The sequence below is a fragment of the Nocardia sp. NPDC051756 genome (genome assembly GCF_040681495.1).
Classification (GTDB): Bacteria; Actinomycetota; Actinomycetes; order Mycobacteriales; family Mycobacteriaceae; genus Nocardia.
Genome location: NZ_JBFAYV010000006.1, coordinates 1 through 55,927, shown reverse-complemented (window position 1 = coordinate 55,927; position 55,927 = coordinate 1). Strand labels below are relative to the sequence as shown.

General features: G+C 66.3%; 59 protein-coding genes (1 of these 59 cut by a window edge). 33 read left to right on the top strand and 26 right to left on the bottom strand.

All coding sequences use genetic code 11. From position 1 onward, the window contains the following. The 3 genes in view from AB0M22_RS26670 to AB0M22_RS26660 are tightly spaced (each overlapping or abutting the next) and all read right to left on the bottom strand, a layout consistent with a single transcriptional unit that may run on beyond the window. Positions 1-42 carry the 5' portion of a cobalamin-dependent protein gene (locus tag AB0M22_RS26670; RefSeq protein WP_364732207.1) on the bottom strand. It extends 444 nt beyond the left edge of the window, so 42 of the gene's 486 nt are visible here — the first part of the coding sequence; it begins with the start codon at positions 40-42; its stop codon lies off the left edge, out of view. After that, positions 39-1,328, bottom strand: a complete 1,290-nt coding sequence (locus AB0M22_RS26665; RefSeq protein ID WP_364732204.1) for an MFS transporter — start codon at positions 1,326-1,328, stop codon at positions 39-41. Before AB0M22_RS26665 ends, AB0M22_RS26670 begins: the two co-directional genes overlap by 4 nt. Continuing rightward, on the bottom strand, positions 1,325-2,437 hold the full coding sequence (locus AB0M22_RS26660) for an LLM class flavin-dependent oxidoreductase (RefSeq protein WP_364732201.1): 1,113 nt from the start codon (positions 2,435-2,437) through the stop codon (positions 1,325-1,327). Before AB0M22_RS26660 ends, AB0M22_RS26665 begins: the two co-directional genes overlap by 4 nt. Before the next feature lie 627 nt (positions 2,438-3,064). Here AB0M22_RS26660 and AB0M22_RS26655 point away from each other — a divergent pair. From AB0M22_RS26655 to AB0M22_RS26625, 7 genes are all read left to right on the top strand, one after another. Beyond that, a complete protein-coding gene (locus AB0M22_RS26655) occupies positions 3,065-4,051 on the top strand; it encodes an asparagine synthetase A (protein WP_364732198.1) in 987 nt (328 codons plus the stop codon). Further along, on the top strand, positions 4,048-5,298 hold the full coding sequence (locus AB0M22_RS26650) for a glutamate synthase-related protein (protein ID WP_364732195.1): 1,251 nt from the start codon (positions 4,048-4,050) through the stop codon (positions 5,296-5,298). Before AB0M22_RS26655 ends, AB0M22_RS26650 begins: the two co-directional genes overlap by 4 nt. Positions 5,299-5,334: 36 nt before the next feature. Further along, the gene (locus AB0M22_RS26645; protein ID WP_364732192.1) at positions 5,335-6,243 is read left to right on the top strand and encodes a 2-dehydropantoate 2-reductase; all 909 of its coding nucleotides are present in this window, start codon (positions 5,335-5,337) and stop codon (positions 6,241-6,243) included. Positions 6,244-6,303: 60 nt separating this feature from the next. After that, entirely contained in the window at positions 6,304-6,795 is a 492-nt protein-coding gene (locus AB0M22_RS26640) for a cupin domain-containing protein (RefSeq protein ID WP_364732189.1), read from the top strand. 29 nt (positions 6,796-6,824) lie between these two features. Continuing rightward, positions 6,825-7,604 (top strand): SMP-30/gluconolactonase/LRE family protein, encoded by a 780-nt coding sequence (locus tag AB0M22_RS26635; RefSeq protein WP_364732187.1) that lies wholly within the window; start codon positions 6,825-6,827, stop codon positions 7,602-7,604. 66 nt (positions 7,605-7,670) lie between these two features. Beyond that, positions 7,671-8,828 carry an alanine racemase gene (locus AB0M22_RS26630; RefSeq protein ID WP_364732184.1) on the top strand — a complete coding sequence of 386 codons (1,158 nt, stop codon included), beginning with the start codon at positions 7,671-7,673 and terminating at the stop codon, positions 8,826-8,828. Positions 8,829-8,903: 75 nt separating this feature from the next. Then, positions 8,904-9,500, top strand: coding sequence for a TetR/AcrR family transcriptional regulator (locus AB0M22_RS26625; RefSeq protein ID WP_364732181.1), 597 nt, complete (start codon positions 8,904-8,906; stop codon positions 9,498-9,500). Between the two features lie 6 nt (positions 9,501-9,506). Here the strand turns inward: AB0M22_RS26625 and AB0M22_RS26620 are convergent, their stop codons facing one another. Continuing rightward, positions 9,507-10,388 (bottom strand): oxidoreductase, encoded by an 882-nt coding sequence (locus AB0M22_RS26620; protein WP_364732178.1) that lies wholly within the window; start codon positions 10,386-10,388, stop codon positions 9,507-9,509. A 114-nt stretch (positions 10,389-10,502) separates the two neighbouring features. On the opposite strand from AB0M22_RS26620, the gene AB0M22_RS26615 reads away from it, so the two are divergent. Beyond that, complete coding sequence (locus tag AB0M22_RS26615; RefSeq protein ID WP_364732174.1) at positions 10,503-11,057, top strand: TetR/AcrR family transcriptional regulator; 555 nt, start codon at positions 10,503-10,505, stop codon at positions 11,055-11,057. Between the two features lie 3 nt (positions 11,058-11,060). Here AB0M22_RS26615 and AB0M22_RS26610 read toward each other — a convergent pair whose 3' ends face one another. The 3 genes from AB0M22_RS26610 to AB0M22_RS26600 form a co-directional block, all read right to left on the bottom strand. After that, positions 11,061-11,378 (bottom strand): hypothetical protein, encoded by a 318-nt coding sequence (locus AB0M22_RS26610; RefSeq protein WP_364732172.1) that lies wholly within the window; start codon positions 11,376-11,378, stop codon positions 11,061-11,063. Between the two features lie 33 nt (positions 11,379-11,411). Beyond that, the gene (locus tag AB0M22_RS26605; RefSeq protein ID WP_364732169.1) at positions 11,412-12,362 is read right to left on the bottom strand and encodes a hypothetical protein; all 951 of its coding nucleotides are present in this window, start codon (positions 12,360-12,362) and stop codon (positions 11,412-11,414) included. A 108-nt stretch (positions 12,363-12,470) separates the two neighbouring features. Further along, on the bottom strand, positions 12,471-13,715 hold the full coding sequence (locus AB0M22_RS26600; protein ID WP_364732166.1) for a family 1 glycosylhydrolase: 1,245 nt from the start codon (positions 13,713-13,715) through the stop codon (positions 12,471-12,473). 199 nt (positions 13,716-13,914) lie between these two features. Between AB0M22_RS26600 and AB0M22_RS26595 the strand changes: the two genes are divergently transcribed. Beyond that, positions 13,915-15,585: a BCCT family transporter gene (locus AB0M22_RS26595; protein WP_364732163.1), complete on the top strand. Its 1,671-nt coding sequence runs from the start codon at positions 13,915-13,917 to the stop codon at positions 15,583-15,585. 75 nt (positions 15,586-15,660) lie between these two features. Beyond that, positions 15,661-16,833, top strand: a complete 1,173-nt coding sequence (locus AB0M22_RS26590; RefSeq protein ID WP_364732160.1) for an FAD-dependent oxidoreductase — start codon at positions 15,661-15,663, stop codon at positions 16,831-16,833. Here AB0M22_RS26590 and AB0M22_RS26585 read toward each other — a convergent pair. Further along, positions 16,816-18,282, bottom strand: coding sequence for a cytochrome P450 (locus AB0M22_RS26585; RefSeq protein WP_364732157.1), 1,467 nt, complete (start codon positions 18,280-18,282; stop codon positions 16,816-16,818). The genes AB0M22_RS26590 and AB0M22_RS26585 overlap by 18 nt on opposite strands. Before the next feature lie 318 nt (positions 18,283-18,600). Here AB0M22_RS26585 and AB0M22_RS26580 point away from each other — a divergent pair, with 318 nt between their 5' ends. The 9 genes from AB0M22_RS26580 to AB0M22_RS26540 all read left to right on the top strand — a co-directional run bounded on the left by AB0M22_RS26580 (position 18,601) and on the right by AB0M22_RS26540 (position 27,664). Beyond that, complete coding sequence (locus AB0M22_RS26580; RefSeq protein ID WP_364732154.1) at positions 18,601-19,908, top strand: glutamine synthetase family protein; 1,308 nt, start codon at positions 18,601-18,603, stop codon at positions 19,906-19,908. A gap of 42 nt (positions 19,909-19,950) precedes the next feature. Then, the gene (gene asnB / locus AB0M22_RS26575) at positions 19,951-21,936 is read left to right on the top strand and encodes an asparagine synthase (glutamine-hydrolyzing) (RefSeq protein ID WP_364732151.1); all 1,986 of its coding nucleotides are present in this window, start codon (positions 19,951-19,953) and stop codon (positions 21,934-21,936) included. Positions 21,937-21,963: 27 nt separating this feature from the next. Then, on the top strand, positions 21,964-23,361 hold the full coding sequence (locus AB0M22_RS26570) for a pyridoxal-dependent decarboxylase (protein ID WP_364732148.1): 1,398 nt from the start codon (positions 21,964-21,966) through the stop codon (positions 23,359-23,361). 302 nt (positions 23,362-23,663) lie between these two features. Beyond that, positions 23,664-24,320 carry an MspA family porin gene (locus tag AB0M22_RS26565; RefSeq protein WP_364732145.1) on the top strand — a complete coding sequence of 219 codons (657 nt, stop codon included), beginning with the start codon at positions 23,664-23,666 and terminating at the stop codon, positions 24,318-24,320. 72 nt (positions 24,321-24,392) lie between these two features. After that, positions 24,393-24,644: a hypothetical protein gene (locus AB0M22_RS26560; protein WP_364732142.1), complete on the top strand. Its 252-nt coding sequence runs from the start codon at positions 24,393-24,395 to the stop codon at positions 24,642-24,644. A 686-nt stretch (positions 24,645-25,330) separates the two neighbouring features. Continuing rightward, on the top strand, positions 25,331-26,425 hold the full coding sequence (locus AB0M22_RS26555) for a hypothetical protein (RefSeq protein ID WP_364732140.1): 1,095 nt from the start codon (positions 25,331-25,333) through the stop codon (positions 26,423-26,425). Positions 26,426-26,443: 18 nt separating this feature from the next. Continuing rightward, positions 26,444-26,689, top strand: coding sequence for a hypothetical protein (locus AB0M22_RS26550; RefSeq protein ID WP_364732137.1), 246 nt, complete (start codon positions 26,444-26,446; stop codon positions 26,687-26,689). 4 nt (positions 26,690-26,693) lie between these two features. Continuing rightward, positions 26,694-27,077: a hypothetical protein gene (locus AB0M22_RS26545; RefSeq protein WP_364732134.1), complete on the top strand. Its 384-nt coding sequence runs from the start codon at positions 26,694-26,696 to the stop codon at positions 27,075-27,077. A 56-nt stretch (positions 27,078-27,133) separates the two neighbouring features. After that, complete coding sequence (locus AB0M22_RS26540; protein ID WP_364732132.1) at positions 27,134-27,664, top strand: hypothetical protein; 531 nt, start codon at positions 27,134-27,136, stop codon at positions 27,662-27,664. 25 nt (positions 27,665-27,689) lie between these two features. Here AB0M22_RS26540 and paaI read toward each other — a convergent pair whose 3' ends face one another. The 4 genes from paaI to AB0M22_RS26520 form a co-directional block, all read right to left on the bottom strand. After that, entirely contained in the window at positions 27,690-28,064 is a 375-nt protein-coding gene (gene paaI, locus AB0M22_RS26535; RefSeq protein WP_364733981.1) for a hydroxyphenylacetyl-CoA thioesterase PaaI, read from the bottom strand. 29 nt (positions 28,065-28,093) lie between these two features. Further along, complete coding sequence (locus AB0M22_RS26530) at positions 28,094-28,405, bottom strand: EthD family reductase (protein ID WP_364732129.1); 312 nt, start codon at positions 28,403-28,405, stop codon at positions 28,094-28,096. Further along, a complete protein-coding gene (paaZ, locus tag AB0M22_RS26525) occupies positions 28,402-30,441 on the bottom strand; it encodes a phenylacetic acid degradation bifunctional protein PaaZ (RefSeq protein WP_364732126.1) in 2,040 nt (679 codons plus the stop codon). The genes AB0M22_RS26530 and paaZ overlap by 4 nt, the downstream gene beginning before the upstream one ends. 105 nt (positions 30,442-30,546) lie before the next feature. Then, entirely contained in the window at positions 30,547-31,158 is a 612-nt protein-coding gene (locus tag AB0M22_RS26520) for a TetR/AcrR family transcriptional regulator (RefSeq protein WP_364732123.1), read from the bottom strand. A gap of 111 nt (positions 31,159-31,269) precedes the next feature. Between AB0M22_RS26520 and AB0M22_RS26515 the strand changes: the two genes are divergently transcribed. Genes AB0M22_RS26515 through paaK form a run of 8 tightly spaced genes read left to right on the top strand, consistent with a single transcriptional unit; the run spans position 31,270 to position 37,861 of the window. Then, entirely contained in the window at positions 31,270-31,989 is a 720-nt protein-coding gene (locus AB0M22_RS26515) for an enoyl-CoA hydratase/isomerase family protein (protein WP_364732121.1), read from the top strand. Next, positions 31,986-32,765 (top strand): enoyl-CoA hydratase-related protein, encoded by a 780-nt coding sequence (locus tag AB0M22_RS26510; protein WP_364732118.1) that lies wholly within the window; start codon positions 31,986-31,988, stop codon positions 32,763-32,765. The genes AB0M22_RS26515 and AB0M22_RS26510 overlap by 4 nt, the downstream gene beginning before the upstream one ends. A gap of 22 nt (positions 32,766-32,787) precedes the next feature. Beyond that, positions 32,788-33,738 (top strand): 1,2-phenylacetyl-CoA epoxidase subunit PaaA, encoded by a 951-nt coding sequence (paaA, locus tag AB0M22_RS26505; protein ID WP_364732116.1) that lies wholly within the window; start codon positions 32,788-32,790, stop codon positions 33,736-33,738. Continuing rightward, positions 33,684-34,037: a 1,2-phenylacetyl-CoA epoxidase subunit PaaB gene (gene paaB / locus AB0M22_RS26500; protein WP_364732113.1), complete on the top strand. Its 354-nt coding sequence runs from the start codon at positions 33,684-33,686 to the stop codon at positions 34,035-34,037. Before paaA ends, paaB begins: the two co-directional genes overlap by 55 nt. 10 nt (positions 34,038-34,047) lie before the next feature. Then, a complete protein-coding gene (gene paaC / locus AB0M22_RS26495) occupies positions 34,048-34,962 on the top strand; it encodes a 1,2-phenylacetyl-CoA epoxidase subunit PaaC (RefSeq protein ID WP_364732110.1) in 915 nt (304 codons plus the stop codon). After that, positions 34,959-35,465, top strand: a complete 507-nt coding sequence (gene paaD, locus AB0M22_RS26490) for a 1,2-phenylacetyl-CoA epoxidase subunit PaaD (RefSeq protein ID WP_364732107.1) — start codon at positions 34,959-34,961, stop codon at positions 35,463-35,465. Before paaC ends, paaD begins: the two co-directional genes overlap by 4 nt. Positions 35,466-35,467: 2 nt before the next feature. Then, positions 35,468-36,538: a 1,2-phenylacetyl-CoA epoxidase subunit PaaE gene (paaE, locus tag AB0M22_RS26485; RefSeq protein ID WP_364732104.1), complete on the top strand. Its 1,071-nt coding sequence runs from the start codon at positions 35,468-35,470 to the stop codon at positions 36,536-36,538. A 15-nt stretch (positions 36,539-36,553) separates the two neighbouring features. Further along, positions 36,554-37,861 carry a phenylacetate--CoA ligase PaaK gene (gene paaK / locus AB0M22_RS26480; protein WP_364732100.1) on the top strand — a complete coding sequence of 436 codons (1,308 nt, stop codon included), beginning with the start codon at positions 36,554-36,556 and terminating at the stop codon, positions 37,859-37,861. Between the two features lie 9 nt (positions 37,862-37,870). Here the strand turns inward: paaK and AB0M22_RS26475 are convergent, their stop codons facing one another. Continuing rightward, the gene (locus AB0M22_RS26475) at positions 37,871-38,311 is read right to left on the bottom strand and encodes a nuclear transport factor 2 family protein (RefSeq protein WP_364732097.1); all 441 of its coding nucleotides are present in this window, start codon (positions 38,309-38,311) and stop codon (positions 37,871-37,873) included. A gap of 55 nt (positions 38,312-38,366) precedes the next feature. Here AB0M22_RS26475 and AB0M22_RS26470 point away from each other — a divergent pair, with 55 nt between their 5' ends. After that, positions 38,367-38,894, top strand: coding sequence for a hypothetical protein (locus tag AB0M22_RS26470; protein ID WP_364732094.1), 528 nt, complete (start codon positions 38,367-38,369; stop codon positions 38,892-38,894). A 15-nt stretch (positions 38,895-38,909) separates the two neighbouring features. Here AB0M22_RS26470 and AB0M22_RS26465 read toward each other — a convergent pair whose 3' ends face one another. From AB0M22_RS26465 to AB0M22_RS26455, 3 genes are all read right to left on the bottom strand, one after another. After that, positions 38,910-39,566 (bottom strand): TetR/AcrR family transcriptional regulator C-terminal domain-containing protein, encoded by a 657-nt coding sequence (locus AB0M22_RS26465; RefSeq protein WP_364732091.1) that lies wholly within the window; start codon positions 39,564-39,566, stop codon positions 38,910-38,912. A 16-nt stretch (positions 39,567-39,582) separates the two neighbouring features. Further along, positions 39,583-41,025, bottom strand: coding sequence for an FAD-dependent monooxygenase (locus tag AB0M22_RS26460; protein ID WP_364732088.1), 1,443 nt, complete (start codon positions 41,023-41,025; stop codon positions 39,583-39,585). Positions 41,026-41,102: 77 nt separating this feature from the next. Next, positions 41,103-41,330 carry a hypothetical protein gene (locus tag AB0M22_RS26455; protein WP_364732085.1) on the bottom strand — a complete coding sequence of 76 codons (228 nt, stop codon included), beginning with the start codon at positions 41,328-41,330 and terminating at the stop codon, positions 41,103-41,105. Between the two features lie 221 nt (positions 41,331-41,551). On the opposite strand from AB0M22_RS26455, the gene AB0M22_RS26450 reads away from it, so the two are divergent. Further along, complete coding sequence (locus AB0M22_RS26450; RefSeq protein WP_364732083.1) at positions 41,552-41,794, top strand: NAD-binding protein; 243 nt, start codon at positions 41,552-41,554, stop codon at positions 41,792-41,794. On the opposite strand, the gene AB0M22_RS26445 is transcribed toward AB0M22_RS26450, so the two are convergent. Next, positions 41,778-42,152 carry a hypothetical protein gene (locus AB0M22_RS26445; protein ID WP_364732080.1) on the bottom strand — a complete coding sequence of 125 codons (375 nt, stop codon included), beginning with the start codon at positions 42,150-42,152 and terminating at the stop codon, positions 41,778-41,780. The genes AB0M22_RS26450 and AB0M22_RS26445 overlap by 17 nt on opposite strands. 96 nt (positions 42,153-42,248) lie before the next feature. Beyond that, positions 42,249-43,178 carry an alpha/beta fold hydrolase gene (locus AB0M22_RS26440; RefSeq protein WP_364732077.1) on the bottom strand — a complete coding sequence of 310 codons (930 nt, stop codon included), beginning with the start codon at positions 43,176-43,178 and terminating at the stop codon, positions 42,249-42,251. 508 nt (positions 43,179-43,686) lie between these two features. Between AB0M22_RS26440 and AB0M22_RS26435 the strand changes: the two genes are divergently transcribed. The 3 genes from AB0M22_RS26435 to AB0M22_RS26425 all read left to right on the top strand — a co-directional run bounded on the left by AB0M22_RS26435 (position 43,687) and on the right by AB0M22_RS26425 (position 45,592). After that, entirely contained in the window at positions 43,687-44,910 is a 1,224-nt protein-coding gene (locus AB0M22_RS26435; RefSeq protein WP_364732074.1) for a matrixin family metalloprotease, read from the top strand. A 244-nt stretch (positions 44,911-45,154) separates the two neighbouring features. Beyond that, positions 45,155-45,424, top strand: a complete 270-nt coding sequence (locus tag AB0M22_RS26430; RefSeq protein ID WP_364732071.1) for a hypothetical protein — start codon at positions 45,155-45,157, stop codon at positions 45,422-45,424. Positions 45,425-45,445: 21 nt separating this feature from the next. Then, on the top strand, positions 45,446-45,592 hold the full coding sequence (locus AB0M22_RS26425; protein ID WP_364732069.1) for a hypothetical protein: 147 nt from the start codon (positions 45,446-45,448) through the stop codon (positions 45,590-45,592). Positions 45,593-45,603: 11 nt separating this feature from the next. Here AB0M22_RS26425 and AB0M22_RS26420 read toward each other — a convergent pair whose 3' ends face one another. Continuing rightward, on the bottom strand, positions 45,604-46,278 hold the full coding sequence (locus tag AB0M22_RS26420) for a TetR/AcrR family transcriptional regulator (protein WP_364732066.1): 675 nt from the start codon (positions 46,276-46,278) through the stop codon (positions 45,604-45,606). Between the two features lie 157 nt (positions 46,279-46,435). Between AB0M22_RS26420 and AB0M22_RS26415 the strand changes: the two genes are divergently transcribed. Continuing rightward, positions 46,436-47,581, top strand: coding sequence for an acyl-CoA dehydrogenase family protein (locus AB0M22_RS26415; RefSeq protein WP_364732064.1), 1,146 nt, complete (start codon positions 46,436-46,438; stop codon positions 47,579-47,581). Positions 47,582-47,619: 38 nt separating this feature from the next. Here the strand turns inward: AB0M22_RS26415 and AB0M22_RS26410 are convergent, their stop codons facing one another. The 7 genes from AB0M22_RS26410 to AB0M22_RS26380 form a co-directional block, all read right to left on the bottom strand. Then, on the bottom strand, positions 47,620-48,030 hold the full coding sequence (locus AB0M22_RS26410) for a cupin domain-containing protein (RefSeq protein ID WP_364732061.1): 411 nt from the start codon (positions 48,028-48,030) through the stop codon (positions 47,620-47,622). Between the two features lie 41 nt (positions 48,031-48,071). Next, positions 48,072-48,902, bottom strand: a complete 831-nt coding sequence (locus AB0M22_RS26405; RefSeq protein WP_364732058.1) for a phosphoenolpyruvate hydrolase family protein — start codon at positions 48,900-48,902, stop codon at positions 48,072-48,074. Continuing rightward, entirely contained in the window at positions 48,899-50,119 is a 1,221-nt protein-coding gene (locus tag AB0M22_RS26400; RefSeq protein WP_364733978.1) for a Tm-1-like ATP-binding domain-containing protein, read from the bottom strand. The genes AB0M22_RS26405 and AB0M22_RS26400 overlap by 4 nt, the downstream gene beginning before the upstream one ends. Before the next feature lie 117 nt (positions 50,120-50,236). Beyond that, positions 50,237-51,469, bottom strand: coding sequence for a VWA-like domain-containing protein (locus tag AB0M22_RS26395; RefSeq protein ID WP_364732055.1), 1,233 nt, complete (start codon positions 51,467-51,469; stop codon positions 50,237-50,239). Then, entirely contained in the window at positions 51,466-52,707 is a 1,242-nt protein-coding gene (locus AB0M22_RS26390) for a MoxR family ATPase (RefSeq protein ID WP_364732052.1), read from the bottom strand. The genes AB0M22_RS26395 and AB0M22_RS26390 overlap by 4 nt, the downstream gene beginning before the upstream one ends. 52 nt (positions 52,708-52,759) lie before the next feature. Continuing rightward, positions 52,760-54,103: a hypothetical protein gene (locus tag AB0M22_RS26385; protein ID WP_364732049.1), complete on the bottom strand. Its 1,344-nt coding sequence runs from the start codon at positions 54,101-54,103 to the stop codon at positions 52,760-52,762. 114 nt (positions 54,104-54,217) lie between these two features. Continuing rightward, complete coding sequence (locus AB0M22_RS26380; RefSeq protein WP_364733975.1) at positions 54,218-55,618, bottom strand: HAMP domain-containing sensor histidine kinase; 1,401 nt, start codon at positions 55,616-55,618, stop codon at positions 54,218-54,220. Positions 55,619-55,927: the final 309 nt, after the last annotated feature.

The window sequence follows — 55,927 nt, the reverse complement described above, 5'->3', positions numbered from 1 at the left end:
GGACTCCACGGTGCACAGCACGCACCGGAAACGAACGTTCATGTCACGACCTCAACGTTAGCGATCTCGCGGGCCTGCAAGGCTTTACGGAAGCTGGCCATGGTCAACGGCAGAAATACCGCGCCGAACAGGCAGAGCAGGATGCCCAGCCACAGCGCGAGTCGTTGGGGGCCGATGGTGGCGCCGAGACCACCGATCAGCAAGCCCGCGATCGGATAGGACAACAGGTTGAGCAGATAGAACGGCCCCATGACCTTGCCGAGGTGCTCGCGGGGAATCACCTTCACCCGCTGGGTGCGGTTGTAGATGTTGTAGAGCGCGTCGCCGACGAGCATCAGGACAAAGGCAGGGGCATAGACCCAGTAGGACGGTGCGAGGGCCGCGATCAGGAGCGCGGCACTCATCAGCCAGAAGCCGGTGACACCGATGGGTCCGACGCCGACGCGCCGGAGCAGCGCAGGCATCAGCAAGAGGTTCAGCAGCCCGGTGACGCCGACGGCCGCGTTGAGCGCGCCGTAGGCCGAGTCGGGTGCGTGAAAAACGTCGGTGACCAGGGCTGCGTTCGAGACGATCAGCACGCCGACCACCAGGTTGATGGTGAAGTTGAGGATGCCGAGCAGCAGCACCGGCCGGATGCGCACCATGAGCTGCCAGCCGATTGCCAACTCCGGCAACACGTGCCGGGCCGCCCAGCCCACCGCGGCGCGCACCTTCGGCCGGGGCAGCGGCAGCCAGGTCAGCGCGCTGATGCCGAAAGCGGCGGCGGCGACCAGCAACAGCCACAGCTTGCCGAGGAACGCCGCGGCCAAGATCGCGAGGGCGGGTCCGAGGGCCATGGCGAGCAGTTCCATGTTCTGCACCAGGGACTGCACGGTGGCGATCTGCGAGTCGCGGGCGATCTGCGGGACCATGCGCTCGATCGACATCCGGATGGGCGCCACACACACCGACAGGCACGCCCCGCCGGTCATCAGCGCGGGAACCATCCAGCCGGGTCGAATCAGGCAGATCAGCACGACGATCACCAGGATGACCGCGCGCATCACCGCGACCCGGGTGAAAAGCCGTGCGCCACCGTCCCGGTCGGCCAGCAGGCCGGCGAACGGGTAGGCGATCAGGGCAGGCAGCCACTCCAGGGCGAACGCGAAGCCGAGCGTGGACACCTGCTTGGTGTCGTGAAAGATCAACAGCGGCACCGCGAACAGCACTACCTGTTCGGCGACCAGTCCGAGCAGAACACCGGTGGCGAAGAGTGCGCTGACCTTACCCACCCGGTCGGCTCCGCCGCCTGCCATCCCCCAGCGCCGGGGCACCGCCCTGGTCTTCACCCCAGCCGTCTCTCGTGTTCACGAATGAGCGGCAGCACGTGGGTGTAGAAGATGCGCATCTCGTCGCGGGTGGGCCAGCCGGAGAAGATGAACTCGCTGACCCCGACCGCCTTGTACTGGTAGAGGTAGTCGGCGACTTCCTGGTAGCTGCCGACCACGCACAGCGCGGGTCCGCCGCGGTAGGGCACGAAGCCGGAGTAGATCATCGGCGAGAGCCAGTCGCCGTCGGCGCCTTCGGCGAGGCGGAACGAGGTCTTCACCGCCACCGAATCCGATGCGGCGACGACCTGCGCGACCCACGCGCGGTGCGCTTCGTCGGGGTCTTCCTGCATCGCGGCGAGATCGGCGAGGGCCTGCTCGCGGGTCTCCCTGGCCAGCACGTGCATGCGGGTTCCGACGCGAATTCCCTTGTCCAGCACCGGTTGTGCGGCGGCGCCCATACCTTCGGGGGTGTCGCCGTAGCGCAGCCAGCAGTCGCCGAACATGGCGGCGGTTTCCTGCGCGATGCCCGAGGCGCCGCTCAGGTAGATCTCGGGGCGGCCGCCGCCCTTGTAGCCGAGGCCGAGCGCGGCCTCCTTCAGCACGTAGTGGTCACCCTCGTAGGTCAGCGGTTTCTCGCCGCGCCAGAAGCGGTGACAGATCTCCAGGAACTCCTGAGTGCGCGCGTAGCGGCCATCGTGCGCGACGAAATCGCCGTAGCCCGCCTGTTCCGCGGGCGAGATGCCGGCCACCAGGTTCAGCGAGATCCGGCCGTCGGACATCCACGAGATCGTGTTCACGACCTGGGTGAACAGCGTCGGCGAGAGCAGGCCGGGGCGGTAGGCGAGGATGAAGGTGACATTCTGGGTCTCCCGGACCAGCGCGCCGATCATCGGCAGCGGGTCGGGCATGTAGTCGGCGATGCCCATCAGCAGGGAGTCGACGCCGAGCGCGTCCGCCTCCTGTACGAAGTCCACCATCCCGTCGAAGTCGAGTTCGCCGACTCGGTACTTCTCGGTCGCTTTCTGCTGCCCGCTGTCCAGCGGCGCACACCAATGAAACCTCAACTGTCCCTCGTCGATGTTTCGGGCGGCAGACAGCGGGGCGAAGTTCGTACGGTCGTAGTTCATTGTTATCGGGATTCACTTCCGGTATCGCAACGGCGGCATGAGAAGATGCTCAGCACCAATTCAGACAATAGCTGACTCCAAGACCGCCCTCTCAGAATTCACACACCCGAAGCTGTACCCCCCAGATGCTCCCAACGGAAGTCGCACCCCGTACCAACTCCCGGCCCTGTTAAAGCAAAGTTACATGGACTTCCGGTCGCTGTCAAAGGAGTATAAGCTGCCCCAGCGGCATGGTTTCAGCAATTGTTCGGCCACCCGCCCGCAGCGGCCCGTGCGACACTCTATAAATGATCTTCAACGCAACAACCCCCCATTCGGGGGGATAGACGCGACCCCCTGGCCGGGGGGTGGACAGCGTCATTCGCGAAGGGGAGAATTGGCCCGCAACCAGTGCGTATGCCGGAGAGTGGAACGGGATCGGGGGGTTCGACGAAAACCGTCACATAATGGTTTCCCGCCAGTTACCGAGTATTCAAGTCGACGACTCGCAGGATAGGGAACTTGGATATAAACGGTAGCCGATATTGGACCAATTGCATACGAGGGATCGTCGGATATCAGGTGATTTAATCCGCCTGTCACATAAACCCCTCGCACGACTATTGAACGGATCGGACTTTGCCTGAATTGACTGAACCGACCGCGCCGCCACTACCGCGCGTGCACCTCACGTCGAAGCGAACCGTTGCGGCGTTGACCGTGCAGGCACGATTCCTGGCCGCCGCGCGGGAATTCCTGACCGCGGAGGGATTCACCGAACTGCTGCCGCCCATCATCGGTCCGGTGACCGATCCGGGCGCGCGCGGCGCGAAACAGGTCGATATCGATTATTACGGCCACCGCTACAAACTGATGACGAGCGGCATTCTCTACAAGCAGGCCTCGCTGCTCGCCTTCGACAAGATCTTCCACGTGGCCCCGAACGTGCGGCTCGAACCGCTGGAGACCGCGGTGACCCACCGGCATCTCGCGGAGTTCCACCAGCTCGACGTGGAGATCGCGAACGGCTCCCGCGAAGACGCCATGGACATCGCCGAGCGACTGACGAAGTACGCGGTGGAATACGTCCTGAGCAGTGCCCAACGGGAACTGGAGGTGCTCGACCGCGACCTCGAACAACTGAAGCAGGTGCTGGCCGGCCCCTACGACCGCAAGCGGCACACCACCGCGGTGACCGAACTGCGCGGCCTCGGCTTCGACCAGCGCGAGCACACCGAGATCGAGTGGCAGGGCGAGGAAATCATCTCCGCCGCCGCCACCCGCCCGTTCTTCATCACCGACTACCCCAAGGGTTCGCGCGGCTTCTACGACAGCGAGAACCCGGACGAGCCGGGCATGCTGCGCAACTTCGACCTCATCTTCCCCGGCGGGTTCGGCGAAATGATGAGCGGCAGCGAGCGCGAGTCGGATTACCGCACGTTGCTGACCCGCATGCGCGAAACCGGGGAGAACCCGGCCAAATACGAGTGGTACCTGACCCTGGCTCGCGACGGCCTCTCGCCCAGCGCGGGATTCGGCCTCGGCGTCGAGCGGTTCACCCGGTTCCTGGGTGGCCTGGCCGCGGTCTGGCAGGCCACCGCGTATCCGAAGATTCCCGGGGAGCTGCGTCCATGAGCGTGCTCTCGGCGCCCGGCTTCCCCGAGCGGGAGGTCCGGGCGCGGGCGCGAACGGCGGCGGGTTCGGTCTTTCCGGACAACGCGCAGTACGGTTCGACGCTGTTCGGCCAGGAATCGCCCGCGGCGGGACCGGAATCCGATGCGATCGACCGTGCTCGGCTGGTGCCACCGGTGTTCGTGCCGCTACGGGCGGAGAAGATGTTCGATCTCGGGCGCGAACCCCTCGCGGGTGACGTCGACCTGACCACGACCATCGGCGGTCTGCGGTCGACGCTGCCGGTGTATGTGTCGGCGTTCGGGTCCACCGCGGTGGCCGACGGCGACCTCGGTGTCGCGGTCGCCGGACAGGCCGGCGCCGCCGGGGTGCCGATGGTGATCGGCGAGAACATCGTTCCGGTGTCCGGGTACGGCCGGATGGCCGACGAGCAGCAGAGTTCGCTGCTGCGCCGGCTCACCGAGTACACCAAGATGGCGGCCGAGGACACCGGCGGCGTGATCGTCCAGCAGAGCACCGAGGACGCCGACGCCGAGGTCTGGAACCTGGTGTACAGCGATCCGGCCAGCGAGGCGCTGCTGACCTCGGGCCGGTTGGCCTTCGAGTTGAAGGTGGGTCAGGGCGCGAAACCGGGTGTCGGCGGCATGACCCTCATCCCCCGCGAACGGGGCGAGGACCTGTCGGCGCAGTACGACATTCTGGATATCTACGATCCCGCCGCGGCGCAGGTGCTGCGTTGCGCCACACCCGGCACATTCACCGAAGAGATTCTGCGCCAGCAGATCCGGTTGATGCGCAACAACTATCCGCGCTGTCGCGTCTGGGTGAAACTGCCGCCCGCGCGGGATGTCGGCGACGCGGCGGCAGTCGCGTGGGCGGCCGGCGCCGACGCGGTGACCATCGACGGCGCCGAGGCGGGCACGGGCTGGGCGCCGCACGGGTTCCTCGATCATGTCGGGCTGCCGCTGGCCGAATGCCTGCGCCGGGTCGCCGGCCGGGAGCGGGACGGTCACAGCTTGCTGGTCTCCGGAAGATGTTGGGAGGGAACACGAGTCGTCAAATGCCTGGCGCTCGGGGCGTCCGCGGTGGGACTCGGTCGCGCGGCGCTGGTGGCCGCGGACGAGAATGCTGATCGTGGACTGACGAACCTGCTGTCGGCGTTCGAACTCGAGCTGCGGCTCTTGATCAGCGCGCTCGGCAAGTACCGGATCGCGGATCTGGCCGCCGAGGACATCTGGTTTCCCTGCTGACGAAAGGACGCGATGAACTCGGAGCGACCGTGGCGTGTGGCAGTACTCGGACCCGGAGGTGTCGGCGGACTGGTAGGTGCGCTGCTCGCCCGGGCCGGACATGAGGTGATCTTTCTCGGCGGACCGGATTCGGTGCGTGCCGTGCGGGAGCGAGGCATGCGGGTGCGTAGCGGGATGTTCGGTGATTTCACCGTGCGGGCCGAGGCGGCCGGCGAGTTACGTGCGCCCGTCGATGTGTGTTTGGTGACGGTGAAGCACAACGTGCTCGACGCGGCCGTCGAACGGGTGTCCCCCGCTGCGCTGGGCGACGGTCTGGTGCTGCCGCTGCTCAACGGGATCGAACATCCGGCCGCGCTGCGCGCGCGGTATCGGCCGGAACTCGTTGTGCCAGGTGTGATTCGGGTGGCGTCGTCGCGAGTTGCGCCGGGGTCCATCGTGCACGGCAGTTCGTTCGTCGAGATCGATCTGGCGAGCGCCAGCGCGTCGCCCGAACGGCTCGACGAGCTGGCCACGCTGCTCCAGGGTGCCGAGGTGCAGGCGAAGGCGCGCGCGGACGAGGCCGCCATGCTGTGGGGCAAACTGTTCTTCCTCGCTCCGTTCGCATTGCTGACCACGGCCCATCGGTGCGCGATCGGCGACATGCGCACCGTCCATCGCAAACAGCTGATCGACCTCGTCGCGGAGATCGCCGAACTGAGTCGGGCGGACGGCGCACCCGCGGATGTCGAAGCGGCACTGCGGTTTTACGACGCCTTCCCACCCGAGGCGCAGTCGTCGATGCAACGTGACGCCGAGACGGGACTACCGTTGGAGCTGGACGCGATCGGCGGTGCGCTGCTGCGCATCGGTCAGCGGCATGCCGTGCCGATGCCGCTGACCGAGCGCCTGGTCGCCGACCTGACCCCGCTGAGCAAGGGGTCGGCTGCGGCCGGATCGCGACGCTGACCGCTCGCCCCGCACCGCCGCCGATAGAATTCGGGCTCGATCGAATCAGGAGGTCGACTCGTGACAGCGAAGGAACCACTACCGAATTCGTCGGCGGCCGGTGCGTGGCGGGACAACGGCGTACAGGTCATCAAGGCAGACCAGCTCGACTCGAACACCGCCCAGACGCCCGGAATGGACCGGGCGGCGGCGATCAATGCCGCCCGTGTCGGCGCCCAGCAGATCTGGGCGGGAACCGTCACCATCCACCCGAATGCCAAGACCGGCGCGCATCATCACGGCGCGCTGGAAAGCGTCATCTACGTCCTGCGCGGACGCGCCCGCATGCGCTGGGGCGAGCGACTCGAGTTCGTCGCCGAAGCCGGCCCCGGCGATTTCATCTTCGTGCCGCCCTACGTCCCGCACCAGGAAATCAACGCCAGCACCGACGAGCCCCTCGAATGCGTGCTGGTCCGCAGCGACAGCGAGGCCGTCGTCGTCAATCTCGACATCGACGCGGTAGAGCAGCCCGACACCGTCCACTGGATCGATCCGATTCATCGGCAGCCATGACGACGCCGGGTGACCATCGCGGAGCTGTGATGCCGGCCGAATTGTATTCCGCGCCGGGGCTTCTCGAAGCGCCGGTGCTGGAAGCGGATGGCAGCGTGTTGTTCTCGAATGTCACCGGCGGTGGGGTGTTCCGGTACTCCGACGGCCGTGCCGCCACCGTGATCGAATCACGTCGGGGCATCGGCGGCCTCGCGGTGCATGCGAATGGCGGGCTTCTGCTGACCGGACGCGATGTGTCCTACGCCGAGGGCGGCGGACTTCGGCCGATCCTGACCGTCGACGGCGCGACCGGGTTCAACGATGTCACGGTCGGGGCCGACGGTTCGCTGTATGTCGGCGTGCTGCGGCACAATCCGCAGCGCGGTGAACCCGCCGGGCCGAGTGAAGTTCTGCGGATCGATCCGGACGGCGTGGTCAGCACCGCGGCGGCGGATATTCGATGGCCCAACGGGTTAGGGTTCGCGCCCGACGAGGAGACGCTCTACGTCTGCGAATTCGCCGAGAGCAGGGTGCTCGCGGTACGCGACGGCGAGATCCGGGTGTTCGCTACCGCGCCGCGCGGTGAATGCGACGGATTGGCGGTCGACGTGGACGGCGGCGTATGGGTGGCGCTCGGCAGCGCAAGCGCCATCGCGCGATTCGACTCCGACGGCACCCTCGACACGGTGATCGACCTGCCCGACGGTTTCGTCTCGTCGGTGGCCTTCGACCGGAACACGCTTTACATCACCTCGGCCGGACGTCTGCTCAGCCACACCGTCGAGCAGGCAGGGCTGCCGATACCGGTCGCCCGCATACCTACATCATGAAATACGCAGCAGCCGAAGCAATTCCGACTCGGCGATCCGACCGCGGCATTCGGGTAACGTGGCGCCATGAGTACCGTCGCTGATCCACGAGCCAGGCTCGGCGCCCTCGCCGATCGACCGGTCATCCGTCAGGCGCTCGAGCTGATCGGACAGCCCGGTTCGCGCCAGGCGATTCCGACTCCGGCGGCGGTGATCGACCGGGCGGCCATGCACCGCAACCTGATTCGGGCGGCGACGATCTGTCACGATGCCGGAGTCGCGCTGCGCCCGCACGCCAAAACGCACAAGTCCGCGGATCTGGCTCGGCAGCAGCTCGCGGCCGGTGCGGTCGGCATATGCGTGGCCAAAGTCGGTGAGGCCGAGGCCCTCTACGCCGCCGGAATCCAGGATCTACTGATCACCTCACCGATCGTCGGAGCGCAGGTGGCGGCTCGGGTCGCCGATCTGGCCGCGGCGGGCGCCTCGGTCGCCGTCACCCTCGATCACCCCGACAACGCCGCCGCGCTCGCCGCCACCGCCCGTACCGATATCGATGTCCTCATCGATGTCGACGTCGGCATGCACCGCACCGGCGTACCGAACCCGGCCGCCGCACTGGAACTCGCCGCGGTGATCGACACCGCGCCCCGGCTCAGGTTGCGCGGCGTCCAGGGCTACGGCGGCCTCTGGCAACACATCCCCGACGCCACCGAACGCCATGCGGCGGTGGCCGCCGGCATGGCACAGCTCAGCGCCGCCATCGAGCTACTAGATCGGCACGGCCACGACACCACCATTCGCACCGGCGGGGGCACCGGCACCCTCGACGCCGATCTCGCGATCGGCGTGCTGAACGAGCTACAGCCCGGCTCCTACACCGTGCTGGATGTGCAGTACCGCGTCGTGCGCAGCGATTGGCTCGACAGCTTGGAACACGCATTGTTCGTGAGCGCCACCGTGATCAATGCCGCACAACCGACGTCACTGACCATCGACGCCGGCCTGAAGGCTTTCGCCACCGACGCCGATCGTCCGGGCACCGACCTCGGCGAATACCTCTGGTACGGCGACGAACAAGGTCTCGTGCTGACCGACGCACCCGACCGTCCGCGGCTCGGCGCGCACCTCGAACTGCTGCCCCCGCACTGCGATCCGACCGTCGATCGCTACGACGTCATCCATGTTGTCGAGGACGATGTACTCGTCGATCTATGGCCCGTGCACGCCCGCGGTCGATCTCAATAACCCGAATATGTAGTCGTCAGCTACAAAGTAGTCAACGACTACACTGTGTCGTATGCCGAATCCTCCGTGTGCGCTATGAGCTTCCGTAAACGCTCGTACCACCACGGCGACCTGCGCGCGGAACTGGTGCAGCGGGCCGAGGAAACACTGCGCGAATCCGGCGTCGACGGCCTGTCCTTGCGCCAGCTCGCGCGTGACGCGGGGGTCAGTCACGCCGCACCCAGCCGCCATTTCCGGGACAAGCAGGCCCTGCTGGACGCACTCGCCCTGAGCGGCTTCGAACGGCTCGCCGAGCTGAACCAGGAAGCCACCATCGAGGGGACCTTCCCGGAACGCATGCTCGCGATCGCGCGCGTCTACCTGAAGTTCGCCATCGAGAATTCCGAACTGCTCGCGGTCATGTTCACCCGCAAGCACAGTCCCGATTCCGGCCCGGATACGGCCGCGGCGGCCGAACGAGCGTTCGCGGTGCCGATGGCCATCATCGCCGAGGGGCAGGCGCGCGGCGAGGTCGCGGCCGGCGACCCGATCCGGATCGGCCTGCCTGCCGTCGCCGCGATGCAGGGACTCGCCACGTTCGTCGGCACCGGATTCGTCACCGCGGAGAACTCCGACGAACTCCTCGCCGACACCATCGCGCAACTCATGCAGGGGTTGCGCCCGCGGGACTGACGCAACTCACACAGACGAGGGCACGCGGGTGAGCCGCTCGGACAATTCCCATAGCCGGCTTGCCTTTTCGGCGTCACTTGCTGCCGCGGAACGTCCGACGATGACGGGATTGCCGCGCAGTTCGAACGGCCCGCCCGGTCCGATGTAGCTGGCCGGCGGTAGTTCCTGGCTGGCGGCGTAGAGGGTGGGCAGCGCTCCGGCGGCCGCGTCCTGCGCGAACAGCTTGTTGCCGATCTGCATCACGCCGTCGACCAGCCGGCTACCCGAGTGGCTCTGCAAGTTCGTCGCGGCCCAGCCGGGGTGCGCGCTGTGCGCCTGCAACGATCCGGTGGCCGTGAATCGGCGCTGCAATTCGAGGGTGAACAGGAGGTTCGCGAGCTTGGATTGGGCGTAAGCGCCTGCCGCACTGTACTTCCGGGTTTCCCAGTTCAGGTCGTCCAGGTCGACGGTGCCGCGGCGGTGCGCGTGCGAGGACACGGTGACCACGCGGTCGGTGATATGCGGCAGCAACCGGTTCGTCAGCGCGAAGTGGCCCAAATGGTTTGTGCCGATTTGGCTTTCGAACCCGTCCTTGGTCTTGCCCGCCGGGACGAGCATGATGCCCGCGTTGTTCACCAGAACGTCGAGTTCGCCGGTCCATTCGTCGGCGAAGCGCCGGATCGAGGCCAGATCGGCCAGGTCGAGGGCGCGCACCTCGGTGCTGCCGTCGATCCGCCCGGCCACCTCGCGTCCGCGCGCGACATCACGCACCGCGAGCACGACGTGTGCGCCCACCCGCGCGAGTTCCCGGGTAACCACCAGGCCGAGCCCGCTGTTGGCGCCGGTGACGACGACTCGACGTCCCGCGAAGGAGGGTAGATCGCTAGAGGTCCATCTGTTATCGGTCATGTCCGCCAATGTAGGCGTCGACAACAAAGTAGTCAACGTCTACATTGCCGTCGCGGCAGCGGATAGACCGCGAGTTCCTGCGGGCGTGTAGGACAACCGGGTTCAATGAGGGTTATGACCGATCTGCGCCGAGACGCGCTGCGCAACCAGCAGGAACTGCTCCGCGCCGCGACCGCCGCGTTCTATCGCGACGGACTGCGGGTTCCGATGTCGACCATCGCCGCCGAGGCCGGCGTCGGAATCGGCACGCTGTACCGGCACTTCGCCACCCGTGAGGACCTACTCAGCCACCTGACCCATCGCTCGTTCGAGCAGGTGCTCGCCAATGCGCAAGCGGCCGAGCGAGACAGCGCGACCGCGGCCGACTGCCTCCAGCTCTTCATCGAGGCCGCGATCAGCCAACGCAACGAGCTGGTCCTGCCGCTACACGGCGGACCACCGGTGACCGCACCCGAAACCGAGGCCCTGCGCGCGGAAATCCACGACTTCGTGCAACGGATCATCGACCGGGGCATCGCCGACGGGACGCTGCGCCCGGACACCACGCATCAGGACATCGTCGCTTTCGGCGCCCTGGTCACCCAGCCGCGCCCCACCGACCCCGACTGGGACGCGACCTGTCGCAGGCTGCTCACCACCTTTTTGCGCGGCATCCGCCAAAACAGCTGAGGCTCAGCGCGATTCCGCGAGGACGAGTCCCGTCCAGGCCGCCGCCCGATGGGCGGCGACGTTCATGACCTGCCCGGTGGCGAGGGCGACGACATAGACGGTGCCTTCCGGGACGCCGCCGTCGTAGGTGTCGAACCAGGCGATGAGCCCGGATTGCGGCGCGTCACAGGGCCGTATGTCCGCGAACGCGCCCACGGCAAAGCTGAGCTCGGCGAGGCTGTCGGCGGTGAGCTTGGCCAGGTTGCCGTCGGACGCATCGGCGACGGCGGCCGCCTCGCCCTGGGATACGCACTCGGTGACCACGAAGAAGTGACCGTTCATGCAGGGGATGGTTGGCATGTCGCTCCGATCGAACTATCGGGAGGGCGGCTCGAAGCCGGGGATATCGAGTTTCGCGCCGATCGCCGCGATGGCGTCGACGAGCGACAGTCCGCCACATTGCGGCCAGCCCTGGCCACGCGGCCCACGCATCTGGATCCACTCCGCGCGAATCCGCGCCTCGGTGTCGCGCGGCAGCGGCACCTGGGTCGGCCCCGGCGGGACCGCGAATCCGGGGATGCCGAGCGTTTCACCGACCAGGGCGACGCCATCGACAAGCGTGTGACCGGCCAATTGCGGCCAGCCGTTGCCGCCGAGGCCCATGAAGTCGATCCACATGTCCGCGACCGGGTCCGGCGCGACCGACCCGACCCCGCAGGCATCGGCGAACTCCTCCGGCGAGTACCCGTTTGCGGCGTTCATGTCGCAGTTGCCGAAAGGCGGTGCGCCTTCGGGCAATCCGCCGCCGTAGCCGCGTCCGTCGGTGTACTGGTGGGCGATCTGGCCGGGCAGGTTGGGGTTGCTGCCGTACCCCGCGCCGATCACCCGGAGCCCGTCCGGGCGGACCCGCCACATGTTGTTGAAGTCGGACCGGTTGGCGTACCCGATCACCCGCTGGGTCGCGCCGAGCCAGTCGACCAGCCGCCAGTAGGCGCGATTGATGCCGTCGGACTGATCCCCGCCGGGATTGCCGCCGGATTCCACATCGACCATCGCGATCATTTTCGGATGCGGGCCACCCGCCTGACCGACCATCGACCGATGGGTGTCGACGGTATCGAGCCAATTCGGCCGCCAGTACATGTAGACGATGAAGCACGAGATCCGGCCTGCGTCCGCGGCGGCCGCCGCCCACGCATAGTTCCGGGCGAAATTATGATCTCGGTACGTGCCGTCGTTGGAACGTAGCGAGAAGATCTGATACGGATACGAGTCGTCCACCGGTACCTGGTATTCGGACACATCCGCGAAAAGTGAATCGACCATTGTTGCCTCCACTGAAGCGTTGTCGGTGACCAATTTTCCGCTTCCGCGGCGGCGTCGGACAAGCCCGTGATCCGCCCCACGGTACGACCGTCGGATATTCGGTTCGGGTTACGAACGCGCGCTCGAATCGGGGAGGGTGACCGGATCGGTACAACTGCTGGGCGGGTCGACGTAGGAGCACGCCAGCGGCGGGCGAGTCGGGCGATAGGTGGCCGGAACCCCGCCGGCGCGGACGATATCACGATAGGCCTCGACCGCGCCGGTCGGCTTGCGCACGAGGTCCGGATCGGTCTGGACGTCGACCGTATAGAGCCCGAAACGCGGTGTGTAGAAACCCCATTCGTAGTTGTCGGTGAGACTCCAGTAGCAGTAACCGATCACGTTCATGCCGTCCATCCGGGCGCGTTGCAGCCAGTAGACGAGATCGCGCAGATAGTCGGCGCGGTCGTAGCCGTCGGGACGGGATTGCCCGTTCTCCGTGGGCATTCCGTTCTCGACGACGTAGAGCGGCTTGTCCGGATACAGCCGTGCGTAGTGCCGCAGCGCGTAGTAGACGCCCTCGGCCTGCAGCGGAAGTTCCCAGATCTGGCGATCGCCCGGGGCGGGCTCGCCGGGATCGTCCGCGCCGAAGTAATAGTCGACGCCGAAGTAGTCGAGCTTGCCCGAGATGCGGTCGACCATAGGCTGATTCACCTCGGTCTCGCGCCCGGACACATAGCCGACGTTGCAGGTGACCATCGCGTCGGGCTGCACCTGATGGATGTAGTCGTAGCTCGCGTTGTGCACGGCCGCGATCCGCTCCTCGATGGTCTGCGCCGGGACTCCGGTGTAGCGCATCTCGTAGACGATGTAGGCGACCGGCTCGTTGACGGTGACCCACAACGGATTTCGCGGCGCGAACCGGTCGACCACCACGCGCATGTTGGCCAGCCAGTCCTCGACCATGCCCGGGTTGTTCCAGCCGCCGCGATCGGATTCCCAGCCCGGATAGACCCAGTGGTCCAGCGTGATCATCGGCCGCATGCCGGCCGCGACGATGGTGTCGAGCACCGCGTCGTAGAAGCGGAGCGCGGTTTCGTCCCACTCCCCCGGCCGCGGCTGCACGCGCGCCCATTCGACGCTGATCCGGAACACCTGCACACCCAACGCACCGGCGAGCGGAATGTCGGAGGTGTAGCGGGAGTAGAAATCGATCGAATTCCCGTACGGCTCGAAGTTCGACTCGTCGATGTAGCGCAGCCAGTTGCTGTCCGGCGCATGTCCTTCCGACTGGAAGCCCGAGGTGGCCACGCCCCAGAGGAAATCAGGGCCCAGCGGAGTCACCGTCTGGGGTGAAACATCGTCCCGCGCCACTTCATCTGTGTACCACAGCGCCGGAATTCGAAACGCAGGCCATTGTGCCGCCGCACGTAGCAAGACGTTGTACGGTTGCCCAGATGTAACACCGGGCTTCCCGGAAGTACGCCGAAGCGATCGGAGAAAGAAACTCATGTCGACCGATACCGGCCAAAACTCCGATGAAACAGCCACGCACACAGCCGGAAAGCCACCGGTGAAACGCGGTATCGATGGGCTTGTCTTCGGCATCACCGCGATCTGCGCGCTGGCGTTCGTCGCGTGGGGCATCGTCGATCACGCCGGCCTCGGCTCAGCCTCGGCCGACGCGCAGTCCTGGGTGATCACCAAGACCGGTTGGCTGTTCGTGCTGGTCGCCTCGGCGTTCGTGGTCTTCGTCATCTGGCTGGCCGCCAGCCGGTACGGCAAGATCCCGCTCGGCGCCGACGACGAGAAGCCGGAGTTCCGCACCACCTCGTGGATCGCGATGATGTTCAGCGCGGGCATGGGTATCGGCTTGATGTTCTGGGGCGTCGCCGAACCCGTCACGCATTTCACCAGCCCGCCGCCGGACACCGCCGCGCCAGGGAGTTCCGAGGCCGCCGAGGTCGCCATGGCGACGACGCTGTTCCACTGGACACTGCACCCGTGGGCGATCTACGCCGTCGTCGGCCTGGCCATCGCGTACGGCACCTTCCGCAAGGGCCGCTCCCAGCTGATCTCCTCGGTCTGCCGGCCGATTCTCGGACGGCACGCCGACGGCATCGGCGGGCGGGCGATCGACATGATGGCCATCTTCGCCACGCTGTTCGGTTCGGCCGCCTCGCTCGGCCTCGGCGCGTTGCAGATCGGCGCGGGCATGGAGTTCAACGGCTGGGTCGACTCGATCGGCAAGATCGGCCTTGTCGCCATCATCACCGGCCTGACCATCGCGTTCATCGTCTCCGCCATCTCCGGCATCGACCGCGGCATCCAGTGGCTGTCCAACATCAACATGGTGCTCGCGTTGCTCATCGCGGCCTTCGTGTTCCTGGTCGGCCCAACCCTTTTCATGCTCAACCTGCTGCCCACCTCGCTGGGCGACTACATCGACCTGCTGCCGAAGATGGCCTCACGCACCAGCGTCAGCGGCGGCGACGAGATGCAGAAGTGGCTGTCCAGCTGGACGGTCTTCTACTGGGCCTGGTGGATCTCCTGGACCCCGTTCGTCGGCATGTTCATCGCCCGGATCAGCCGTGGCCGCACGATCCGGCAGTTCGTCACCGGCGTGCTGCTGGTGCCGAGCCTGGTCAGCCTGGTCTGGTTCGTGATCTTCGGCGGCGCAGGTATTTTCCAGCAGCGCGAGACCGGCGACCTGACCGAGGCGGACGGCTCGATCGACTCCAACTTCACCCTGTTCCACCTGCTCGACCATTACCCGATCGCGTCGGTGACCGCCGTCCTGGTGATGATCCTGGTCGCGATCTTCTTCGTCTCCGGCGCCGACGCCGCCTCCATCGTGATGGGCACGCTGTCGGAGAAGGGCAGCCTCGAACCGTCCAAGGCGACGGTCATCTTCTGGGGCGCGGCCACCGGCGCCGTGGCGGCGATCATGCTCGTCATCGCCGACAAGGCCGACCTGGGCGGCGCATTGACCGGCTTGCAGGCCCTGACCACCGTCGTATCACTGCCTTTCGTCCTGATCATGGTCCTGCTGTGCGTCTCGCTCTACAAAGACGTCCGCTCCGACCCGATGATCCTGCGCGAAGAACGCGGCGCCGAACTCATCGAAAGCGCAGTCGTCTCGGTAGTCGAGAGCGAGGAACGCCACGACTGCGACTTCGGCCTCGTCACCGAACGCGTCAACGGCACCCAACCCACCACAGCGGAGCAGCCCGCCACCGAGTGAACTGTCACACACCTGTCACAAAAATCGATCAGCTGGAGTCTTATGCCCGAAGCCCTCGGAACATAAGGAGACACCATGGCTGGGAACATCGATGTGGTTGTGGTCGGCGGCGGGTATGCCGGTGTGCTGGCGGCGAATCGCTTGACGCAGCGCGCGGACGTGACGGTGACGCTGGTCAATCCGCGGCCGAGGTTCGTCGAGCGGATTCGGCTGCATCAACTGGTGGGCGGGTCCGATGATGCGGTGGTCGACTATCCCGAGATTCTCGGTGAGCGGATTCGACTGGTGGTCGATTCCGTGGCGCGGATCAATGCCGGAAGACGCAGCGTGTCATTGGAGAGCGGCGGCACGATCGGTTACGACTATCTGATCTATGCGGTGGGTAGTGGCAGTGCCGAACCGAGCGTGCCCGGTGCTGCCGAATTCGCGTACCCGCTCGGCACTTTCGAAGAGGCGCAGCGGCTGCGGCAAGTCCTCGACACCGCGCCCGCCGCGGTGACGGTGGTCGGGTCCGGTCCGACCGGCATCGAGACCGCCGCCGAGCTGGCGGAGCAGGGCCGCAAGGTGACCCTGGTGTGCGGCCAGGTCCTCGGCCCGTATCTGCATCCGCGTGGTCGGCGCTCGGTGGCGCAGCGGCTGGCCAAGCTCGGCGTGACCGTGCTCGACGGACCCGACGCGACGGTGACGGAGGTGATGAGCGATGCGGTACGGCTCAGTGGCGGCCATACGCTGCGGAGCCCGGTGACCATCTGGACCGCGGGATTCGGTGTGCCGGATCTGGCCGTGCGCAGCGGGCTGACCACCGACACGCTGGGTCGCCTGCTCACCGACGAGACGCTGACCAGCCTGGACGACGATCACATTGTGGCAGCGGGAGATTCGGCGTCGCCGTCGAACCTGCCGTTCCGGATGAGCTGCCAGTCCGCGACCCGGATCGGCGGGCACGCCGCCGACACGGTGCTCAACCGGATCGCGGGTGCCCGGCCGGAGCCGATCAATCTCGGCTTCTCCGGGCAGTGCATCAGCCTGGGTCGGCGCGCGGGCATCTTCCAGTTCGCGGCCAAGGACGACACCGCGATCAAGTTCTACCTCGGTGGCGGACCGGCCGCGAAGCTCAAGGAATTCGTCTGCAAGCACAGCCTCAGGCACCTGGCGGACGAGGCGCACAAGCCGGGCTCGTTGACATGGGTCAAAGATGACACGCGCCAAGAACTGGTGCGGGCCGAACATTCACTCACCCTGCGGTGAAACCGTTCTGCGCCGCAGGATCATCGGTAGTCCGTCGCGCGGGCGGAGGGTCAGGGTGGGCTCGGGCACGATCCGCGCGCCGGGCGCGAGGTCGAAGGTGTAGCGCTGGGTGAGCATGGCGAGGATGAGCTTGGCTTGGACGCGCGCGAATCCCAGTCCGATGCATTGGCGTTGGCCCGCGCCGAAGGGCAGATACGCGAACCGCGGGCGGCTCGTTTGCGCGCCGGTGGCCGGGTAGATGAATTGCCGGTTCTCGGGCAGGAATCGGCGGGGATCGAAACCTTCCGGGTTGGGCCAGGATTTCGGATCGTGGTGCAGCAGGTAGGGGGCGACGGACACGGTCGCGCCGGCGGGTATGGCGTAGCCGCCGAGGACGTCGTCGGCGGCGGCTTGCCGTTCGATCAGCCAGGACGGCGGGTACAGCCGCATCGACTCCTCGATGACGGCTGATGTCCAGGTCAGGTCGTCGAGATCGCCCGGGGTGGGGCGGCGGCCGCCGAGGACGGTGTCGACCTCGGCGACGAGGCGTTCGCGAACCTCGGGGTGGTTCGACAGCAGCAGCAACGTCCATGCGAGCGAGTAGGCCGTGGTGTCGTGCCCGACGAGCAGGAAGGTCACCAGCTCGTCGCGGACTTGGCGCGGGCTCATTGCCGATGCCCCGGCTTCGTCACGCGCGTCGAGCAGCAGCCCGAGCAGATCGTGCCGGTCGTCCTGCGGGGTGTCCTGGCGCTCCCGAATGAGCCGGGCGACAACATCATCGAGCACACCGACCGCCGCATCCAGCTTCCGCCAGCGCGGCGCTTGCAGCCGCAGCGCCAGGTCCGGGGAGACGCCGGGGATCCGGGCGGGCAGCCAGGTCAGCGGCGAGGTCATGGCTTTGCCTACGCAGCGCAGGATTTCGACGAGGGCCTCGTGCACGTGCGCGGCGTCGTCGGACAGATCGGTGCCGAACAGGGCGGGGCCGGTCACGTCCAGCGTCAAGGCGTTCATCGCGACGGAGACGTCGAGTTGGTCTCCGTCGGAACGGGTTTCCCAGCGCAGCAGGGTGCGTTCGGCCGCGGTGATCATGTATTCGACGAACCGGTCCAGCTGTCGTCGAGCGAAGAGCGGCTGCATGATCCGGCGTTGCCGCGCCCAGGAGTCGCCACCGTTGGTCAGCAGCCCGTTACCCAGTGCCATGGCCGCGACTTTGGCGTTCAGCGTCTTGACATAGTTACCCTGTCGCGCGACGAAAACGGCCTCGACGAGTTCAGGGTCGTTGACCAGGAACAGCTTTTGTCCCGCGACATCCAACCGCACGACGTCGCCATAACGCGCGATGAGATTCTGGAACGCCACACACGGATCCCGGCGCATTTCGGCCATTACCCGGAAGGCATCCATGCCCGTCGGACCAGGGGCTTGCCGTGGCTCGGCCACGGCATCGACAATGGTTGAGGTGTCAGTCACAGTCTTCGCTTCCCATATGTCTAGCACGAAATGGGTTACTGGTGAGGAGATTTGGATGCTACGTCGTTTTCACCAAGATCACCGCTGGATATCCGATTTGCAACCCCCCATCCGGGGCATGCCGGATCGCCGGCCGGCCTGCCAGACTGGGCCTATGTGCGACGATGCCGGTCGGGACCTGCCACGCGGGTGGGATGCGTTGCACGCCAAGCCGGTTGCGCATCGTCCGCCGCGCCGTCCGGACCGAGCCTCCAGGCCGCCGCCCACCCGTACAAGTCGCGGAAACTAGTCGTGCCGCCGGGGGGCGAGAGGATGCAGATGGAAGCGGTTGAGCAATTCCTGAAAGAGCATTCGATCACCATGGTCGAGCTCGCCACGCCGGATATGACCGGCGCTATCCGCGGGAAGAGAATTCCGGTCGAATCGTTCTTGGCCAACGGGATGTCGAACGGGGTCGGCCTGTCCTCGGCGGTATTGGCCTGGGACTACCAGATGGAAGTGATCGAGACCTCGGATTACAGCTGGTCCAACGGATATCCCGATATCTTCCTGCGCCCCGATGCGTCCACATTGCGGCTCGTGCCGTGGAAACCGAAGACCGCCTTGGTCTTTTGTGACGTCATCGACGCGGCCGGGAACCTCGCGGCGATCTCGCCGCGGAATGTGTTGCGCCGGACGGTAACCGAGCTGGAGCAGGCCGGCCTGTCCCCCTACATCGCCATGGAGACCGAGTTCTACGCCGTCGACGGTGAGACTCTGCGCCCGCATGACGGCCGCAATCCGGTGTACAGCCTGCACGACAACTACTATCTCGAACCGTTTCTCGACGAGGTCTGCGCCATGCTGCTCAGCGCCGACGTCGAGGTCGAGGCGTGTGGCGCCGAGTACGCGCCGGGCCAGGTCGAGATCAACCTCACGCCGTCGGATCCGCTCACCGCGGCAGATAGCCTGCTGTTCTTCCGGTATGCGGTCAAGCAGCTGGCGCCGCGGCACGGCTATCGCGCAACCTTCATGGCGAAGCCGTTCGGCGATCTCTCCGGCAGCGGCCTGCACATCCATCAGAGCATGTGGCGAGACAAATCGAATGCGTTCTGGGACAAGGACACCGGCTCGCTGAGCAGCATCGGCGAGAACTACGTCGCCGGCCTGCTGAAGTACGCGGCCGACCTGCAACTCGTGGCCGTCCCCACGCCCAACGGTTACAAGCGCGTCGCGGATCATTCGTTCGCGCCGACGAACCTCTCGTGGGGACTCGACAACCGTTGCGCCGCAGTGCGTGTCCTGGTCCGCGACGCCAAGGGCACCCGGGTGGAGACGCGCATCGCCGCCGCCGATGCCAACCCCTATCTGCTCGCCGCTGGCCAGCTGACGGCCGGTCTGGCCGGGGTCACCGAAGAGCTGAAACCGGCCCCGCCCGCCGCGAATTCCTATATCTCAGCGGAGTATTCGCCGCTGCCCACGAACATCTGGGCGGCGGCGACCCGCTTCGGCGAGAGCGAATTCGCCAGGCGCGCGCTCGGCGCGGCGACCGTGCAGAACCTGTGCCAGGTGGCGGCGAACGAGGCCGCGGCCGGCCAGCGAGAAGTGACCGAATGGGAGCGGGCCAGGTATCTGGATTCGGTGTAGTTGATCTGTAGTCGGCAGGGATAGGAGACATTCGTGTGTGGCGTGGTCGGATTCATTGACAGCGGATTACGGAAAGATCAGCGGCTGGATCTGGTGCGGCGGGGAATTCGGGCGATCGCCCATCGCGGCCCCGACGAGGTAGGCCTCTACGACAGCGCGGCGTTCACCCTCGGCACGGTCCGGCTCTCGGTCATCGACCCGAGGCTCGGCCAGCAGCCCATGGTGACGCCGGACAATCGATACATCGCCGGCTTCAATGGCGAGATCTTCAACTACCTCGAACTGCGCAGCGAGCTGGAAACCTACGGGATCCGGTTCAAGACGAACTCCGACACCGAGGTGCTGCTGCATTCCCTCGCCTACTGGGGACACGACGCGCTGCTGCGCCTGAACGGGCAGTTCGGTTTCGTCTTCTACGACAAATGGGAAGGGCAGCTGATCCTCGGCCGCGATCGCTTCGGCGAGCGCCCGCTGTTCTACACCGAGCAGGACGGCACCCTCTACTTCGCGTCGGAGATCAAAGGACTGTTCGCGTTCCCGCGCGTGCCGCGCGAACTCGCCGCGGACAAGGTGCGGCGCGCGATGCGGTACTGGAGCCCGGTCCCCGGCGAGACCTGCTTCACCGGCATCGACGCCATCCCGCCCGGTCACGTCCTGACCGTCCGCGACGGCAGGGCCGAGCTGTCGAAGTACTACCACGGCATCGCCCGTCAGCCCGCCGGCCCGCCGCCGAAGTCCTTCGAGGAGGCGAAAAGCGGCCTCCGGGAGGTCATTCGGGAATCGATCCGGCTGCGCCTGCGCACGGACTACCAGCTCGGCACCTACATCAGCGGCGGCATCGATTCGGCGGTCGTGTCCTCGGTGATGAACGAGCTGATCGACGAACCGCTCACCACGTTCTCCATCGACGCGGCGGACAGTCCGGTGGACGAGTGGCCGTATCAGAAGGCCATGGTGGACCAGCTGGGTAGCCGGCACACGCGAATCCCGGTCACGCGGGCGCAGGTTCGCGAGCGGTTCCCGCACGTCGTGCGGCAATGCGAACAGCCGCTGCACTTCACCGCTCCGGTGGCCTACGGCGTGCTGGCCGAGCAGGTGGGGCTGGCAGGCGTGCGCGTCATCCTCGGCGGCGAAGGCGCGGATGAACTCCTGGCCGGCTACGACATCGCCAAAGAGGCGACGATTCTCGAACGTTGTTTGCGGCAAGGTTCTTTCGCGGGCGCGGCCGAGGAACTCGCGCCCACGCTGAACGACATGCGCTACAGCGACGCCACGAAAACCACCGCGATCTTCCAGTTCTACGCCGACCGCGCGAATCGCGATTTCACCCTCGGGGCACATCTGCGGCGGTTCGAAACCGAACCCGTCGACCAGCTCATCGACGCCCCCGGCGACGTTTTCGACGATCACGCCGTGCTGCTGCGCCGGTTGCGCGCCGACTTCCCCGACTTCGATCAGCGACCGGCCGTCGACCGATCGATGCTGCTCGACATGCACACCTTCCTGATCGGCTACGGGATGACCTGCCTCGGCGACCGCGCCGGCACCGGCTTCGGCGTCGAAGGTCGTTATCCCTTCATGGATTTCAACGTCGTCGAGTACGCCGCGTCGCTGCCGATCGAGTGGAAACTGAACGGGGCGCGCGAAAAGCACATCCTGCGTGAGGCTTACGCCGATCGGCTGCCGCGCGAGATCGTCGACCGGCCCAAGTTCGGCATGCGGGTGCCCGGCTCCGGCGCCTTGCTGCCGGACGGCGACGACTGGGTGTCGGCCGTGCTGGCTCCGTCCACCATTCGCCGGGTCGGGTTCCTGGTACCCGAGGCGGTGGATCAGCTGGTGGAGAAGGCGAAATCGGCGACGACGCGGATCCTGTATCCGTTCGGCGACGCGTACGTGCATCTGCTCAGCGTGCTGCTGATGGAGGAGTTCCTGATCCACGACTTCCAGGTACCCGACGTCGATATCGACCGAATCATGATGCGCAACATCGACGGTGATCTCGATCCCGTCGGCACGGCCGCGCGCTGATCGACTGCTAGCCACGAGAGGATCATCATGCTCCCTGTCGATTTGGTCGACGATGTGCGAGAGGTCGGGACGGCGGTCCTCGAAACCCTCACCGCCCATGTCGAATCCGTCCGGACCGGTGCGGGCGAGGTCGTCTCCTCCGCCGATATGGATACCGTGGCCAAGCGGCTCGAGCTGAGCCGGTGGGTCGAGGAGGGCGGGATGACGCTGCCCGAATTGCTCTCCTTCGTCACCACATACAGCGATATCTCGGCCAGCCATCACCACCCCGGGTACATGGCGCATCAGATCGCGCCGTCGGATACGCCCGGCGTGGTCGCCGACATCTTGCAGGCGGTGACCAACAACATTCCGCTGGTGTACGAGCTCGCCCCGGCGGCCGCGGCCGTGGACCGAGCGGTGTGCCGGTGGATGCTGGACAACGTCGGCTGGGCCGAAACCGGTATCGGCGCAATGACAAACGGCGGGTCGCTCGGCAATTTGACCGCGCTGCTCGCCGCCCGATCGCACGCCGATGCCACCGCGTGGCGGGAGGGGAATTCCGGCGATCTCGTCGTGTTCGCTCCGGCGACCAGCCACTATTCGGTGCGGAAGGCGGCCGCGGTGATGGGGTTGGGTGAACGCGGGGTCTACCCGCTTCCGACCGATGAGCTGGGCCGGATCGATCCGGCAGGGCTCGCGCCCGCGCTTGCCGAAGTGCGCGCCCAGGGGCGGCGTCCGGTTGCCGTCGTGGCGAACGGATGTGCCACTGGGACAGGCTTATACGATCCGATCGCCGAGGTCGCGGACTTCTGTGAAGCCAATGATCTATGGTTCCACGTCGACGGCGCGCACGGCGCCTCCGCGCTGATCTCGCCGCGCTTGCGGGACCTGCTCGCCGGCATCGAGCGGGCGGACTCCACGGTATGGGACGGGCACAAGATGCTGCGGACCTCGGCGCTGTGCACGGGGGTGTTGTTTCGCGAAAAGCGTTATCTCAACACCATGTTCAAGCAGGACGCCAGTTACCTGTACCGGCCGGAAGCCGAAGAGGTGGACCCCGGACAGTTCACCTTCGAGACGTCCAAATCGCCGCTCGGCTTGAAGATTTTGCTTACCCTCGCCTACCGCGGCGAGGCCTCCCTGCGCTCCTACGTCGAGCGGCAGTACAACCTCGCCAAGGATCTGTGGGCGCTCATCCAGGAACGTCCGGATTTCACCGCGCCCTATCAGCCGCACAGCAACATCCTGTGTTTCCGCTACGAGCCGTGGGGCGATCGGCAGCTCGAATTGCGCGCCCGGCTGATCCAAGACGGGCGGTTCTACCTGTCGTCGTTCCAGCTGGGTGGCCGACCCTACTTGCGCGCATCCCTGATGTCACCGAACACCGACCGGGCGACCCTGACCGAGCTGTTGGAAGTGGTCGCGGAGGTCGCCGCGGCGTGACAGTTGCCCTGAGCAGGCGACCGTCGCATGGTCTCTGACCTGAACCGCGGTGACCTCCGTGACGATCCTGCCCGCCAGATAACGGGCCCCACGTGACGCACGCCACGAATCCATAGTTGAAACCTCGACCACCAACCTCTGCCAGCAGACCTCAGGTGTCCAAACGGTGAACGAAAGATCACGGCAGGCACCGGCAGCAAACATCCGTTTGCCAATAGTTAGCTGATGGGTTTTCCTTGACGCGATGGAGAACCCTCGAGGCAACTCCACGCGGAGACTCGACCCGGCAAAGGATGGATTCGATGACAAGGGTTGCGTTTCAACGCAGCGGTGCCGCCGCCGTGCTGGGCACGAGCTTGATAACAGCAGGGTTGCTGACCGGGCAGGGAACCGCATCAGCGGACGCTATCGCCGACAAGGCACGCGTGGTCGCCACCGATGACGGCTGGACGTTGACGGTCACCAAAACCGCCGAAACCCTGGACCGTTACCCCAACCTCGCCGCGACCATGTTCACCCGCGAAGGATTCGTCTCACTCAAAGCGATCGCCGAAGTCACCGGCAAGGGCACCCAACCCGTCAACGCCGCCGTCGTCAGCTTCGGCTACCAAATCGGCTGCCAGATAGATGTTTCCAGCGGCCTGACCACCAGCCTCGGAGTGTCCTTCGGCCCCAACGCCTCCCTCAACATCTCCTACCCACCCAGCGTCAGCCTCGGCGTCAACGCCTCAGTCTCACCGAATGTTTCGACAACACTCAAACCCGGCTCGATCGCCACCGTCGAATTCGGCAAGAAAGCCCTCGCGTCCGGACGCGCATCGATCGCCATGGACCAAGTCGAGGTGAAAGTCGACGCCTGCATGGGCCCGGTCTCCCTGCGCTCGTTCGCGACCGCCACCATGTCCACCCCCACCGCGGACAACACCACCACCGCGTACGGCGACCCCATCTGGCTCTAACCCTTACCCGCACAACACATTCCAACGCGGAGCCAACCCGGTAGCGGAATCCCAGAAGGAGATCCGACAATCATGACCAGCACCGACAACTCCGCAGCGGAACCAAACAATGTCACCCTGGCACCGGTAGCCCTACTAGCCGGCCTATTCCTCCTGATCGCCGCCTTCGCCCACCTGGACCGAATCCCGGACTGGGCCGACGACTACGGCGCGATCCTGGTCTACCTCGCCTTCTTCCTCTACATGTCCGTCGCCGGCCGCCTCACCTGGTGGGGCATCGATACGATCGCCACGCTGGTAAAGGCCCGCCGGGGCAGCCGGTGAATCGCCCGCGAACCGTCCGGCTCACCGCAGCCGCGACAGCCGCTGCCGCTGCCGCAGTCGGCATCAGCATCGGATTCGCGTTCTTCGCAACACCTTCCGCTAACGCAGTCCCCTGTGCCGAATGGCAGCAAATGCACCCGGGGTGGCCGTGCCTCGACACTCCCTCGATCCCGCCGGCACCTCCACCAGGCCCGCCGACCGCACCCCCGGCGTTGCCTGCACCCGCGCTTCCCGGCCAGCCGCCGAGCACCGGTGGCGGGGGAAGCCAGGCCGGCGCCCTCACTCCGCCACCGGTGGGTCTCGGCAACGGGACGCCGATCGTTCCCGTCCCCGGTGCGGAGAGCCCGGTACTGCCGGGCAACCAGTCGCCGCAACCATCCCTTCCGCAGCCCGCTGCTGAAATACCGTCGAGCGCAACGTCGCCGACCACGACGGCGACCATCCCGTCTCCCATAGCGACCGAACACGTATCTCCCCCAGAGCCTTTGGTGAAACCGAGCCAGACCGCACCGAACATCGATCGCTCCGAACCGGGGAAGGATGGCGGCTCCGGCCGGATCCCCTTGTTGTTGTTGGCCGGCGCAGCGGCTTTCCTCGCACCGGCAGTACGATTCCGCCGCGGGGCCTCGTCGCAACAACTGACGATCGCCAAGCCGTGGGACGGCGGCGAACAGACATTCGTCCTCATGACCGACCCGACCGCGCCCCGGGAATACCGCTTCCCGCAACAAGTTCCACCCGGTGGGCACCTGCGCACAAACCCCGACGGCTCCATCGATGTCCTCGCCGTCGACGGCAAAGTCATGTCCCACACGAATCCGCCTTGGGCCTACGACGCCCTGGGCCGCCCGGTCCGCACTTGGTATGACACCGACGGCGACACCATCGTCCAGCACATCGAACCCGATACCGACAACGTCTACCCCATCCTGGCCGACCCCGATACCTCGCCGTCCTGTTCGATCACCGACTACGGAAATGGTCAGACGAAGATCTCCATCGACAATCCCGACGGCACCACCACAACCATCGCCGAGGACGGCAAGGGCAACACCAGCCGGAACACCACCACCAGCGGAGCCACATCAACGGGCGTGAGCTCCGAACAGCAAGCCGTCGATCAACTCGCCAGGGCACACGGCGACGTCCCCGACGACTACTCCGGGCACGTCCCCGTACCCGCGAAACCGGCTCCGCAATCGTCGACGACGACCTCCGCGCAGAGCTCGGGGTATCAGCCGACACCCGGCGAGCAGCAGGCCGCCGACCAATTGGCGAGAGCGCACGGCGACGTCCCCGATGGGTTCACCGGCCACGTCCCGGTCGCACCCCCGCCGGGTCGCTCCGGGTCCGGCGACGACGGGACCGCGTCCGCGCTGAGCAACGGCAGCACGGCGATCGGTGGCGTCGGCGGAGCCGCGCAGGGCGCAGCTACCAAGACACCGCAGGGTAGTCATTGGGCGCCGGGCAGCGGGCCGGTCTTCACCCCCGAAGAAGCCGCCCGCGCGGGCAAACTGGCCGGGCGCCTGTCCGGCGCGGCCAACGCGATGGAGCTCTTCTCCATGGGCATCGACCTGGCAGACGGTAAACCGGCTGGTGAAACCGTCGGTAAAAGCAGCGGCGCGATCGGTGGCGGCTGGGCAGGCGCATACGCTGGTGCAGCGATCGGCGGCGCCGTCGGCGGACCGGTCGGCGCGCTGATCGGTGGCGGAATCGGCGCCTTCGCAGGCTCTACGTATGGCGCCAAGGCCGGCAAATGGCTCGGAAGTCTCTTCGACTAGGAAGGTGAGTGATCGATCATGGAAATCCTCGCGGCCCTCACCGCGGTGATCGCCCTCGGGATCGCGGTGTTCTCTGCCGTCGACGCCGAGCGAGGCCACCCGCGCCGAGCCACCACCACGTTGATCATCGGGCTGGCAATCGGCGCGACCGCGCTGTGCGTGCTGGCTCCGGCCGGCATTCGAGTAGGCATCGTGGCAGGCACTCTGGTCATGCTGGCGATCCAGCTCGCGCCCGCCGCCTCTCCTTACCGCGTCCGCGGCTGACGCCATGCACGCGGTCCTGATCGCGGGGGCGGTGTTGATGGCTCTCGTCGTGCTGTTCGCGGTCAACAGCGGCGACGAACGCCCCTACAACGCCCGCCTGTACTGGAACTCGGCAGCATGCGCGGCACTACTCGCAGCCCCTTTGATGGGAACCTTGCCCAGAGCCCTGGCCGCCACCTTCGGCATCGCGTTCGCCACCATCATCCTCGCCCTCCGCTCCACCCCCTTCCTCTCCCGCCGCCGCCCAGACGGCACCCGCAAAGTCGGCCACAACGACCTCAACTGGCCACCCAGGCTCCCCGGTCGACCGATCCCCCGAGTGAATCGGTACGACAAACGCGCGCGCGCCGCCCGCAAGCAACCCCCTGCCGAAAACCAGAGCGGCTGAGCAGCCCCCATCATCACCGTCTCGGCAAAGCAGCACGCGGTGGATAGGCTGCGCCGGTGACTTCGCAGGAAGACGAGTTCGCGGACGCTTTGGCTCGTGCGATCGCCGAAGACCTACGGGCGCACCCACCCGCGGGGGCGCTCGTCCGCGTCGTGGTCCGCTGGTTCGAAGAACGCCGCCCGCTGTACTTCACGGTCCACGCGCTCGGCGCCGAGGAGCGGGCTGAGGTTCCGCCTGAAGACGCATGGTGCCCGTTGGAGTGGGAGAACTTGGACGAGGAGCTGGCTCGCGGCGAACGGGTGGAGGACGATCCCCGTGTCCGGCAGGCCGGCGCGGACTTGGCGGCCTTCTACCAGACGGACCCTCCGGAACGCGACCAGGACGACTTCCGCCCCTCCCCTGCCATCATCGGCGTCATCCGCCGCCTCCCCGAAGCATTGCGCGCGGCGAACGTGCCGCTCGACGACGAATTCACCACGTCGGCAGCACATTTCGAAGGCATGGGCGCACTGGCGGTGCTCCAGGACCTCACACCCCCGCACCTCCTCGCCGCGCTGAAGGCTCGAGCAGAGATGCCGACCGACTAGACGCCGCCTCCGTTAACGCACCGCACTACTGCGGGGCGGGGATTGTTCTGCTGTCGCCGCGGAATTCGGCGATGACCTCGTCGCCCGCGGTGACGGTTACGTCGTAGATTCCGTTGCGCCCGTAGCGGGCTCGCTCGACGGCGTCGGCGATCAGGATGTCGCCTACTTTGGTGGGGCGGAGGAAGCGGATGTCGGCTCGGGCGGCTACCGCTGTGGTGGCGTGGGTGTTGCAGGCCAGGGCGAAGGTGGTGTCGGCGAGGGTGAAGACGTAGCCGCCGTGGGTGATGAAGTGGCCGTTCAGCATCGATGCGGTGATCGTCATGGTGGTGCGCGCGTGGCCGGCGGACAGGGCCAGCAGTTCGATGCCCAATCGCCGCGATGCTACGTCGGCTTCGAACATCGCTCTGGCGGTGCGCAGGCCGGGCGCACTCACCTGACGGATTGTTCTTCCTGGGTGAACATGGTGACCCCGCCGGTGGCGAAGTTGCGCAGATCCCTGGCCGTGGCGACCATTTCCGGTGAGGACATGCCTGCCTTGAGCGCTTGCTCGTCGGCGAAGTACAGGCTGGCCACCGCGTAGCAGGGCGGCTCACCGTTATCCACCGAAGCTACTTTGCCCCAGGTGAATTCGGTCAGTCCGGGAACCGCGCGGGCGAGCGGGATGTGCACGGCGGTGTAGTGCTCGTCGAATTCCGCCGGGTTCTCGGGCTTGCCGTAGCAGACGGCAATGCGATAGGTCATGATTCCTCCGGTTTCGCCACTAGGGTCAGCACGTCGTAGGTCGCGACGGCTTCGTCGTTCTGGTTGACAACCACTGCGTCCCAACGCACTTCGCCGTATGCGGCGCTCTGGCGTGGGGTGATCTGCTTCGCAGTCAGGGTCACGGTGAGCGAGTCGTCGGCCTTGACCGGCGTCAGGAACCGCAGGTTGTCGACGCCGAAATTCGCCAGCACCGGGCCGGGCGCCGGGTCGACGAACAGCCCGGCGGCGAGGGAGACGACGAGGTAGCCGTGCGCCACGATGCCGCCGAACAAGGGATTCGCCGCTGCCGCTTCCGGATCGGTGTGCGCGTAGAACGTGTCACCGGTGAACTCGGCGAAGTGCTGGATATCCGCGCGACTCACCACCCGCGGACCGCCGACGATGGTATCGCCGAGCCGCAGCTCGCCGAGGTCCTTCCGGAACGGATGCACGTCACCGGTGACGCGATCCGCGCCCTTGACCCACTTCTTCCCCACTGCGGTAAGCACATTCGGCGTCCCCTGCACCGCGGTGCGCTGCATGTGGTGCAGCACCCCGCGGATGCCGCCGAGTTCCTCACCACCACCGGCACGACCAGGGCCGCCGTGCACGAGAACAGCGAGCGGTGATCCATGCCCCGTCGACTCACGCGCATTTTCGCTGTCGAGCACCAGAATTCGCCCGTGGTACGGAGCGAGCCCCAGCACGATTTCACGGGCGGTGGCGGAATCCTTCGTCACCACCGAGGCGACCAGGCTCCCTTTCCCACGGGCAACCTGCTCGATCAGATCATCGGCGTCGTCGTACCCGAGCACCGTCGACACCGGCCCGAACGCCTCGATCTCGTGCGGCTCGGTCGCCGCTTTGTCTCCGCCGCGCAACAGGATCGGCGACATGAACGCCCCGGCCGCCGCAGAAGCTCCGACCACTTCGACCAATTCGGGATCACCGAACACGATCGTCGCCGATTTGGTCAGTCCCCGAACGGATTTCACCACTTCGTCACGCTGCTCGACGCTGGCCAGCGCCCCCATCGTGACGCCGTCGGTGTCCGGATCGCCGACGACAACCTTAGCCAACCGCGCCTTCGTCGCCTCGATCACGTCGTCGACCATGGCCTCCGGTACGAACGCGCGCCGAATCGCGGTGCACTTCTGCCCCGCCTTGGCCGTCATCTCGGTGACGAGTTGCTTGATGTAGAGCTCGAATTCGGGATCGTCGGTCGCCACATCCGGCCCCAGCACAGATGCGTTGAGCGAATCCGCTTCCGCCGTGAAACGCACACCCTCGCCGACAACATTCGGATGCGCGCGCAGCGTCGCCGCGGTGTCCGCAGATCCGGTGAAGGCGACGGAGTCCTGCCCGCCGAGATGGTCGACCAGCCCGCGGGCGCTCCCGCACAGCAACTGCACCGAACCCTCAGGCAGCACACCGGATTCGAGGATGCGCCGAAACACCAGCTCGGTCAGGTACGCAGTTTGACTGGCAGGCTTCACGATCGACGGCACACCGGCGATGAACGCGGGCGCCAGCTTCTCCAGGAACCCCCACACCGGGAAATTGAACGCGTTGATCTGCACCGCAACCCCGCGCCGCGAGGTGTAGATGTGCTGCCCGAGGAACGTGCCGTGCTTACCGAGCGGCTCGACCACACCATCGAGATACACAGTGTCGTTGGGCAATTCGCGCCGCGCCTGGCTCGCGTAACTGAGCACGGTGCCGATACCGCCATCGATGTCGATCCCGGAGTCGCGCTTGGTCGCACCGGTCAGCCGGGACACCGCGTAGAACTCGTCCTTGCCCGCCAACAACGCCTGACCGAGCTGCTTCAGCTTGGCGGCCCGCTCATGAAAGGTCAGCTGCGCCAGCGCCGGCCCGCCCACGGTGCGCGCGTACTCGACCGCGCCGGCGAGATCCAGACCGGTTGACGAAATCCGGGCCACCTCGACGCTGTCGATCGCACTGAGCAGCGGCGTGCCCTCGTCCGCCGCGGCAAACCAGCGCCCCTGGACATAGCTCTCCAACAGTCGGCTCACGAGGTCTCCGTCCCACCGTACGTTCGGTCGGTAATTACGATCCCCTCGGACAGCGAGCGTTGTCAAGCAAAACGACCCCGGAGACAATCCCGCCGGGGATGTCGCTCAGGTGCGGCGCAGACCGTCGAACACGAGCGCCACGACGGCATCGGCGAGATCCGTCGCGGACCCGCCGGCCCGCGGCCGGTACCACTCGACGAGCGAGTTGACCGTGCCGAAGACGAGCCGGGCCGTGAGCGCCGGATCGATCCCCGGCCGCAGATCCCCCTCGGCCGCGGCCTCGACCACGAGACCGCTGACGAAATCGTCGAACTCCCGCCGCCGGGCCAGCGCGCGCCGTTCCACCGGGGTGTTCCCGCGCACTCGCAGCAACAGCGTGACGTACGGCAATTCGGCACACAGGATCTCGACGCTGCGCCGGACCAGGTACTCGAGCCGGTCGATATACGGCCCGGTGACCGCCCGCTCCTCCGTAGTGACCGCGAACAGCGCGTTGAGCGCCCGGTTCAGCGCAAGCTCGAGCAGCTCGGACTTGCCGGACACGTGGTGATAGATGGACGACTTGGTGATGCCGAGCCCGCGCGCCAGCGCGTCCATGCTGGTGCCGTCGTACCCCTTGTCGTTGAACACCTTCACCGCGACGGCCAGGAGTGAATCCAGGTCATACCCCGGACGCCCGGGCAGCCCGGTCCGGCGCGTCACACGTGCGTTCGTCATGCCCCACATCCTCCCAGTTCCCGAAATCTGCCAGCGCAATGCACCGATCAACCCTTGCCAACCTACCGAATATTCGGTTATTAATGAAGGACACAACGGTGGAGGAGCACTGTGCGTAGCGTCGCCGTCACGGAACTGCCGGACCGGTTCGTCGTCACCCTCGACCGGCCCGCCCGGCGAAATGCCATCAATGCGCAGATGATCGGCGCATTGCACGACGTCTGCGCGACCATCGAGCGAAACCCCAAGTTGCTGTTACTCACCGGGCGTGGCGACGACTTCGCCGCCGGCGCCGACATCGACGAGTTGCGGATGCGCACCCGCGACGACGCGCTCACCGGCATCAACCGGAACCTGTTCGATCGCGTCGCGAAACTGCCGCTGCCCACGGTGGCGGCGATCAACGGCTACGCGCTCGGCGGCGGCGCAGAACTCGCCTACGCGTGCGATATCCGAATCGCCACTCCGACAGCGGTATTCGGAAATCCGGAACCGGGCCTCGGCATCATGGCCGCGGCCGGCGCCAGCTACCGCCTACCGTCGCTGGTCGGCATGTCGATCGCGAAACAGATCCTGTTGGGCGGACGCACCATCGACGCCGAGACCGCGCTGCGCACCGGCTTGCTCCTCGACGTCGCCGAGGACCCGGTCGCGGCGGCGCACCGGCTCCTCGACCGCATCGCCCGGCAGTCCCGACTCGCACTGCGGTTGACCAAGACGGTCGTCGACGCGCCCGGCTCGCACCCGTGGGCCGACGACATCGCGCAGGCGGTGCTGTTCGACACCGAGGACAAACACCAACGGATGACCGCCTTTTTGGAGAAACGATGACAGTTCGCCTGGAAACCGCGCACGGACTCGCCACGATCACCCTGGCCAGGCCGTCGGCACACAACGCACTCGACATCACGACGAAACTGGCGTTCTTCGAGGCGGTGACCGCGACCGCCGAGAATCCGGAGGTGCGCGCGGTACTGATCACCGCCGAGGGCCGCAACTTCTGCGTCGGTCAGGATCTGGGCGAGCACGCCATGGCGCTGGAGACCGATCCGACCACCGCGATGGACACCGTCGGCGAGCACTACAACCCGCTCATTCGCGCGCTGAAATCGCTGGAGGTCCCGATTGTCGCCGCGATTCCCGGCGCCTGTGTCGGCGCCGGATTCGGTATCGCGTTGGCTGCCGACATCCGCGTCGCCGGAAGCCGGACGACGTTCGCGACAGCGTTCACCGGCATCGCTCTGGCCAGCGACTCCGGCCTGAGTTACGCGCTCGTCGAAGCTCTCGGCAGCAGTCGGGCCACCGGTCTGATGTTGCTGGGCGACCGCGTAACCGCCGAGCAGGCGCTCGACTGGGGACTGGTCCATCGCGTGGTCGCCGATGATGAACTGCATACGACCGCAACAGATCTTGCCGCGCAACTCGCGACAGGCCCGACGGCGGCCTACCGCCGAGTGAAGTCGCTCGTCGCCGCGTCGGCGGCCGGACTGTCCGCCGCTCTGGACCGCGAACTCGCCGCACAACAGCATCTGGGCCGCACCGCCGACCACCAGGCCGCGGTGCAGGCCTTCCTGGCCAAGGAAAAATCGGCTTTCACCGGCGCCTAGGCACATTCGGCAAGGAGACCACATGTCCACCGCACACACTGCCGAAACAGGCCCGCTACAGGCCCTTTTCGACGAGACGATCGCCAACGAGCAGCGCATCGAACCCCGGGACTGGATGCCCGACGCCTACCGCCGCTCGCTGATCCGCCAGATCGCGCAGCACGCGCACTCCGAGATCATCGGGATGCAGCCCGAAGGGAATTGGCTCACTCGCACACCGTCGTTGCGGCGCAAAGCGATTCTCCTGGCCAAGGTGCAGGACGAGGCGGGCCACGGTCTCTACCTGTATTCCGCGGCCGAAACCCTCGGCGCCGACCGCGGCGATCTGACCGTCCAGCTCATCGAGGGCAAACAGAAGTACTCCTCGATCTTCAACTATCCGACGCTCACCTACGCCGACGTCGGCACTATCGGCTGGCTGGTCGACGGAGCCGCGATCTGCAACCAGGTTCCCTTGTGCCGCAGCTCTTTCGGTCCGTATGCCCGCGCGATGATCCGCGTGTGCAAGGAGGAGTCGTTCCATCAGCGCCAAGGCTACGAGCTGCTGATGACGATGATGCGCGGCACCGACGAGCAGCGCGCGATGGTGCAGGAGTCGGTGAACCGGTGGTGGTGGCCCGCGCTGATGATGTTCGGTCCGCCCGACGACGAGTCGCCGAATACCGAGCAGTCGATGAAGTGGGGCATCAAGCGGCACACGAACGACGAACTGCGCCAACGGTTCGTGGACATGTCTGTGCCACAAGCAGCGGCCTTGGGCGTGACGTTCCCCGACCCGGAACTGAAATGGTGTCCCCGGCGCGAGGCACACGACTTCGGCGAGCCGGACTGGGCCGAGTTCATGGCGGTACTCGAGGGCAACGGCGCCTGCAACGTCGAGCGCATCGCCAACCGTCGTGCGGCCCACGAGGACGGCGCATGGGTACGCGCGGCCGCAACGGCGTTCGCTGCCCGCGAGCAGGTAGCGTCGTGACCGAACCCATTGCGGTGAAGGCGGATTGGCCGCTGTACGAGGTCTTCCTTCGCGGCAAGCGCGGTCTCAACCACGTGCACGTCGGCTCGCTGCACGCCGCCGACGATCAGATGGCCTTGCGCCACGCGCGTGACGTCTACACCCGCCGCAACGAAGGGGTCAGCATCTGGGTGGTCCGGTCCGCCTCGATCATCGCGTCGAGCCCGGCGGAGAAGGATCCGTTCTTCGCGCCCAGCGGCGACAAGGTGTATCGGCATCCGACGTTCTACGAGATCCCCGACAACGTGCCGCACATGTGAGAGGTGCCAGATGCCCGATCACGACAATGCCTACGAAGGGCTGGTCGACGCGGACTCCCACGGGCAGTGGGCGTTCGGGACCAGCTTCGACGATCCGCTCGCCGGTGTGGACACCACGGTGCCGGGCGATGTCGACCTGCCTGCCCTCGCCGCGTATTGCCTCATGCTGGGCGACGACGCGCTGATCAGTGCTCAGCGACTTGCCGAATGGTCCACGCGTGCACCGGAACTCGAAGAAGAGGTCGCGCTGGCGAATGTCGGCCTCGATCTGCTCGGACAAGCGCGTCTGCTGCTTGCCCGGGCCGCCGCTGCCGATGGTTCCGTGGTGCCGTTCATTTCCGCCACCTCACCGGTGCCCGCCGAAGACGCGCTGGCATTCTTCCGGCCGGAGAACGAGTTTCGCAACGCCCGCCTGTGCGAGCTCGACAACGGCGATTTCGCCAGGTCGACGATCCGGTTGTTGATCTTCTCGACCTGGCGCCTCGCGATCTTCGACCGGCTCCGCACGTCTCGCGATCCGGTACTGGCCGCGGTCGCGCACAAGGGCGTCAAGGAGCTGACCTACCACCGCGACTACGCGGCGCGGTGGACGGTCACTTTAGGCTGCGGCACAACCGAATCCGCGCGACGGACAAGCGAAGCGCTCGAGCGAGTGTGGCCCTACGTCGACGAACTGTTCGTCCCCACCGACGCGGAGATCACCCTGTCGAAGGTCACGGTCGCCGTCGATCCTCGTGACGTCCGTGCGGAATTCGACGCGGTCCTCGACCAGGTCCTGCACGCCGGCGAACTGACGCCCCCGACCGGCCGCGTCGGCACGGTCGGCAGACGGGCAGGCCGGCACGGCGTCCATACCGAGGGGATGGGCTCGCTACTCGCCGAGATGCAGAGCGTCGCTCGCGCACACCCGGAGGGACTCTGGTGAGCACCAAGGAATTCCGCGCCCGCGTCGTCGCCGCATCGGTGACCGACCCGGAGCTGCCGCCGCTGACCCTCGACGATCTCGGGGTGCTGCGCGACGTCACGATCGCCGCCGACGGCGGTGTGCTCGTCACCATCACCCCGACGTACTCGGGTTGCCCCGCAATGGCCACCATGCGCGCCGATCTCGAACACAAGCTCCTCGACCACGGATATCACCGCGTACAGATCAGAACTCGCCTGACGCCCGCCTGGAGTTCGGATTGGATCTCCCCGGAAGGCCGCCGAAAGCTCAGCGCAGCAGGCTATTCCGTGCCTGGCCCGGCACCGCAGCGCACGCCGGGACCTGTTCCGCTGACACTCACGCCCAAGCCGCGCCACCTCAACTGCCCACAGTGCGGATCACCGAACACCGTCCTGCACTCCGAGTTCGGCGCAACGCTGTGCAAGGCCCAATACCGCTGCACGGACTGCCTGGAACCGTTCGATCACGTGAAGGAGATCTGAGCATGACCTCCCCGCGAACCAGAGCCTTCCACCCGCTGACCGTCGCCGACGTCGAACCACTCTGCGACGACGCGGTCGCCGTCCGCTTCACGGTGCCGGACCAACTGGCCGACGAATTCGACTTCCGCCCAGGTCAATCGCTGATGCTACGGCGCACGGTCGACGGCGTCGAGCATCGCCGGTCCTATTCGATCTGCGCGCCGGCCGGTGCGCCGCCGCGGGTGGGTGTTCGCGAGGTACCGGACGGCGTGTTCTCGTCCTGGCTGGTTCACCAGGTCAAGCCGGGCGACACGATCGACGTGCAGGGCCCGACCGGGACATTCACCGCCGACCCGGCGCAGGGCGGCAGGCACGTCCTGATCGCGGCGGGGTCCGGCATCACCCCAATGCTCTCGATCGCCGGTTCGATGCTTGCCAATCCGAGGGCGGAAGTCGTTCTGCTGTACGGCAATCGGCGCACTCGGTCGGTGATGTTCGCCGAGGAGATCGCCGATCTCAAGGACCGATTCGGCCCACGCCTGGACCTGATCCACGTACTGTCGCGGGAACCGCGTGAAGTGGAGTTGTTCAGTGGCAGATTGGACGCGCAGCGCCTGCGCGCGATCCTCGGCAGCATCGTGCCGACCGACGACATCGACCATTTCTGGCTGTGCGGCCCGTACGGCATGATCACCGACGCGCAGGAAGTTCTCACCACGCTCGGCGTCGACCAGAGTCGGATCCATCACGAACTGTTCTACGTCGACGACCTCCCGCCGCCACCGGTGATCCATCGTGAACCCGGAATGACCGGTCCGACAAGCGAAGTCACCATCGCGCTCGACGGCCGCTCGGTGACCGGCGCACTCCCCCGGGACCAGCCGCTGCTCGATTCGGGTGCGCAATTGCGGTCGGACCTCCCGTTCGCCTGCAAGGGCGGCGTCTGCGGCACCTGCCGCGCCAAGATCACCCGCGGCGACGTCGACATGCGCCGCAATTACGCACTCGAGGAATCCGAAGTCGCGGCCGGCTTCGTGCTCACCTGCCAGACCTATCCCCTCAGCGACACCCTGACCGTCGATTTCGACGGCTGAATCTGGAGTTCCGCGATGACCGGCGTCCTGCCCACTCCCACCGACACCCCCGATATCGAATTCGCCACGCGCGACCGCATTTCGGCGCTGCAACTCGAACGATTGCGCTGGTCCCTGGAGCACGCCTACGCCAATGTGCCGCATTACCGGAAGGCGTTCGACGACGCCGGAGTCCATCCGAGTGACGTGCACGATCTCGGTGATCTGGCGAAATTCCCGTTCACGACCAAGAAAGAGCTGCGCGAGAACTACCCGTTCGGGATGTTCGCGGTGCCACAGAATCAGGTCGCGCGGATCCACGCGTCATCGGGCACCACCGGGTGGCCGACCGTGGTCGGGTACACCGCGAACGACATCGGCACTTGGGCGGAACTGGTCGCGCGCAGCCTGCGCGCGGGCGGAGTCAGGCCGACCGACAAGGTGCACGTCGCCTACGGGTACGGCCTGTTCACCGGCGGGCTCGGCGCGCACTATGGCGCGGAACGGTTGGGCTGCACCGTGATTCCGATGTCCGGCGGCATGACCGACCGCCAGATCCAGCTCATCACCGACTTCGCGCCCGACGCCATCCTCGTCACCCCGTCCTACATGCTCACCATCGCCGACGCGATGATCGCCAAAGGGCTCGACCCCACGAAAACATCGCTGCGCGTCGGGGTATTCGGCGCCGAACCGTGGACCGAACAGATGCGGCGGGAAATCGAGCAAACCCTCGGTATGGACGCGGTCGACATCTACGGACTCTCCGAGGTGATGGGTCCCGGTGTCGCCATGGAATGCGTGGAAACCAAAGATGGCCCGCACATTTGGGAGGACCACTTCTATCCGGAGATCATCGATCCGAAGACCGGCGAGGTGCTGCCCGACGGCGCGGAGGGCGAATTGGTGTTCACCTCACTGTCGAAGGAAGCGACACCGATCGTCCGCTATCGCACCCGCGACCTGACCCGCCTACTCCCGGGAACGGCCCGCACGATGCGCCGAATGCGGAAGGTCACCGGCCGCACCGACGACATGATCATCCTGCGCGGCGTCAACCTGTTCCCCACCCAGATCGAAGAACTGATCCTGGCCGTCCCGGCGTTGGCTCCGCAGTTCCACTGCGTGCTCGAACGCACCGGCCGGATGGACACCCTCACCATTCGAGTCGAAGCCCGGCCTGGCGTTCTCGATGATCAACGGTGGGCCTCGTCCGCGACGCTGCGCGAATCGATCAAGAGCCGCATCGGCGTCACCGTTGCCGTCGATGTAGTCCCGCCCGCTACGCTGGAGCGCTCGATTGGCAAGGCGCGCAGGCTGATCGACAACCGGCCTCGGGCATGACGGCCTGCGCTATCGGTTCAGGTGGTGGGAGGTGTCGCCGAGCTGGTCCATAGTGATCCGCCGCCGGGCGAACCGCCACTGGCCCTCGATCCGAGCAAAACTGTCTTCGTAGCTGGCGCAGGCGATCACCTGCAACGGAAAGTCATCGGTCGATTGCGACACCATGATCGCGGAGGTGGCTTGCGCCCAATCAGCCCCGATGGGCGTACAAGCGAAGTTGGCGACGAGATGCCGGGTCTTCGGGGTTCCGGTGTCCGGATAGACCCGAACCGCTCGCCGGTACATAGCCGCCACGGCCGCGGAATTCGACCGAATCGGCTGATCGGCGCCCGGCATGGTCAGCTCTGCGTCGGCAAAAAGCTCCCCCACCTGATCGAAGTCGCCCGCGTCGACGGCAGCGGCATAACGCAACACCAAAGCATTGATCGCTCGATAATCGTCGAAATCCAACGAAAACTCCTCCGTCGCTTGCCCTCGCAGCCTGGGTCCCACAATGCTGTCGGACATGAGTGTCCGGTACCGCCTGCTGCCACCGACGTCGCTCGGCGAATTCTCCATCGTCATGCGCGGCGAAGCGGAGTTCGGCATCCGGTACTTCGTGCACGGCGAAGATACACCGACACCGTCGGGCATCGAGGTCGATGTCGACCTCGCCTTCCGGAAGTTCGACAAGATCCGGCCGGACTATCTACAGACGACCTGGGGCATTCCGCTGTTCTCCGCGGACTTCATCGACAGCGCACCGGCGCAGTTGCGCGGCGACATCGAAACCATCCCGGCGGAGCTGCATTTGAACGGCGGGCGCAGCACCTACTTCGCCGCGAAGACGACCAAATACCTGAGCTTGGTAGATGTCGACGCGTCGAAGTTCTCGTTTATCCGCGGCATCAGGATCCTCACGAAACCTTCGTTCGATCCGTCGGTCGGTGGTTTCTGTGTAGCTCGCGACAAGGAGTTCACGCGGGTGTTCGTCGCCTCGGAATCCCTGGTCACGGCGATCAGGGATCTCCGCGTCGGGTACCTGCCCTACTAGCCAGCCGCCCAGTATTTAGCCGCCGGACTCTCGTGCGGTGGCGATGCGAGCGGGCAGGGTGGAAAGGATGAGGTCGAGGCCGAAATCGAAACGTTCGTCGAAGGCGTTGTCGCCCGCGAATTCACCGGCCTGCGCGAGTGCGGGATAGGTGCCCGAGGCGACGAGGGCGGCCATCGCGTCGAGGTCGGCCAGCGGGTAGCCCTGCTCTTCCTGAACGATCCCGAGCACGAAATACACGATGGTCCAACAAGTCCAGGACGCCTGCTTCGGCGCGAGCCCGCCGTCGAGCAGGGCCTGCACGATCGCGTCGGCGACCCGCAGGGTGGCCGGCTCCGAGGCGTAGGTGCCCGCGACGACGGCCGCGCCGTCTCGATGCGCCAGCAGTGACTGCCGGTAGCGGTGGGTGAGCAGGCGGACCCGCTGGTCCCAGTCCTGCGGCAGGTCCGTGGTGACGGTGGCGCCCACGATGGCGTCGGCCATCAACGCCTGTAACCGCGCCCTGGTCTTGGCGTGCCAGAGCACGGTATTCATCCGGACACCGAGGCGGTCGGCGATCGCCCGGATCGATACCGCGTCGTGGCCCTTCTCGTTCAGGATCACCAGGGCCGCCTCGACCACCGACGACTGGGCCAGGCCCGCGCGAGCGGTGCGTACCGGTTGCTTGTTGGTCACTGACCCAGTCTAAGGCTCAGGCCGGAAGTGGTTCGAAACCTGCCGCGTCGAGCGCGGCGGCGAGATCGGCGGTGTCCTCGCCTACCCAGGCCAAGTGGCCGTCGGGACGGACCAGAGCCGCCGCGACGCCCGCCCACGGTTGCCGATCGAGTTCCGGAAGCGCCCTTACGACAAACGGATTCGTTGTCAGCGTGCCGGTGAAGTCGAGAACGAGATGGCCGCCACCGCGTAACGCGGCGAATACCGACGAGCCGTCGGCGAGCGCGAAATCCGGTGCGCGCGTGCCGGTCAGCGGATGCGCTCCCGGCTCGGCCGGATAGGCGACGGCGAGACCGGACATCTGTTCGGCCAGTGGGCGCGCGAATCCCGGTTGGGTGGCGACGAATTCGGAGAGCAACGCGCGCAATTGCCGGTTCTCGGGTGTGAAGGTGCTCATCAGCGCGGTCTGCGCTTGGGTGCTGCGCAGGAGCGTCGCGCCGACCGGGTGACGTTCGCTGTGATAGCTGTCCAACAGCCCTTCGGGTGCGCGTCCGCGCACCGTGGCGGCCAGCTTCCAGCCCAGGTTCATCGTATCCTGGATGCCGACGTTCATCCCGACGCCGCCCGCGGGCATGTGCTGATGAGCGGCGTCGCCCGCGAGCAGCACGCGCCCCGCGCGGTATTGCTCAGCCTGCCGCGACGCATTACCGAAGTGGGACAACCAGACCGGGTCATACATGCCCCAGTCGGTTCCGGTGATCGCGATGGTGCGACGGCGGACATCGTCGAAGGTCAGTTCGCCCGGATGGTCGGTGCGCACGTCTTCCGGGTTCATACCCACCAGCCGGTACAACCCACCGGGCAACGGCACGCTCATGATCTGCCCCGCCTCGGTCCACCTCGCCGACACCGAAACCTCTGGCGGCGCTGCCAGTTTCACGTCGGCCAGCCAGCCGAAGACGCTGGCGGCTGTGCCCGGATAGGCGATTCCAGCTGCCTCGCGGACCGTGCTGCGCACACCGTCGCAGCCCACGACCCAGTCGGCGGTGAGATCGGGCAGCTCTTCGAGATGCACCACCACCCCGTCCGCCTGTTGGGTCAGGCCCGAAACCCGTTGCCCCCTACGAATATCTGCACCCGCTGCACGGGCGCGGTCCTCCAACAGTTCCTCGGTGCGGGCCTGCGGCACCGCAAGCGTGAACCGGTAGGGCGTATCGAGCAGCCCGAAATCCATCCGATTGTCCAGTGAACCGAAGTGCCCGCTGGGAATTCGGGTGCCCTCCAGCAGAAACGGGTCGAGCAGTCCGCGCGAGGCAAGCAGTTCGATGGTCCGCGGATGAATGGTGAGCGCCTTCGAATTCGGATCCCGCTCCGTGCGTGCCTCCAGCACCACCACGGACACGTCCGCGAGGCGCAACTCCGCCGCCAGCCACAGCCCGGCCGGTCCGGCACCGACGATGGCGACCTCGTATTCAGCCACAACTACCTCCTTGTTGTTCACTGACCAACAGTGACCAACAAGCGGCAAGGTGTACGTCAGCTCACCGACGAGCCGGTTCACCCAGCCTTCGGCCGATCACCCACTTCGGGAAAGTTGTTGCGAAGCCGATCCAAACAGCGGCGGACCTCGCGCAGATCACGTTCGAGCCGCCGGCCTTCGGTGGTCGAGCGCGGGGTGCCACGTAGGGTCGCGGTCGCCCGGATCGCCGAACTCAGAGTTTCGGCCTCGGCGCTGAGTAGTTCGTAGAACACCCGCGCCTGCGCCAGATCGGATTCGTCGTGCACGGGACACCTACCTCGACACGGTCAACCCGTGCATCGTTCGCCTTTTGTACACACAATTGTCACCCATGATTCATGGGTTCGGAACGAATGGAGGCCGGAACCCGCAGCGGGCGTTGCTTATCGCTTCAGTGCTGCTCGAGGAAGCTCACGAGCCGAGCAGGCCGGTCAGACCGCAGCCGTACTGGCGTGGCGTATTTGGGCCGTCATCCGGCTACGGTGCCATGATCGCCGAACAACGCTACGAACCGGCCGGATTCCGGCTGCCGCTCGGTCTCAAAGATGTCGATCTCGCCCTGGCCACCGGGGCGGCGGCCAACGTGCCCCTCCCCTTCGGCAGCATCCTGCGCGACGCATTCCTCGACGCCCTTGCACATGGCGATGGCGACAAGGACTGGGCAGCGGTCGCTTCCGTCGCACGGCGGCGGGCGGACTACGGACGTAGCCGACTTACCAAGCGCCGATGAAGAATTCGAGCACGGCCAAGGCAGTCGCGGCGAGCAGCGCGATACTTGCCGAGACGGCCAGCGTGACGTACCGAACGCGACGGGAGCCCAGCCGGGAGGACCGAGCTGTGACGAAACCGCCTATACCGCCGAGCATCGCAAGCACCAGCGCACCACCGAGAATCAGATAGAACACGCTGCCCAACGCGGCATCGCCTGCCCCGTCGAACCCACGGGCGTAGTCCTCCGCCATCGGCACCGGGAACCGGTAGACCACCGCGACCAGGGCGGCGGCCACCGGCGCCAGCACGACCGCGGCGACCGCTCCCAAGCCGGCCGTTTTCAGGACGAACGCATTCGCGGTGGAGGTGTCGGACATAGTCCGAGCATATGGACCCTCACCCGTCCTTGGTCACCGAGAAACTACGCGTGTCGGTGAGTAGATCTACCGACCTGGTGCTGTCTTGCGGACTACTCACGGGGCGTACAGCGGAACGATGGTGCACGGCGCTACCACCGGATGCTCCGGGTCGAGTGCATTCCCCACCAACGCCACCGCGGTCGGCGAGTACGGCTGCGCGAAGTGCTGCGAGAAATCCGTCGGGCACACCTGATTGATCCACTCGGTCCGCGCATTGGGCACGGCCTGGGTATTCGCCATACCGCCCAGCGTGCTCAGATTCATCTCATCGGCGATATCGGTGATCTGCGTGTACTGAATATGCGGCTGAATAACGCTGACCTGCTTGAAAACCCACGGATCGGCGATCGCGAGCAGCCCCGGCCAGAGGACACCGTTGCGCACGATCGCGTCGTAGAGTTCACGCGGGAGGATATCGCCGATCGGTCCGGTGATGTCGAAGGGCCCGAGGACCTGCCATGGCGAAGACAGCAATACCATCTTGCCCACCTTGTCGATTCCCCCGAGCGCGTTGATGTAGTAGCGCCCCACCAGCCCGCCTTGCGAATGACCGACCAGATCAACCTTTTCCGCGCCGGTCGCGGCCAGCACCTGGTCCACCACGCCCACGATCGTCTTGGCCGAGAGCGCGATCGGATCGAGTCCGGTCAGGCCGGGCGGGAGGTTGTACATGTCGCGGCCATAGTTGAAGGTGAACACGCAGTAGCCCTGGTTGTGCAGGTACGGCGCGAGCGCGGTCCAGTTGACGGTGTCGGAGAGGAACGTCGAGGTAATCAGGACAACAGGATCGGGGTGCTCGGGCGCGGGTTTGCAGTTGTAGTCGTTCGCACCTGAGACAGGGCCGTTCCAGTTGGTCACGGCCGTGCGCAGCATTTCGACTTGGCCGTAGGGCACGGGCAGCGGGTCAGCCCGTGCGGGCGCGACCGCTAGACCGGCCAATCCGCAAGCTGCCAGCAGCGTTACCAGTTTGGCGGTGATCGTCATGCGCGAAACTCCTTTGTTTGGCACGTCGATAGGCGCGGAGGAGTCGAGCGACGACCATCCGTCTGAGACAGGAAGTGAACGTTCCCTAGGCTAGGACCGTGGCGCGCACAGTGTCAATAGCCCTGACATTGCCGGCCCGCTTCGAGTAGGCCTCGATCGAGGCCCGCCGACGTTCCAGCGTTGGCCGTGATCCCGCCGTACCCGATCGCCATACGGCGCAGGCGCTTTCGGACGCAGACGGTAATCCGCAAGTCCTGCAATGATTTCTCGAACTAATAGATCTACAAGGATCTGCTTAACAGCGCGAAAAGTGTGTATGTAGGCCACTTTTCAACAGTTAAGACCGTACTTACATCAGGTGCTCATTCGACGATTCAGCAGTACAGTCGCCGGTGCCGATCAGCGAGTGGCGGAGCTCGCTTTTCATACACACGGAGGTCTCCACGCTATGCCGACTGTTGCCAGACGTCGCAACTATCACGGGAAACATCGAGCCGCGAAGTCGCCGATGAATGGCACACCAAAATTGTTCGCCGCGCTGGTTGCCGGCACCCTACTCACTCCCGTCGGGCTCGGCCTGACGACCACCGCCACCGCCTCGGCCGCGGCCCCGAGTTTCGGCTTCCGGGCGAAGGTTCAGGGCTACGACTCGGACGGCCGGGCGATCATTCACTACAACAATAAAATCAAAGATGCCGGCATCGAAAACGCGGTCAAGCACCTGAACTCGACACCGGGCCTGAACTTCGTGCTGAAACCCGGCACGGGCAACGGCGCGATCAACATCAGCAACGAGCGTTTCGAAGGCGGCGTGGCCGGCCTCGGCGGATGGGACAACGGCGGGCCGTTCGTCAAACTCGATCCCAAGAATCAGAACTTCGATCGGGACGACAGAACCGAGATCGCCGCGCACGAACTCCTGCACTCGATCGGCCTCGATCACAATGACAGCGGATGCAGCATCATGGCCAGCTCGGTCAATCGGTGCAACAGCGGCCCGACTCCGTTGAGCAAGAATGAAATCGGTCAGCTCAACAGCATGTATCAGCGTGGAAAAGCGGACCCGAATAAGCCGACGAACACAAAACCCGACAGCACCACGAAGCCGGGTGGCCCGAAGGATCCGGGTAGCCGACCGAACTCCCAACAGCCTCGACCGGGTCAGGACGGCGGCGACGATTCGCAAAGCGGGCCAGGACAAGACAGCGGCGACGACGGGGACAGCCAGCCGGGGCAGGACTCCGGAGACGACTGGCAGAGCGGGCCGGGAGATGATCCCGGCGATAGTTCGCCGAGCGATCCCGGTGACGAATTCGATTGGCTCGGCGGCGACTCGTCCGACGACGACGGCATGTTCAGCGACGACGGCGGCAACCCCTTCGGCGACGGAGACAACGGCGACGGCTTCGACTGGCTCGGCGACAACGACTCCGGCGACCCCTTCGGCGGCGACGTCAGCGACCCGTCCAGCAGTGGCGACGGCTTCGACTGGCTAGGCGACAGCGGCAGCGACCCCTTCGGCGACACCAACCAATTCAGCACTGACAGCGGCGACCTGTTCGGCGACGGAAACCAATTCGGCGGCGACATCGGCGACATGTTCAACACCGGCGATATGTTCAGCACCGGCGGCAACGACGATTTCGACTGGTTCGGCAAGTCCGCCGGCAACCAATTCAACGGCAGCGACATGTTCAGCGACCTAGCCGGCGTCGGCGGCGGCCTGTTCTGACACCACCCCGACGAGAAGACGCCGAACTCCCCTGCACCGCGGGGGAGTTCGCCCGCTCAAACCCCTCCGTTCTGGCACACCGTGCAACATTGCATGCCTTGCACCTTTGCAGCCCAAGCCATTTCGAGGCCGTGCCGACGACACGCTGGGTAAGTCAGCCGCATTGAGAATGCGGTCCCAGAACTACTCAAACTCCCTGCACAGCAGCGACTTATAGACACCGCCCCACCCATACACTGTCCCGGTGACAGTGGCAGTGTGGGTCAAAGTGTTCGACGGCATCGTCCTCTCCACCGACTCGGCGACAACCCTCGCGCACCCGCTGGGTGAGCAGGTCTACAACAACGCCGACAAGATATTCAACCTCCATAGAGCCCTACCCGTCGCGGCAATGACCTGGGGTCTGGGCCATGTCGGACCGGCAAGCATCTCGACATTGGCTACTGAAGTTCCATGGCACAACACTGCATCCAACACCGACCCTCGAGCTGGACACCAACTACTTCACCGCTGAGCTCAACCAAGGAGAGCCCTCATGACCATCCACCTCAAGCGAGGCAGCGGTGAGCAGCAGGCCGGCTCGACGGAGTCCCGCGGATCGGTCTTTCAGTCCGGCGGGCAGACCAAGCAGATGCCGGCACGGCCGAAAGTCACTCCCAGTCAGCCGAAGACCAGCAAGTAGAACATCCCCGATCAACCGTTGTCGGGGAGGGTTGCGTGGGCGTCTAGTTGGATGCCGAGGCTGCGGAGTCGGTGGTCGAGGAGTAGCCAGGCTTCGGTGGTGAGCTGGTCTACCAGCTCGGGTTGGCTCATTTCGCGGTGGACCAGCCACCAGCGGACCGAGGCGTCGATGAGGCCGAGCAGGGCGACGACGAGGCGGTCGGCGGCCAGTGGATCGGCGCCGAACTCGGGGATGTATCTTGTTGCGGCGGCAGAGATCTCGGACGCGAAGGCGCTGCCGCCGATTCTGGGTTCGTCGTTGCCGCGGCGGTAGTTTCGTCCGAGCAGGAAGATGTACAGGTTCGGATGTTCGCTGGCCCATCCGACGTGTTCGGCGATCGGGGCTCGGATGATGGCGCGTGGTGAACCCTCGATCTCGAGCGCGGCCCGGATCTGCCGGGTGAGGTCGTCGTGCGCCCGGCGGGCCACGGCCAGGTCGAGCTCTTCCTTGCTGGCGAAATGCCGGTAGACGTGGCTGCGCGCCAACCCGGCCCGATCCGCGATCTGACCGGTCAACGCCTCGGGCCCGTGCTCCTCGATGGCCGCGATGGCCGCGTCGACGATGGTTCGGCGACGCTCGTCCCGGCCCGGGGCGCGACTGGTCGAGCGCCGCGCGGCGGCGGTATCGGTCCAGCGTCGTTGCTCCACGGGGTCTCACGCTATCGGACGTTCAGCCAGGCCATACCGAATCGTGTCTTGTCCGCGCGGCCGAGTTGGTACACACTGTTCCCGCCGGGTACATGCTGTACCCGCGAACCCTGGTTACATATATTTGCCAGTGGTGCGCCGAACCAAAGGAGCTTCGATGGCCGCCTACCGGTCGAGTTGGATGAACGACGATCTGGACGCGCTGCGTGACCTGGCCCGCGCCTTCTTCCAGAAGGAGGTCACCCCGAACATCGACAAGTTCATCGACCAGCATCACGTCGACCGGGACCTGTGGAACAAGGCGGGCGAGCTCGGGCTGCTGTGCCTGTCGATCCCGGAGGAGTACGGCGGCGGCGGTGGCACGTTCGCGCACGAGGCCGTGCTGATCGAGGAGCAGGCCAGGGCGCTGGACACGGCGTGGGGCGCGAGCCTGCACAACGGCATCGTCGCGCACTACCTGCTCGCCTACGGCACCGAGGAGCAGAAGCAGCAGTGGCTGCCGAAGATGGCCAGCGGCGAGGTGGTCGGCGCGATCGCGATGACCGAGCCCGGCACCGGCTCCGACCTGCAGAACATCAAGGCCAAGGCGGTCCGCGACGGCAACGAGTACGTGGTCAACGGATCCAAGACGTTCATCACCAACGGCGCGCAGGCCGACCTGATCATCGTCGTGGTCAAGACCGACACCACGCAGGGCGCCGCCGGCGTCAGCCTCGTGCTGGTCGAGGCGGACCGGGCCGGCTTCCGGCGCGGCCGGGTGCTGGACAAGATCGGGCAGAAGGGCCAGGACACCTCCGAGCTGTTCTTCGAGGACGTCCGCGTCCCGGTGGCCAATCTGCTCGGCACCGAGGAGGGTCAGGGCTTCGTCCAGCTGATGCAGCAGCTGCCGCAGGAGCGCCTGATCATCGCGGTCGGCGCGGTGGCGGGCATGGAAACCGCGCTCGAGCACACGCTTCGCTACACCAAGGAGCGAGAGGCGTTCGGCCGCACGATCTTCCAGTTCCAGAACACCAAGTTCAAGCTCGCCGAGGTCGCCACCGAGGCCAAGATCGCCCGCGTCTTCACCGACGACTGCATCGCCAAACACATTGTCGGCGAACTGGATATCGCCACGGTCGCGATGGCCAAGTGGTGGACCACCGACCGAGCGATGTCGGTGGCCAGCGAATGCCTGCAACTGCACGGCGGATACGGCTACATGACCGAGTACCCGATCTCGCGCCTGTGGGTGGACAACCGGGTGCAGATGATCTACGCGGGCACCAACGAGATCATGAAGGAAATCATCGCCCGCACCCTCTGACGGATGCCGGCCTGCGCGGCAGACTTACCCGCGCAGGCCTAGCCTTCTTGTTTCCAGGTCGGGAACTCCCCCGGCGCCAGTTCGGCGAAATCCGGCAGCCCGCGCAAGGCAGCCTCGGCACCGCCGGGTGTGTACGTCGCCACCAGGCGCAGCGGCCGCCAGCCCGTGTTGTAGGTGGAGTGCAGTGTGCCGCGCGGAATCCACACCGCGTCACCGGCCTTGATCGCGAATTCGCCACTGTCACCGACAGTTTGCCGCCCCTCGCCGTCCACCACGTAGAGGATCTCGTCGGATTCGGGATGCTCGTGCCGGTCATGTCCCTTGTTCGGGTTGATCACCACCTCACCGAGCGTCGATGACGCACCGTCGACGGTGTCGGGCGAGACGTGCCATTTGATCGATCCCCAGTCGAAAACCATTGTCGCAACGGCATTCGGATCGCGGTACATAGGACTCTCCTTCGAAAGATGAAGCTGCGCGGGATCTTCCCTCAGGACTGGTTGGGCGGTACGTCCTTGAACGCCCGAAGCTGGTCGGAGATGGCGCGTTCGGTGGGCAGCCGCTCCATCGATGAGGCACCGAAGAACCCCGCGACGCCGTGGGTGTGTTCGAGCACGTAGCGCACGTCGGCGGGTTCGGCGATCGGTCCGCCGTGACACAGCACGATGATGCCGGGATCCACCGCCGCGGCGGCATCCCGCATCTCCTGCACCCGTTGCACCGCCTGGTCGAGGGTGATCGCCGTGGTCGCGCCGATGCTCCCCTTCGTCGTCAGCCCCATGTGCGGCACGATGATGTCGGCCCCCGCCTGCGCCATCGCGGTCGCTTGCTCGGTGTCGAACACGTAGGGCGCGGTGAGCAATTCACGCTCGGAAGCCAGCTGAATCATCTCGATTTCGAGATCGAAACCCATCCCGGTCTCTTCGAGATTCGCGCGGAACACACCGTCGATCAGTCCGACGGTGGGAAAGTTCTGCACTCCGGCGAACCCGATCGCGCGGATCTCGTCGAGAAACCGCGGCATCTGCCGGAACGGATCGGTGCCGCAGACGCCGGCGAGCACCGGGGTCTGCTTGACCACAGGCAGCACCTCGGCGGCCATCTCCACGACGATCGCGTTGGCATCGCCGTAGGGCATCAGGCCGGCGAGCGAGCCACGTCCGGCCATCCGGAACCGGCCCGAGTTGTAGATGATGATGAGGTCGGCCCCGCCCGCCTCGGCGGACTTGGCCGACAGTCCGGTGCCCGCACCGGCGCCGATGATGGGGCGACCGGCCTCGAGCTGGCTACGAAATCCGGCGAGAGCCTGTACACGATTCACGGTGCGCTCCTGATGAGTCGGTGCAAATGCTCGGCGGCCGCCGTCGCGAACGCCGGGCTGTTGATGTCCTGGTCGTTGTCGATCACCTCGACGTGGGTTCCGGCCACCGCGGCGAGAATCGAGTCGATGCATGCCGCGTCCGCCTCGCGGTCCCAGAACGGTCCGCCGTCCACGTCCACGGCGGACAGGCCGCCGCGGGGAACGAACAGCGCGGTGGGTCCCGTTGCCGCGGCGAGCTTCTGGCCGAGCACCTCGCCAATTCTGGCTGCCTCCTTGGCATTCGTCCGCATCAACGTGACTGTCTCGTTGTGCACGAGCAACTGTCGTTCGCCGAACCGCTCCGGCACGGTATCGCGCGGCCCGAAGTTCACCATGTCCAACGCGCCGAGGCTGACGACCTGCGGGATGCCCGCCTTCGCGGCCGCGGTTAGTCGATCGGGTCCGGCGGACAACACCCCACCGACGATTTCGTCGGCGAGTTCGGTGGTGGTGAGGTCGAGGACACCCGCGAAATGCCCGTCGGCGACCAGGTTTTCCATGGTGCGGCCGCCGGAACCGGTCGCATGGAATACCAGAACCTCGTACCCCAGTTCCGTCAATCGGCTGCGGGCCGTGTCCACAGCGGGGGTGGTCACGCCGAACATCGTGGCGGCGACGAGCGGTTTGTCCTGGGCCGCATCGGGATTCGACCGTCTGCGCTCATAGCTACCGGCCATTCCCGCTATCGCGGCGGCGGCGTTACCCAGAACCTGACGGGAGATCGAATTGATCCCCGCCACATCGACGACGCTGTACATCAGCGTCACGTCCGTCGTCCCGACGTACGGCGACACGTCCCCACCCGCCATGGTCGAGACCAGCAGCTTCGGCAGGCCGACCGGCAACGCCTGCATGACTTTCGCGGCAACCGAGGAACCCCCGCTCCCACCGAGCGCGAGCAGTCCGCTGAGCCGGCCCCGCGTGTGCAGGTGCAGGGCGACAGCTCGCGCACCGATCGCCATCGCATCGAGGGCCGCGGCACGATCATGCCGCTGTCTCAGCTCTGCGAGATCTGCGCCGGCCGCAGCGGCGACAGTCGACGCATCCACATCGGCAGCGAGTGACGCGGTGCCCAGCACACCAACATCGACGAGAACGACGTCCGTGCCACTCGCGACGATCAAGTCACGGACGTACACGTACTCCTCTCCCTTGGTGTCGAGGGTGCCCAACAACATGACGGCCACGCGACGTCCTCCTAACGATCCAGTTCCGACGTCCCTCCTAATCTGTCCCAATTCGCCCGGCCTCGAGGGCCGATTGCGGGATAAGCGTTGGCCGACAAGGTGTTCCCGCTACCCGATCTCGACCACCCGTGCCCAATCCGGCGGCGCATCCGGAACGTAGTCGGGATTGTCCTCATCCCACGAGTCCGCGACCGACCGGCGGAAGAGACCGACCACCGTCCGGCACGCCGGCTTTCTGGACGGCCAGGGTGTCTGACCGTCGGTCAGCACCACGAGCACATCGGGCCCGGGCCGGTTCCGCAAGGCCTTCGCGAACCCGGCGCGCAGATCCGTACCCCCGCCGCCCATCAGCGGTATCCCCTCGGCTCGGCACAGCGGGTGCACAACCCCGGCCGCCGCGTCGCACGACAGCACGCTGACCAGGTCACGCCGCCCGCCGACGGCACGGCTGATCGCCGCCACTTCGAGCAACGCGGAGCCAAGTTCGGTATCACTGACCGACCCCGAGGTATCGATCAGCACGGTGACCCGTGGCGGTGTCCGCCGCAGGCTCGGCAGCACGACGCCGGGCACCCCCGCCGAGCGACGGGCCGGACGCCCATAGGTGTAGTCCTCGCCGACACCAGGGCTGGAGACCGCGGACCGCAAGGCCGCGCCCAGCAGATCGCGCCACGGCTGCGGTGGATGAAAAGTCTCCTTCGCCCAGCGCTTCCAGCCTTGCGACGCGTTCCCCGGACGCCCGATGATGCCCTGCGCCACCAGGAATCGGACCGCCTCCCGCTCCTGCGCGCTGAGGCCGTCGGCGCCGTCCGGGCCCAGTTCCCACTCGCGGTCCAATCCGTCTGCGCCACTGCCACAATCGAGCCAGGCCATGGCGTCCGTCAGCGGACCGAGCCGGAACTGGCGTAGGTAGTCCTCCATGAGTTCGCCCGCGTCCAGCCCCAATGTCGAAGGCAGGACGGCACTCTCAGGCCGGACCAGTCCGTGGCCGAACGCGTCGTCGTTGATCTCGCAGTCCGCGGCGATGTTCATTCGCAGGCGTTCCGCCGGGCCGGTCAGTTCGTGCTGCTTGGCGTATCGGTCACTGCGACCGTGATGGTCGCGCAGCAGGTGCGACACCTCGTGCACCCATACCGCGGCCAGATCCTCCACCGGCATTCGATCCACGAACGCCGGCGAGACATAGCACCGCCAGTACCGGTCGACACCCATCGTCGGTACGCTGCGCGACTCGACAACGGCCAAGGCGAACAGTGCCGTCGCCAGATACGGCCGGGCGCGGGCGGCCTGCAATCGAGCGGCGAAGAGTTTGTCGCGGTCCAGCGTTCTCGGCGTGGTCATCGACCTGCCTTCGCGGCGACGCGGGTAGCTGCCTGATCCGCTTCGCGGGACACCGATACCACCCCGGCGAGTTCCTCGATGGCCGCCGGGACATTCCAGTCGCCCTGCCGCAAAGTCGCGAGAGTCGTTGCGGGAACGACGATCAGATCCGGCGCGCCGGATTCGAGGGCTTTGACGAGGAGCGCCCATGCCGCGTCCCAGCGCGACCGCTCCGGACGTTTCCGGACTGCCGCCACAACTCCGTCGAGCACCGCTTGGCGCAGATCGCCGCGTTCGGGCAGGACGGCACCGGCCGGATCGGCGAGCAGGTCCTCCGGGTCCGGCAGATCCATCCGGTCCAGGCTGGCCAGCAGTTCGAAGCCCGGCCCGTCACCCACCGTGCCCCGGACCAGCAGGGAAAGCACATCGCGGGAAGAGCCTGCCGCGGTGGCGAAAGCGACGAGCCACAACGTCATCTCCCAGCTTCGAGGCGACGGCCACGGGCCACCCCGGCGCGATTCGCTGGTGGGGATCTGATGCACGAGAACGGGCCGAGCGGCCAGCAGGAAGCACACCGCGCGGCGCGCGAAAGCCACTGCCTCGGTGAGCTTTTCCGGTGCGAGGCGAGGCAGCGTCGCATGCGGCCAGGTGCCGCCGAGTCCGCGAACGACGACGTCGTGCTCGTGCGTCCATTGGAGGTGAACGAACCGGTTGGCCAGCGGCGGACTCAGTTCCCAGCCGTCGGCCGCCGAGGATCGCGGGTTGGCCGCCGCGACGATCCGGACATCGGGAGGCAGTTGCAGGGTGCCGATTCGGCGTTCGAGGACCAGGCGAAGCAGAGCGGCCTGGACCGCGGGCGGCGCGGTGGACAGTTCGTCCAGGAACAGCAGTCCGCGGCCGGCCCGGACGAGTTGCACGGCCCAGTCCGGCGGCGCCATCGGGACGCCCTGCACCGCCGGATCGTCGCCGATGATGGGCAGGCCCGAAAAGTCCGACGGCTCATGGACACTCGCGATCACGGTGGTCAACGGGAGGTCCAGGTCGGCGGCGAGTTGGGTGAGGGCGGCGGTCTTTCCGATGCCCGGCTCACCCCACAGGAGAACCGGTAGGTCGGCGGCGACGGCCAGCGCGAGGGCCTCCAGTTGGTTGTTGGGGCGTGGTTCGGTGGTTACCTCGCGCAGCATGGTCAGCAGTTCGCCTGCGACATCGAGTTGGGCGGGCGCAATGGGGTCAGCGGATGTGCGGACAGCAGTAAGCATGTGTGATCACCTTGGGGTCGACGGAGTTCGAGTGCGACGACGAGTCGTCGGGTCAGTGCGCGTTGCGCGGGTGTGTGCGGTAGTGATCGGGACGGACCCGGCCCGGCGGGGGCACGCGGTACGCCCTGGCAACCGAAAGACCGGCCTTGAACAGCCCGTACCTGATGCGGCGGTGCACGGCGGCCTCGAGTTCGTCGAGCAACGCTCCGTGGCGCAGGGACGCGTCGGAGCCGAGCAACCCGGTCACGACGGCCAGCGCGCCCGCGGTATCGCCGTGGTCCAGGCGTTCCCGGACGCCGGTGAGACCATCCGGGTGACGGTGTGCCGCATCGATCGCCTGTAAGCAGGGCAGCGGCGTACCGGTCAGCTGGACCAGCAGTTCCTCTCGCCGCAGTTCGGCACGGTCGTGGTCGAGCGCGGCCAAAACCCCGTCTACGAGGCCGATTCGGTGTTGTTCGCCTCGGCACTCGACGATGCGTGGCCGGCCTGGTGGATCCTGGATCCGGGGCGCATCGCCCGGCACGTGCTCAGGGACCAGAGCCGACGCGACCAGCGGATGCAATTGGTCGGCCGACAGCGCACCGGAACGGAGCAGTTCCAGATCAGGTAGCACCCAGGTCGCCGCATCCGGCAGGACCGGCAGCGCGGAGATACGACCGGCCGGGTACTCCGATGCGATCCGCAGTTCGGGGCCGTCACGGTCCAGTACCAAACGCTGCCTGGCCCCGAACCGCACGACGAACGGAATGGACGGCAATCCCGCAGCGCGGCAAAGGATCTCGCCTTCGTCCGCCCATCGGTCGACGGCACAGATCGCCGGCACCGTCGCAAGTAACCCGGGATCCGGTATCGGTCGAAGATCCGCGGCACCGGCCCGTTGTCGCAGTTCGTCCGCCCGGCGCGCATCCCAAAGATGGCGATGCAGATCCAGGCGAAAGCGCCGGTCGGGACGCGGGTGTGGATGCAGGCCGGTTGTCGATCCGTCCCACAGCGCGAGGCTGATCCGTTGACCGGCATCCGCCCAGGCCGGCGCGGTACGCACCACCAGTTGCATCGGATGTGGGTCAGCGCGCTCGTATCGCACCAGCGCGCTGGTCAGCCCTGGCCGCAGCAATCCGTCCGGCGCGACCCGCGGCATATGCCAACGCAGCAGGTCAGGAGCCAGATAGCGAAGATCGGCGCGGATTCGGGCGGCCAGTTCGGACCCGTGTTTACGCGCCACGGATCGCAAATCGAAATCCACATCGAAACCTGCTGCGGCGCAGGCGCCCGCCCAGTCCCCCACGCGGCGGCGGGCGGTGGCGGTCCGGATCATGTCGGGCGGCACGGCGAATTCGCGCACGCGCGGCCAGAAGGAAAAGCGGGAGTGATCTCCATTCGTGTCATCAGTGAGCATCAGCACTCACCTTGCACGAATGGGACCCCCAATCTTTGAACAGAATGAGTAGTCATCACGTTGATCATATAGGCACTCCCGGATCGCGGCCAACCGAGGCGGGCCGGCCGTGCGTCAGGTCGGCTGACAGGCGTTCTCGGGCAACACATTCGTGCCCGGGAGCATGACGCGCATGAGCGCGCCACCGCGATCGGAGGTCTCGACCGTGATCGTTCCGCCGTGTCGTGCCACGACTTGCTTCACGATCGCCAGTCCGAGGCCCGATCCGGGCATGGACCGGGCGGCAGTGCTCCGATAGAAGCGCTCGAAGACCAGCTCGCGCTCGTCGGGTGGGATTCCGGGACCGGCGTCGTGTACCGCGAGTTCCATCAGGCCGGTGCCGGTTTCGTGCATCGACACGGCTACCTCCGCGCCTTCAGGACTCCACTTGGCGGCGTTGTCGAGCACGTTCAGTATCGCCCGCTCCATGTCCGCCTCATGACCGTAGAGGAACCACGGGCGCAAGTCCGCGACGAACGTGATGCCCGTGCGACGCCGGCGGGCGCGTTCCAGCGCCCGCTCGGCGACCTCGCTGATATCGACCTGCTCGTAGGCTTCCGCGGCGACGTCCTCCCGCGCCAGATCCACCAAATCGCTGACCAGCGTGGCCATTTCCTCGATCTGTGCCAGGACGTCGGTCCGCAGCTCGACCATGTCCTCCTCCGGAATCGCGGGCGCGTCGGGACGATACGAGGCGATCAGCAGTTCCATATTGGTACGCAACGAAGTCAACGGTGTGCGCAGTTCGTGCCCGGCGTCGGCGACCAGACGGCGTTGCCGCGCACGCGATTCCGCCAACGCCAGCAGCATGGTGTTGAAACTCTCGGTCAGCCTGCCGAGTTCGTCGTCGCCGGTGACCGGGATCGGTTTCAGCTCGCCGGTGCGCGCGATCCGCTCGGTCGCCGAGGTCAATCGCGCGACCGGCCGCAATCCGGTCCGGCCGACCGCGGCTCCGGCGGCAGCCGCCAAAACCACACCGCTGCCACCGATTACGAACATCAGCAACGCCAGCCGATCGAGGATCCCCTGGGTCGGTCGCAACGACTGCCAGATCACCAGCGTCGTCCCGGTTTTCATGCGCTGGGCGAGAACCCGCCGATTATCGCTGGTACGCAACGAGAACTCGGCCGCACCCCGCGCCACCGCCGACTCCACCTCACCGATCGGCACCCGCACCTCCCGCGGCAACGCGACCCACTCATCGGTGCCCGGATATTGCAGCGCGATCGACACATCACTCGAGTACAAACTCCCCAGCGTGAGCACGAACCGAAAATCCAGCGCATCCAGATCGCTGTCGATCATCCCCGTGGCCCGCGCCTGCAACTGCTTGTCCACATCGGCATACAGCGCCCGAGACACCATCGCATACGCGGCGATCGCCGCCAACGCGACCGCAACCGCCACCACCGACGCCGCCAGCAACGTGACCCGCCACCGCAACGTCACCGAGCTCGACCCCGCCAACTGCCGCATCTCCCGCGCACCCAACTGCGGCGACACCCCCGCAACCACCGCCCGCCGCGAACCCGCCGACCCGACGGCCCCATTCCCCCCACGAACCACCTGAATGCGCATGCCTACAAATCTGACCGCACCGACTGAGAGGCGACTGAGAGCGCTACCCCGCGCGAGTCCCGTCCGGTACAGCACGCTCAGGCTGAGCCAACGCAGGCAGCAGACCATCGGCGGGACTGTGGATTTAACGGTGTTTCTGGCCTGATTCGCTGAACGAAGTTCAGCGGGGAAGGTGCCGTGATGGCGACACTGGATGGCGTGGCATCG

Coding starts and splice junctions, on each gene's coding strand:
- AB0M22_RS26660 (WP_364732201.1), bottom strand. CDS start 2,437: ATGAACTACGACCGTACGAACTTCGCCCCGCTGTCTGCCGCCCGAAAC.
- AB0M22_RS26650 (WP_364732195.1), top strand. CDS start 4,048: ATGAGCGTGCTCTCGGCGCCCGGCTTCCCCGAGCGGGAGGTCCGGGCG.
- AB0M22_RS26635 (WP_364732187.1), top strand. CDS start 6,825: ATGCCGGCCGAATTGTATTCCGCGCCGGGGCTTCTCGAAGCGCCGGTG.
- AB0M22_RS26630 (WP_364732184.1), top strand. CDS start 7,671: ATGAGTACCGTCGCTGATCCACGAGCCAGGCTCGGCGCCCTCGCCGAT.
- AB0M22_RS26625 (WP_364732181.1), top strand. CDS start 8,904: ATGAGCTTCCGTAAACGCTCGTACCACCACGGCGACCTGCGCGCGGAA.
- AB0M22_RS26620 (WP_364732178.1), bottom strand. CDS start 10,388: ATGACCGATAACAGATGGACCTCTAGCGATCTACCCTCCTTCGCGGGA.
- AB0M22_RS26615 (WP_364732174.1), top strand. CDS start 10,503: ATGACCGATCTGCGCCGAGACGCGCTGCGCAACCAGCAGGAACTGCTC.
- AB0M22_RS26610 (WP_364732172.1), bottom strand. CDS start 11,378: ATGAACGGTCACTTCTTCGTGGTCACCGAGTGCGTATCCCAGGGCGAG.
- AB0M22_RS26605 (WP_364732169.1), bottom strand. CDS start 12,362: ATGGTCGATTCACTTTTCGCGGATGTGTCCGAATACCAGGTACCGGTG.
- AB0M22_RS26590 (WP_364732160.1), top strand. CDS start 15,661: ATGGCTGGGAACATCGATGTGGTTGTGGTCGGCGGCGGGTATGCCGGT.
- AB0M22_RS26580 (WP_364732154.1), top strand. CDS start 18,601: ATGGAAGCGGTTGAGCAATTCCTGAAAGAGCATTCGATCACCATGGTC.
- AB0M22_RS26570 (WP_364732148.1), top strand. CDS start 21,964: ATGCTCCCTGTCGATTTGGTCGACGATGTGCGAGAGGTCGGGACGGCG.
- AB0M22_RS26565 (WP_364732145.1), top strand. CDS start 23,664: ATGACAAGGGTTGCGTTTCAACGCAGCGGTGCCGCCGCCGTGCTGGGC.
- AB0M22_RS26560 (WP_364732142.1), top strand. CDS start 24,393: ATGACCAGCACCGACAACTCCGCAGCGGAACCAAACAATGTCACCCTG.
- AB0M22_RS26555 (WP_364732140.1), top strand. CDS start 25,331: ATGACCGACCCGACCGCGCCCCGGGAATACCGCTTCCCGCAACAAGTT.
- AB0M22_RS26550 (WP_364732137.1), top strand. CDS start 26,444: ATGGAAATCCTCGCGGCCCTCACCGCGGTGATCGCCCTCGGGATCGCG.
- AB0M22_RS26545 (WP_364732134.1), top strand. CDS start 26,694: ATGCACGCGGTCCTGATCGCGGGGGCGGTGTTGATGGCTCTCGTCGTG.
- paaI (WP_364733981.1), bottom strand. CDS start 28,064: ATGTTCGAAGCCGACGTAGCATCGCGGCGATTGGGCATCGAACTGCTG.
- AB0M22_RS26530 (WP_364732129.1), bottom strand. CDS start 28,405: ATGACCTATCGCATTGCCGTCTGCTACGGCAAGCCCGAGAACCCGGCG.
- AB0M22_RS26520 (WP_364732123.1), bottom strand. CDS start 31,158: ATGACGAACGCACGTGTGACGCGCCGGACCGGGCTGCCCGGGCGTCCG.
- AB0M22_RS26510 (WP_364732118.1), top strand. CDS start 31,986: ATGACAGTTCGCCTGGAAACCGCGCACGGACTCGCCACGATCACCCTG.
- paaA (WP_364732116.1), top strand. CDS start 32,788: ATGTCCACCGCACACACTGCCGAAACAGGCCCGCTACAGGCCCTTTTC.
- paaB (WP_364732113.1), top strand. CDS start 33,684: ATGGGTACGCGCGGCCGCAACGGCGTTCGCTGCCCGCGAGCAGGTAGC.
- paaC (WP_364732110.1), top strand. CDS start 34,048: ATGCCCGATCACGACAATGCCTACGAAGGGCTGGTCGACGCGGACTCC.
- paaE (WP_364732104.1), top strand. CDS start 35,468: ATGACCTCCCCGCGAACCAGAGCCTTCCACCCGCTGACCGTCGCCGAC.
- paaK (WP_364732100.1), top strand. CDS start 36,554: ATGACCGGCGTCCTGCCCACTCCCACCGACACCCCCGATATCGAATTC.
- AB0M22_RS26470 (WP_364732094.1), top strand. CDS start 38,367: ATGAGTGTCCGGTACCGCCTGCTGCCACCGACGTCGCTCGGCGAATTC.
- AB0M22_RS26450 (WP_364732083.1), top strand. CDS start 41,552: ATGATCGCCGAACAACGCTACGAACCGGCCGGATTCCGGCTGCCGCTC.
- AB0M22_RS26445 (WP_364732080.1), bottom strand. CDS start 42,152: ATGTCCGACACCTCCACCGCGAATGCGTTCGTCCTGAAAACGGCCGGC.
- AB0M22_RS26440 (WP_364732077.1), bottom strand. CDS start 43,178: ATGACGATCACCGCCAAACTGGTAACGCTGCTGGCAGCTTGCGGATTG.
- AB0M22_RS26435 (WP_364732074.1), top strand. CDS start 43,687: ATGAATGGCACACCAAAATTGTTCGCCGCGCTGGTTGCCGGCACCCTA.
- AB0M22_RS26425 (WP_364732069.1), top strand. CDS start 45,446: ATGACCATCCACCTCAAGCGAGGCAGCGGTGAGCAGCAGGCCGGCTCG.
- AB0M22_RS26415 (WP_364732064.1), top strand. CDS start 46,436: ATGGCCGCCTACCGGTCGAGTTGGATGAACGACGATCTGGACGCGCTG.
- AB0M22_RS26410 (WP_364732061.1), bottom strand. CDS start 48,030: ATGTACCGCGATCCGAATGCCGTTGCGACAATGGTTTTCGACTGGGGA.
- AB0M22_RS26400 (WP_364733978.1), bottom strand. CDS start 50,119: ATGTTGTTGGGCACCCTCGACACCAAGGGAGAGGAGTACGTGTACGTC.
- AB0M22_RS26395 (WP_364732055.1), bottom strand. CDS start 51,469: ATGACCACGCCGAGAACGCTGGACCGCGACAAACTCTTCGCCGCTCGA.
- AB0M22_RS26390 (WP_364732052.1), bottom strand. CDS start 52,707: ATGCTTACTGCTGTCCGCACATCCGCTGACCCCATTGCGCCCGCCCAA.
- AB0M22_RS26385 (WP_364732049.1), bottom strand. CDS start 54,103: ATGCTCACTGATGACACGAATGGAGATCACTCCCGCTTTTCCTTCTGG.
- AB0M22_RS26380 (WP_364733975.1), bottom strand. CDS start 55,618: ATGCGGCAGTTGGCGGGGTCGAGCTCGGTGACGTTGCGGTGGCGGGTC.